This is a genomic window from Rhodonellum sp., from assembly GCF_030656585.1.
In the GTDB taxonomy this organism is placed as follows: domain Bacteria; phylum Bacteroidota; class Bacteroidia; order Cytophagales; family Cyclobacteriaceae; genus Rhodonellum; species Rhodonellum psychrophilum.
This window is the reverse complement of the sequence record NZ_JAUSPP010000017.1, coordinates 57,672-102,838: the sequence shown is the minus strand read 5'-3', so window position 1 is coordinate 102,838 and position 45,167 is coordinate 57,672. Positions and strand designations below refer to the sequence as shown.

The window sequence follows — 45,167 nt, the reverse complement described above, 5'->3', positions numbered from 1 at the left end:
ATATTTTTAAATGGTTATTTTGTTTTTTTTATATCAGCGACCATCCGCCAAATCTGCGAGATAAGTATGCTATAAAGATGGAAAGCAGAAGACACTGAATGAGCAGATTAAAAAGTTTTTTTTTAAATCAATTTTTTTTTTATCAGCGACCATCTGCCAAATCTGCGTCATCAGCGTGCTATAAAGATGGGACGCGGATCGAGCAGATTAAAAAGGATATTTTTAAATCGTTTTTTTTGTTTTTTTTTATCTGCGACCATCCGCCAAATCTGCGTCATCAGCGTTCAATCATCATCTGCGTCTATTATTTTGTTTCGACCACACATAAAGCCGTAGCGTATTCCTTGGCATGCGAAATGCTGAGTGAAAAATTAAAGGCCTCTGATCTAAAAAGTTCATGATGAATGATCACTTCAAATTGCTGGGGATCCGGTTTGTAAATTTCAACTTCCTGCAGGCTGACATTCAGCTGAGTACTGATGGATTTAACGACGGCCTCTTTGGCACACCAAATTCCTGTAAGCGTTTCCCAAGGTTTATTTTTTGTGTTGGCATATTCCAATTCTGAATCAAAAAAAATCTTTGTCAACAGATTGGGTTTTTGCTCCCAAATTCTCCTGATCCTAGCGACGGATTCAATATCGGTCCCCACCCCAAGAATCATACTTTGATCATATTCACTTTTTCTTTGAAACGATGAAACACGACCTGCTCATCCCCTATATTCTTATCCAGAGTCATTCCTGCCATGATATTATTTCTGTTTCCGATCCTAATTCCCGGTATGGTTGCCGAATTAATGCCAAATAGATTCTCATCCCCAACATGCGTAAAGCCGGAAAAACAGACGTTTGGACTTAAAAAATTATACCTTCCAATTTTGCTGTCATGTCCTAAGCTTACTCTGCTATTTACCAAGCTGAAATCCCCCACGTAGGCATTAGGCCCAAGATTTACATTTGGGGCAATGACGACACCCTGACCAAATTTGGCAGACGATGAGATACTCGCCGTGGGATGGATATAAGTGAAAAACTTGGCCCCTCTCTCGAGAAAAAGCTCAACAATACTCTTCCTGTAATCCAGATTTGAGATGCCAATGATATAATGCACATCGGTAACTACTTCATGTTCCGAGATCGATCCCAGGTAGGAAAAGGTAAGTTCATAATGAAGGTAATTGTTGAAGTCGTCATCCAAATACCCTAAGATTTCCACCTCAGATGCATTGGAATTCAGCGCGTTGGAATATTTTAGATAATCCGTAATTTCAGCAGCATGTCCACCTGCACCAATGATGATTATTTTCATATCCAAAGAAATAAAGGAATTCCCAATGAAACCTTAAAATGAGTCAAAGAGTAAATAAAGTGGATTTGTGTGCAATTACCGAAAAGGCATGTGATCGGGAAAACAAGACGCATTCTCATTGTAAAGACAAAAAGGAATACAGTAAAAAATATGGGCTGAAAACTCATCAACAAAGCCTATTGCTTCAGTGCGCCAATAGAATTCCTTCGTTAAGGAAAATAGAAAGGTCAATTGTGCGAGTGTTGCCAGAAGATGCCTGTCCGCGTTCGCATTACCACCGTTGAAAGGACACTTCATGAAGATTTGGTGGATTTCAATAGGGTTGTGCAAGACATCAAAAAAATCGTTTGACAAGATGGATTCCTAGTCCCCAGTGATTATTCTTTGGGTAAGTTCACATTCTCCTTATTTCGATAAAACACAACTTCGTTGTCTCCTATATCCTTATCAAGAGTCATTCCTGCCATCACCTTGTTGTTATTTCCAATAGAAATTTCCGGAATCGTGGCGGAATTAATCCCAAACAAATTCTCATCGCCAACATGCGTAAAGGGGGAAAAACATACATTGGGGCTTAAAAAATTAAACTTTCCCATTGTACTGTCATGGCCTAATATAGCTCTGCTGTTGACCAAGCTATAATCACCCACATAGACCTTGGGACCTAAAATGACATTCGGGGCTATCACCACACCCTCCCCTATTCTGGCAGAGGAAGAGATGCTTGCCGTGGGATGGATATAAGAGGAAAAATTGGCGCCTTTTTCCAAAAAGAGCTCTACGAACTTTTTCCTATAGATAAGATTTGCAATGCCAATGATATAATGGGCTTCAGGGACTACTTGATGCTCACAAATACTTCCCAAATAAGGGAAAGGAAAGCCATAATGGACGTAATTGCTGAAGTCATCATCCAAGTAACCCAATATTTTTATTTGAAATTCAGCGGAATTTTGAGTGTTGGAATACTTGATGTAATCGGAAACTTCAGCAGCATGACCGCCTGCCCCGATGATAATAATCTGCATACCTACAAAGAAGTGATCGAAAAATTAGATAAAATTAAAATTGGTGCAAAGAGTAAATGAAAAGTGGCTTATCTGGCCAAATAGCCCCCATCAACAATCAGGTTGGTTCCTGTCACCCACCTGGAGGCTTCCGACAACAAAAATACGCTGGCATTGCCTACATCTGCAGCGCTTCCCAGCCCAAGTGGGTGTTGTTTCAATACCTCTCGCATGGCTTCTTCCTCTTTTCTGTAATGGGAACCCAGCGATAGCGGGGTATCCACCACCGCAGGTGAAACGGCATTGAAACGAATTCTTTTTTCGGCATATTCCAGGGCCAGGCTTTTGACCAAGGCCACCAATGCTGCTTTGGTCATCGCATAAAGGGACTTCCCCTTCTCACCTGCCTCACTCATCACCGAAGAGATCAGCACCACACTCATGCCCTCCGGGGACTTGATGCCTGGCTTGGTGATTAATTGGATCAATTGCACTGCTGAGAATACATTCAACTGAAAACAATCCAGCATCTGTTGGCTTTTCATAACTTTCAGTGGAATGGTTGGTGAAATCCCTGCCGCATGGACGAAACCTTGAATGGGTGCATGAGCTTTCAAAAAAGCTGTTAATTCTTCCTGCCATCCGCCTACCTGCTGCAAGTCAACCGAAAAATAAGCATGCCCAAGCCCATTGGCACAAAGCTGAACCGTTTCCTCCAAGCGTTCCACATTTCTACCCATCAGCAATACCTTCGCCCCCTGACCGGCACAGGCAATGGCTATCCCCTGCCCAATCCCCGAAGAAGCCCCCGTGATCAAGATGGTTTTGTCAATTAGCGAAAATGGATTCTTTGAGTTCAAAATTAATAACGTTTAAAGGTCGGAACGTGGATGATGGAACACAGATGACGCAGATCGAGCAGATTTACACAGATTTGATGGAACACAGATGACGCTGATTGAGCAGATTTTTTTTATTTTTTTAATCCTTTTTTTTTATCAGCGACCATCCGCCTAATCAGCGTCATCAGCGTGCTATAAAACGGAACACAGATGACGCAGATTGAGCAGATTTACACAGATTTGATGGAACACAGATGACGCAGATTGAGCAGATTTACACAGATTTTTTTTATCTATTTTTTTTATCAGCGCCCATCCGCCTAATCAGCGTTCCCTTTTTTTAATCCTTTTTTTGTTTAATCAGCGACCATCCGCCTAATCAGCGTCATCTGCGTTCCATTTTTTTTTAATCAGCACCCATCTGTATTCAATCATTTATTTGAGTATATCTTTCTTTTGAATTGGGGTTTTTTTCCGAAGTTGAGGAGCAAGCCTACTTCCTTATCCGTTGCTTTCAAGTAGTTTATCAATTGACATTCATGCTCTTCTACCAAGCCTTCCGCTGCTTTTATTTCGATAATGACCAGATCCTCTACGATTAAATCTGCATAATAATCTCCTACGTCAACACCGTCATAATACACCCTTATCCTTTTCTGTTTCTCTACCATATACCCAGCTTTTATCAATTCATAAAAAAGCGAATTCTCATACACCTTCTCCAAAAATCCATAGCCAAGCGTATTGTACACCTTATAAAAAGCCCTGATAATGCCCTCAGTCAAAGCCTCATGTTTATAATTCTCCATAAAAAATGTATTAATAGCTCAAAAACAATGTCAATGTACAAAAAGGAATGCAAATGATGGAACACAGATGACGCAGATTGAGCAGATTGAGCAGATTTACACAGATTTGACGGAACACAGATGACGCAGATTGAGCAGATTTACACAGATTTTTTTTTATTTTTTTAATCTTTTTTTTGTTTAATCAGCGACCATCCGCCTAATCAGCGTCATCAGCGTGCTATAAAACGGAACACAGATGACGCAGATTGAGCAGATTTACACAGATTTGATGGAACACAGATGACGCGGATCGAGCAGATTTACACAGATTTTTTTTTATTTTTTTAATCCTTTTTTTGTTTAATCAGCGACCATCCGCCTAATCAGCGTCATCAGCGTTCCATCGTCATCTGCGTTCTACAGCTCCACCAGGTCGCTCACTTTGCAGTCCTGAAGATCCATTACCGCGGAAGCCCAGGACATCCCAACCCCAAAACCACATAAAAGCAATTTCTTGGAACCCTCCAACTTCCCCTGCAACTGGCTCACAATTGTCAAAGGAATAGACACCGATGAGGTATTCCCAAACTCGTGGATACTAGAAGGCACCTTTTCTGAAGGCAATTTCATCTTCTTCGCCAGATACCCATTCATAAAAGCATTGGCCTGATGGAAAACAAAAAAATCGGGATCCTCTTTCGAGATCCCAGCGTACGCCATGATGTTTTTCAAATCGCCAGGAATTTCTTCCAACACAAAATTGAAGACCTCTGCACCATTCATCGTGCCATGTTCATCCGTCGAAATATTTCCATATTCATCAAGAACCTTCTCCTGTACTGACTCCTCAGAACTGGGAAATCGATACCCCCCGGATTTAATTTTAATCAGATCGCCCCTACTTCCATCAGAGTTCAGACTGAAATAGGATTTACCAAACTTTTCATTCTTCTCTATCAATGCCGCCACTCCGCCATCTCCAAACAGAAAAGCTACTCTTCTATCCTTGGGATAATAAGCCCTCGATCTCGTCTCTCCATCCAAAAGCAAGGCTTTTCGAATAGTTCCGTTTTGCACAAGTGCATACACCACCGACAAAGCATAGACAAAAGCCGAGCATCCCAAGCTTAAATCGAAAGCCATCGTTTGCTTAGATAAACCTAATCTATCCTGAAGCAGCACAGCCGTGGCAGGCATCCGGTAATCCGGCGTCTGGGAAACAAAAACCAAAAGATCAATTTCAGATTTATCTATTCCCAGATCAGCAATCAATCGCTCAGCCGCCGCCTGGCATAGATCCGAAGCACACATACCATCCGGAGCAAATCTCCGCTCCTCAATGCCTGTTTTATCTACAATATCAGCCACATCCGCAGCGGAAAAAAACTCCGTGTATTCCCGGTTGATGATTCTGTTTGCTGGAACAGCTGCAGCAATTCCGCGGATTCCGACCTGATCAAATGTCAGAAATGCCATTATGCAGGATGATTCTTAATCCAATCAAACAGCTCCTGAAGAGTATTGATCTCTTTGAAGTCATTCATTCTGATCACCGCCCCGAATTGATCATCCAATTCCGCAATCAGCGTAAGCTGGGAAAGGGAATCCCATTCGTCGAAATCTTTAAAATGATCTGACATTTCCAAGGATCTTTCTTCAATTTCCAAGGCCTCTTTTACAAGATTTATAAACTTACTTTCCATCGCTTAAATGTTATTTGTTAAATATTGTTGGTGTAATTCATGCGCTTCTTTTTCACCGTTTCAGACCCTTTAAACGCCAAAGTAGTCGCCTGTCCTTTCGAAGAAATACCATCTCTTATGATGACTTTTTTAAATGTCAGCCATAAAATCTTTAGATCTACCAAAAAAGATACATGGTCAACATACCAAACGTCATAGTGAAACTTTTGCTCCCAGGAGATCGCATTGCGGCCATTTACCTGGGCCCATCCCGTGATGCCGGGTTTTACTTCATGCCGCCTAGCCTGCTCGGGGCTGTAAAAAGCTAAATACCGTACCAGCAAAGGTCTTGGTCCAATCAAGCTCATCTCTCCTTTCAGGACATTGAGCAATTGGGGAAGTTCATCCAAAGAGATGGAACGTATAAATTTACCGATTGGAGTCAGCCGCTTCGAATCAGGTAGCAACTTGCCGTCTGCATCCTTTTTGTCATTCATGGTTTTAAATTTCATTAATTTAAAAACCTTCCGGTCTTTTCCGGGCCGCTCATGTACAAAGAATACTTGTCTGGATTGAAAGAAAAACAGCAATAAATAGAGTATAAAAATAACTGGCCAAAGGATCAAAAGCAGGAGGAATGATCCCAAAAAATCAATTGCGCTTTTTAAAATTTTAGGATAATTCATCTTTCACTTGGTCTTGTTTAAGATAAAGACTGTAAATCTTTTCCATTTCGTAAAGAGAATTACTCAATTCGAATTTTTTTGATTTCAAAATTGCCTCTTTGGACATATTACTTTTCATTTCTTCATTGAGATATAAGTCGAGAATATGATTTATAAAGCCTGAGCTATCATTTTGTGAGAACAAAAAACCATTTAAACCATGGTCTATCACTTCCAAATGACCCTTGTCTTGAGTGGCAACAATTGGAAGACCACACATCATCTCTTCCACTAAATTTAATCCTAAACCTTCTTGCCTACTTGCAGAAATTCCAATATCCGACATTTTGAAAACCTCATCTATGTCCTCCCTAAAACCTAAAAAAATGATGGTCTCATTTAATCCTAATTCACTAACCAATTTTTCCATGCCTGCTTTTAAGATACCTCGACCTGCAAATAAAATCTTAACATTGGGAAGGCTTTCGATAAGTTTACCAGCACTTTTAATGATAAACACATGATTTTTTCTGGGTATAAATTCGGCGGCATAAACCAAAATAAAATCCTGATCTGAAAAATTGTTTTTAGTTCGGATCTGAGTTTTAATATCCGAGTGAACTGGAAAAAATCTTTTTTGAGAAACCCCTACCCCAGGAATTTTAAATACTTTTGTTTGAACACTTTCTTCTCTTTTTATAATTTGATAATCTTCTTCATTAATGGTAATGATTGCATCGGTGTATTTACTCAAAAATAGTTCTATAGGGAAATAAGTAAACCAATAATGTATCGGACCTCCTTTGAAAAAATGAAAACCATGTGCGGTATATAAAATTTTTGTTCCTTTTAGCCTTGCGGTTCTCGCCGCAAGCCTGGTCAACACGGATGTCATTGGAGTATGACAATGAATCAAAAAATAATCATTTTCATCTATTAAAGTTTCTAAACATTTATAAGCCCTTGCGTGCCCATAGGAAAAAGGGTTTCTGATAAAAGGAACATTGTGCTTGAAATCAGTAAAAGGAATCTCCTCTTCACCACTACAAGCCACATGCGTTTCAAATCCCTGATTTTTAAACCACTGTAGATAAGGAAGATGAAATCGAATAATATGTTTGGCAATGGAAGCAGTAAATAAAATTTTTTTTTTCATTACTACTTATAAATTGAAATCGTGTTTAAACTGTTCGTAAAATTGCTTTCTTTTCCCATCTAATGTTTCACGTTTGAATTCTACCGCTTTTTTAAAATTCTCCACTGCCCATTGGCTCAAAATATTTTTGTCAATCTGTGTTAATACATTTTTGATATCATCCAAATTCCCAGCTTCAAATAATGCAGCCTCATTAATTAACTCAGGAATCCCTGCAATATTTGATCCCACAACAGGACATGCTCTACTCATAGCTTCAATCACTGCTCTGGGTAAGCCTTCTTGTTTACTTGGTTGAATGTATAAATCTATATCATCAATGAACCCAAAAACTTGATCATGGGATAATGAACCTAAAATTTGCACTTCGCTTTGGAGTTGGTTTTGGTCTACTAAATTTTGCAATTTATTGGAATTTCCTTGCCCTACTATTTTATAGATAAGCGTTTTCTTATTGCTTTTAGCTATCACATTAATCACATCTGCCTGCCCTTTATACGGAACATCTATTGCGGCCACAGTTCCCAAAACAAGTGGTTCTTGTATATTTTCGATTTTAAGCAATCGTTTCTTTAAAACAGTAGTGTCAATGTCTTTTAATACAACGTCTGAACAACCAATGGATTTGCCTTTGGTTGGGTATCTTTTTTGTAAAAATTCAGTGGTCACATAAATAACATGGGATGCATCTTTTAAAATAGCTTGGTATTTTTTTAATTTATAATTGGCTAATAATTTTCCTCTCCAATCATAATTCCAAAGTGCGTCATACACACAAGCCACCAATTCTATTAATATGGGCTTGTTTATGCTTTTAGCGTATGCAACAGCTATCGCACCTGCAGCGCTTGGAAGCCTTGCAACAATAATATCATGATTATCTACTCCATCTTTTATGATTTTAATTGCATTTCTTTTATAAGATAATTTTAATATTGATAAAAAATTAGGAATTTCAATAAATGAAAAGTTTTCATTTTTTATCAAACTATATTTATTTATCTCTGAATCAGATATTACTTTTAATCTCATAATATAAGTAATACTATCTCCTAAACTTAGATATCTTTGTCTTTGTGCATCACCCGCCTGAACACCATAATAATTATTATCATTATCAATTCTTAACGGTCCGTCATGAACAAAAAGAACTTTTTTCATTATGTTAAATATTTTTAAACTCTTGAATTATTTATTTTCTTTGAAATTTCAATTTCCTCTTTAATATCAAATATCCGTTGAAAACCAGATTTAATGAATTTAGCAGGTATTCCTCCAATAAGACTATATTTATCCACAGTAGAAAAATCTGTATTGCACACACTATTTGATGTTAATATAGTATTATCTCTAATAATAGTTCCCTTTTGAATAGTGCTCCTATTTCCTATCCAAACAAAATCACCGATTGTAATTTTACCTACCCTATCGTTTATTTTTCCATTTTCAACATTTCTTATATAATGAAAATTAGAATCTATAACTTGTGATTCCCAAGCTATCCTTACGGTGTTTCCTATTTTAATATAATTAGAGCAAATTATTTTTACGCTATGCCCTGTTGTAAGATTATTACCAATATCTAAAATTGCTTTCTTATCAACTCTTAAGATACATCCGACACCAATATTTACTTTACCTCTAAAAATTATTTCTCCATCTAATTTCAAAAATGATTTTTTACTAGCAAAGATGGTATCATCCCCACTAAAACCAATTGTTATCATCCCTGTTTTTGGTATTGTTTTTAAACTTATTTTCCCTGTTAAAGAGTAAAAAGATACATATCTGCTAACTATTATCGGAAATAAAATGGCTTGTTTAAATGGCAAAGTTTTAAAATTTAAGAACATAGTTTTTATTAAACCTATCCTTAAAAATCGTCTAAAATTTAATTGTTTAAATTTATTACTAATCATTTAATCTAATTTATAAATATCTACGAGGAATTATCTATTTGAATGTATCAAAATCAATTCGCCAATTTGATAGCATTATTGATTTAAAAATGACACCGTTGATCCAAAATAAGAATACCGATCGATAATCTCATCATAATAGTGTACGTCATAAAAAAACGGTTTGGTCCCTGTTTCCTGAAATAGGACCGTCGTGAACAAATAAAATTTTCATATTCAGTTTATCAAACAATTATAAAACTCCTTGAATCTCAACTCCTGAGAAAAATATTCTCTAGCCCAATTTTTCGTAATTTCTGTCAGTACACGATCCGTTTTTGCTCGAGCTCCCAGGATTAGGTTTACTGATTTTTCAACATCTAGAGGATCAATCAGATAAGGTTTTTGGGTTTCAGGCATAATCTCAACTATTGGCGGAATATTGGAAGCAACAAAAGGAAGCCCACATAGCATTGCTTCAATCAAGGCGTTGGGTTGTCCTTCGGTAAGTGATGGAAAATAAAACAAATTACTTGTGCTTAATATGTCAGCTACATCCTTTCTGAAACCCAGTAATTTTGCGTTTCCCTTAATCCCCATAGAATCCACTTCATCTTGAAGTTTTTCCGTATTTAGGCCACAGAAAATAAAGTAAATACTTTTATCTCTTTCGATTAATTCTTTTGCCACTTTCAACAATGTCTTGTGATTTTTAGCTGGATCTAGTCTTCCAGAGTGACAAATCACAAAAGCCTCTAAAGAAATACCAAGCTCAGCTCTAATGCTTGAATTTTTCGCATGAAAGTGAAAGTCATCCACGTTCATACCATTGTAAATGACTTTGAATCGTTCGTTTTTTTGCCAACTCGGAAAAAAAAAATTCAAAGATGCTTTTGAATTGGACAAAATTTGTGTGCTAGAAGTAAATACTAAGTTCTTAACCAAGCTGTTGTATAAATTTCTTAAGAATGTGACTTTAAAATGATCCTTTCCCTGTCGGTAAAAAGCGATTCGATTATTTATTTCAGCTTGTTTAGCAAGCCACATAGGAATGCCTGCAAAGTTGGCATTGAAATCACAGACCGTATCAAATTGTTCTTTTATAAATAGCTTGTAATACCACTTAAAACTTTTAGGATTAATATAACCTAATGGTTGAAAATAAATGGGCACTCCCAAGGCAACATAATTTTCAAACAAATCCCCCCTTTCCATATTCCTTACCAATACATAAGGATCAAGTAAGGCATCTTGTTTGATAAAACTTAAAAATCTTAAAAGGTAGGTTTCTATTCCTCCGGGATTAAGAGTAGGGATAATAAACAATACCTTATTTTTTTTTGTAACCATAATCTATTTGGATGCGCTGATCAAATCCCCCAATTCAACAGAGGTCATAAATTCTATATCAGGCCAACGCAATAACATTTTTTTCAATAATAGGTCGAGCTGGCCCAAACCTCTTTCCCTATTTTTGGGATCCAAAAAACCAATGTAATTCACTCTGTGCGAACTGATAACTGCCGGTTTATTCCAACGGAAAGCAATCTCAATATCTCCTAAGCAATCATTAACCCAATCTTTGTTTGGTCCATATTCCATGCTTGAAGGTTCAAAAAAACAGTTTCGAGTAATGTACCTTTGGCCTAAGCCATTCTTCTGTCCAAGGAAGCGGATATTGGTTTTATACTGCCCATCACCTAATGGCTCTATTTGTTTCTTTGCAGTATTGATATATTGGATTCCATATCGCTTAAGAACAACTTCAAGCTCATTATTAAAAGGCCCATTGGTAGGAACAAAATACTTGGAAGAATAACCAAAAAGCAGTTCAAACAATTCTAATCCTTCTTTCAGAACACTTTCCATATATACAATATCATCCTTCACATCTAAATCAAAAGCAGCCTGTACATCGGGTAATTTTATTGAATTGATACCTTTGCTAATCCCTGTTACCTGATGATCAAAGGCATTTAGAATTGACTGATTCCCCGACTTTAAAGCCCTCATCCATCTTTGGACATTTAGATGCTCTCTACCATGGAATACAGGAACCATCAACCTATTTTTAATTCCCTGTTGATATAATCCTAACACGCGATCATGAGAGTCATATCTATTTAAAGTTTCATTAAATGGTTCATAAAAATATTGGGTGAACCCACTTTCTTTTATTTTATCAAAATTAGGGTTAGCAACTATTTGAACTCCTGTAAAAACAGGAGATCTATCAGTTTTGTCCTTAAACCTACTTAATACAGCAAAAAGATTTTCAAGATCTTGATTACTTTCAAGGGCATCAAATTTTGTATAGTGACTTTCATCTACTGGAATGCCATCCTTGAGCAATTTATGATAAGCACTACGAGATGACATCCTAATACTTCCCCAATCGTCACTTTCAATTACAGCAATTTTTCGATTAGTTCGCCACCCAGGTACATTTGAAATATTTTTTTTGAGATGTTTTGCTATATTTTTTATATTAACCACTAATTTCCTTCGTTTAAGAATTAATAATAATCAAATTTATGTTTACCTATTGTTTAAATTATAAATATGATTGAATCGACTAAAGTTTAAAAACATATACTACAGCATAAACTTAATATGCTAATTATAAAAATGAAATAATTATATATAATGAAATCCGCGGAAAAACAAAAAAATTGATTTAACTAATAAAAAGGTAAATATTTGAATTAATAGAAAAAACAATCAGAATTAACAAGACAATATTATATATGCTTTATCATCCTCTTAACATCAATACTCTTTAGCACTTTAGCAGGAATTCCACCAATTAACATTCCTTCTTCCTTTACTGTTTTATTAACTGCTGCATTGGCAGCAATTACAGAATTATCAGCAATACTAATGGCCCCATATATTTTAGCTCCTGGGCCAATGTATACATTATTACCAATTATTGGAGCGCCTTCCACTCCTCCTGATTCCCCTATATTGGTACAAACGTGAATTCGACAATTTGAACCAATACTTGATCTAGGATTGACAACAATAGTACCATAATGCATAATAGCTAAACCTGGTCCAAATACATTCTCCGGTATGGAAAAATTCAATTTTAAAGAGAGGTTTTTAAACTTAACTTTATATATAAAATAAAGCATGGATCCAAATATAGATTTTTTACTCACCACATTTTTGTAATATTCGCATTTACGCAGTAGCCTTTGAAAACGCCATATATGATTTCTATTACAAAGCTCCATAAAATATTCCATTAAAGTAAATTTTTTTTTTCCAAGAGCAATTCTGTCACATTTCAAATAATATAAATAATCTTTTTTTGATTCAATCATTACTATAGGTTAATAAAATTAAATTATAAAACTTAGCCTAAATATTATCTAATAATACTAAATTCTAAAACTCTTTAAATCTCAGGTTTATAAGATTCGCATTGGTATTTCAGAGATTTAAGAATATAAATATTATATATTATTACAAGCTACATTTGACATATAAAAACAAAATTTCCGATTAAATGCTATTATTGTATGTAGTGTTAACAAAAATTAAAATAAAAAAGAATTTAAGGGGAGTGTCAACTGTTTATTTACAGATAACCTACAGATTAGTACTGGTAAATTAAAAAGATAATAATAAATATTTAAAGTTAATGAATTCAAAAATAATCATAAACAGATAAGAATAAAAAAATAACCTAAAGTGATAAAAAAAGATTATTAAAAAGTAACTATTTTAACAATAATTCAACCATAAAATCTTCCTTGTTAATTATACCCTCATACCAGTTCAATTTATTGTCCCAATACCCTGGACATTTACTTGAACCTTCTATTCCAAAGGCATAACTAATTTCAACTATAAGGGGCTGACCGTTATTAAATATAAAATCAAAGCCCACACATTGAAGTTTTAATGTATCCGCTACATTAAAAGCAATTTTAATTGCTTCTAAATTTATATCAGTATAGATAAATTCAGAACTTCCAGAAGCTCTAAAGTCACCCTCTCTAACTTTACGTTTTAATGCAAAAGCCTTATGACCAATCACAATTATTCTTGTATCTGAGTCTTGATCAGCAATAAAATCTTGAAAATAAACGTAACCAACCTCTTTCGATGCTAATCGCGAGTATTTAGGCGCACGAAATAATCTTATCAACCCCTTAATAACTTCCCAAAAAGGAATTTTTCCCATACGATTTTTTCTCCATCTTTCTTTAAGACTTTCCCAAGCATCATATTTGGAAAATCCATTGCCAAAGGCTTTTTGAATTATTTGTTTAGCATCTTTTTCATTTTGAACAAGTTGGACATTTAGTGAACCCGCTCCACCACGAAGTTTAAATACCTTGGGAAAAGTAGTTTCCTTCACCCAATCCAAGGCTACCTTCTTGTCAAAAAACACATAAGAAGGAACAATGGGCGCATTAATGCTTTCAAACATGTATTTTTGGGCTACTTTATCATCAAAATGCCAAGCCGAACGAAAATCAGGAAAGACTTTGAATCCTGTATGTTCTAAAGCAAACAAGATTTGCTTTGCAATTAAATTGTCTTTATGACTTCCATGATGGAAATGCCACATTAAACTATTACAACCTTTTAAATTATCAATCAAATCATTAGCGTAGCAATTGACTAGTTTAAAAGGAATATTATTCACTTCACAATAGGCTATCCATTGAGGATGAAAGCCTGATATACTGTTTTGTATAGCAATCATGGTTTCAAAATATCTACAACTAATTTATCACTAGATACAAATTCTACATCTGGCCATTGCTTTACGATTTTAGTTAGCAAATAATGAAAATAATCTAAATTTTCAATTCTGTTTTCTTCAAAAATACCACCAGCAAAATTAATTCTATGCATACTAATAATTGCAGGCTTCTTCATTAAAAAAGCATATTTAATTTTATTAAAACAATTATTAACTTCTATTTTTTTATTATGAACTAAGGAAAGTTCTAATTGATTGTTTCGAATCAGATCTACAAACTTCATATATTTCCTAGCTCCAAAAATTCTCCTCTTTATTATATTAGGAGTTAAAGGATTAGTTAATACTTTTAAACCTTGAATACCCTTAACGCCTGCAGAAACCAATTTAGGATCGTACTCAGTATTCCAAAGATAATTAGTAGGAATAATGGTACTTGATTTAAAGCCAAATATATCTTGAAAAGTATTGAGTCCCTCAAAATAAATATTCATTTTTTGTTCCATATCTTGAATATCGATGAACCTAGTAGCTGCTACATAATAATTTGGTTCTCTTTTATCTCCACCATTTTTAATCATTCCTGGCATATTATGTTTAAATCCCCACAAAACATCTTTATCATTTCTTTGAAGCGCATTCATAAAAAGACTGACATTTACATGTTCTCTTGCATGAAATTGAAACTGAATATAATCCATATCCATCCCAACCTTCCATAATTCGAAAGATTTAAGACAATCATTGTATTTTTTAAAGGTTTCAATGATAGATTCAGAATAATAGTCTCTAAATTTATTATCTTCAATTCTCTTGAAATCTGGATTTGCAATTACGCAATTAGCAGTCAAAATTGCTGGTTTGCCTTTGCTATCTTTAACAGAACTTAAAACTTCAAATAATTTATTTAAGTCTGTTCCAGTCAAAAGCGTATCATACTTCTCATATTCATTTAAATCAACTCTATATCCACAAGTTAGAGCTTTTTCATAAATTTCCCTTGAGGGCATACGAATACTTCCCCAGTCATCACTTTCAATAACAACAATTTTCCGATTGGTTTCCCATCCTCCATAATTAGTTAAAATAGATTTAATAAAGTGTGTTGGATTCGTAAAAAACATTTAAATTCTATAATTTATCACTTATAATTACTGTAATACAAGGGTTTACTAAATCAAATATATTTAAAAAATATTTAGATAAGTAAATATAAAAAATTAAAAATCATTGAAGCTAATCTAATTAATAATTATAAGGAACTAAATACATTGTCCCATTTTTTATAAATATTATAAAAAGCAAACCTATCAGCATTTTGATATGCATTCTCAGATAGCCTTTTTAATTCAACGTTATTATTAGAAAGCCGTAATGTGGCATCAACATAATCTTGAATATCAAAGGATTTAATTAAAACACCATCTTCATCATGATTTATAATATCCGAAGCAGCAGAATATGAATTAAATAAAATGGGAACACATCCATAACACTGTGCTTCTACTAAAACATTACCAAACCCTTCAAACGAGGAGGTCATATGCAATATTTTTGCTTGAAGGTAGTAGTTATCTGGCTTACATTTCCCGAAAAATTTAACATTAATTAAACCATGCTCCTGACAGAAATTTTTCATCATTTTTTCCTGAGCACCATGTCCAACTACCCAAAATTGCCAGTTAGGCAATTCTTTATGTAACTTCATCCAAATCTCGAGCAACAAATCAACTCGTTTCTGACTTATTTCTAAACGACCTACAAATAAGATCACATTTTCTTTTTCTATGGTTTCAAAAGCCAATTCAGGCTTCTGAAATGGATTATTGATTCCAAATATCTTTTTATCATACTTTTTTACTCCAGGTACCAATTGATACAATTCAGGCTTGAACCTATCGGAAAGCATTACGAAAGCATCTACATTTTTTATAATATAACTCAGCTCAAATCTTTGCTTCAAAACATGATACAATAAAACTCCTTTTTGTGTGAGAGAAATGTTAAAAGCAAGTAACCTCTTTTTTTCAAGAAAATTTTTAATAATAAATTTATGATTTTGGTAAAAATTTAGAGGATTGATTCTTAATGTGTTAATTAGTTTAACACCTACGGTTAAATTCTGAATAAGAAATTTTGATAATGGAAAGGAATAACCTGCTTGATTAATTACTAAATCAATTTCTTCAGAATAAAGTATTTCTTGAAAGCGAATTGAATTTAGTCCTATATGGAATACATTAGATCCATCATAAATAGAAATGTCACATGGGGTGGAGCAGGAAATAACGATGGTTTTGTGCCTTTTGTAATTAAATATTTTTACCAGTTTCGAAGTAGACTGCTGAACCCCTCCAGCAAAAGGATCAAAGTGTTGCTCAATAAAGAAAGCTATATTCATTTATAAATATTAAAAGTATATAAAATCTTAAATAATGTGCCTTAATAATTAAAATATCAACATTAAAAAATCTCTTATAGAAAGATCGTCCTCTCCGGCCATCCATGAAACAAAGGGAGCTCCAAAAATATTGAAACTGATAGTACCAAATGCATAGGCGATATTAAAAAGAAAATAAGGGATGGCGGAAATAAGGAAAATCCATAGAGCCAGTTTGACCATTCGATTTTGAAAGCCTACTAAATTATAATCCTGATAATTAATCAGCACATTCAACGCTCCAGCAACTAGAAATGTTGCACCAATTGTTTTTCCCCTACCAGAAGCTGCTGGGTTGAAGCCGATATAATTAGACAATGCCAATAACAAAAGACCTGCTGAAATCAAAAATATTAAATTATCATCAGAATTTTTATTATTTAGGAAAATAATTAGCAGAAAAGAAAGCAATACCATACTATAATTATTATATATCGCAGGTCCGTATTTCTTATAAAAATTTCCTTTTGACGTAGTCAGATCATCTTCTGATTCCTCTATGTTATCAGGATCAATATTCGTGTATTTTTGTTTGTTATTTAACAGTTCTAAATCTGGAATAAGACCAGAAACAGACATGAAGGAAATATTTGCTGAAAATGAAAGAATGTAAATAAAGGAAATTAGAATTTTTCTTGATCTTAAAAAATAGGCAAAAACAACCGGAATGATATACAGAAAATAGGAAAAATGAATTACTGTGGATAAAAAGACAATCAATAGAAATCTTTTGTTTTTGGTAACTATATATCCATAGCTCCCGTAAAAAAAAACCCACATGCCCGTCCACATCCGCACAGAGTTCAAAGCAGAAATACTTCTGACAATTAGAAAAAGAGCGATAAATCCAAGTAACAAGGCACCCTCTTTAGACCTCGATTTGTTTTCAATCACTAAAAGAACAGATTTCGTGAAAAAATAACCCAATATTAATCCACTGAACACATGAAGCAATTCTGGTATCCCAAACACACTTCCTGCCAAAAAAGCCAGTACATGTTTGTACATATCGGTACTTACCTCTGTAGATTGAAAAGTAAGGATTTCATAGGTTTTAACAAAAAAATCGTCCAAAGACATATCCAAATAATGCAACTTAACAGATTGAAGGTGAGAATAGCCATCTGTCCCAGGAGCATAAATAAATACACTTCCCAAGAAACCGAAAAATAAGGTGCCAGAAAAGACAATAAAACGCTCATCCTTACAATTAAATACCGTATATATCGCCAATGCGGGAGATATAAGGGATAGCAAAATTTGATTCTTTATAAGATTCTTATAGGTCATTTAAGCTTCGCAGAGCAAATGTTTGATACGGAAAAATTACAGAAAAAACATATATTGCTTTCAGCACTGATCAGGAAGCTCCTTTAGTAATTTTTCTCTTATCCCAAAATAATCAATAGTCTTTTGAAATCGATCTTCCATTATATTTTTACCAGGAGTATCCTTTGGAGATGTAATTATATTTTGGGGTATCGGAATACCAAGATTAAAATTGGTGGGCATACCCAAGCAAACTTGCTGGGTGTTTTTTGCAATCGCAGCTGCCCAAAACCAAAGATCTGAACCTCTTCCTGGTACTATTTTTGTAATTGACTTTATATCAAATGCTTTAGATTCTAATGAGTTAGACGGGTAATAGATCCCTCCCCAGCCAATTAAGTAAACCTGTTTGAAGGGGGTATTGGTGTCTGCCATCCCTTTCTCTCGAAACATCATATTTAATACATTTCCCTTTCGAATCATGGTTTTTCCCACAAAGCCTACTATAGCAGATGGATAAATGAGACTTCCTTTAATTAATTCACTTAAGAGATTTGAATGATAGATAATATCATCATCTAACGTAACAACTCCTAATTCCGGATATTTCTCAACCACTGGGATTAATTTTTTGACAGCAAATGTGTTATTTTGAACCCAAATGATTTCAATTCCCTTTTTCTCTAAATTATTCAAATATAATGGAAGCTTTAGCCCAGGCCATTCTTCTTCAGACAAAACCAATATCCATTTTTTCGGCAGCACGGTCTGGTTCCTTAGGGCTTCAAAAACGGCGGGAAGCAAGTGACTCCGCTTGGGGTAAGAAGCAATGGATACCAGAAAGTCAGCACCTGAATCTATGGGAAAATTAGAATTATTATATTTTGAAAAAAAATCATGCTTTTTGAAAACAATATAATTTCTTAAAGTTACGATGTACTTAATCAAACTTTTCATCCATTTATTTAATTAACGCTTTCAAATTTGTCCAGTAGAAATAAATCATTTCGGTTTCGAACATTTACATAGTTATAAAGTCTCTCCGCTATACCCGTCGAATTATAGAATTGCAATATGATTTCCGAATTCAAAGCTTCTATACTATCTAAGCCATAACAAAATCCTTTCTGACAGTATCCATAAACATCGAAACCATGCTGATCCAAACCCGCTAAATGAACCACTGGTAACCCCGCACACAATAATTTAAGTTGAACCGCGGAGTTCCCCACGATTGCTATATCAATGCTATTTGAAAACTCTTCTATTGTCTCATCAGCAGCGGCTACGACAATCAAATCTTCCGGAAAGGATTTTGACGTTAGTTTGGAATTGGGATGCAATCGGATTTTGAACAAATCTGCTCCCAGAGATTCCTGAATTTTAATGAGGATTCTAATTTGTTCTGTATTCGCTTCAAAAAAAGCGTTGGTCGCGATTCCTACCCGCGGGATAAAGGGAGTAGACTTAAATGGCAGGACTTCGGTTTGAGGCCTGACATAGATCCTGGCGAACCTGTTTTTCTTAAGGACAGTATCCAAACCTCCCTGGTTTAGAACAGCCGCAAGCGTACAAGGATGCGGTAGGTAATTTTCGCTTGAAAATCCATCCATGTGGTGGTAATCATCCTGCCACCAAAAAACATCCCTGTTTAAAGAACTCGTAGCTGCCCATAGCATGTGTGCCGTAGGCGTAATATCGCTGATGATAATCGGAATTAAAGATTGATGTTTCTTAAGAAAGTTTTTGTACAAGCTATACCCAACGATCACCTGCAGTTCGACCAATCCAAACTTTTTTCCTTTGTAGAAAATATAGATGAGTACCGGTAGTACAGCAGACAGGTGCCAGAGAAGGCGGTGAAGTTTGGAAAAAAAACTGAGCGTCGGACGCTTTGTCCATATATCCCCAAGTTTACGATCTCCTTGACTCAACTCACTTACCACAGCAAATGACTTGGAATTTGGTTTGGGATACGCATCCAAGTAAAATTGATACGATTTATCTATTGAAACGGGAACTTCCAACAAAGGAGAAATCACCCTTAGCCATTTCATCAATACCTCACGATAGGGTTGCTTATTTCCTTGACTGGAAATAGCAGGTATCATTCTTTTTTTAGAATGACGAATCGCGATAAGCAATTGAGAATTCATTTATTGGATGATCCCGAAATGAAATCGATCGCCTTTACTCGCATCTTGAGAGGCCACTTTATTGAGACACTGGGAAAGATCCTTGGGATGCATTCCAAACCCAGGTCTGATACTCCTTACATTCTTTTCTGTAATCAACTCTCCTGCTTTGATATCTTCTACGACATACAATGACCTTGAAAAGTCCCTTCCCTTTCTCTGCTTATCAGTCAATTTGTAATCCACAACGCCTATTGCTTTTTCTGTCTCCCTTACGGCTTTCACCATTTCGGAAAACTCTGATTCGTTCATCGAAAAAGAAGCATCAGGGCCTCCTATAGATCTATCAAGAATAAAATGTTTTTCGATAATTTTTGCCCCAAAACAAGTCGCTACTACTGGTGCAGTACTCCCCATGGTATGGTCGGATAATCCAGTGATCACATTATAACGATCAGCCATATCCTTTATCATACAAATATTCGCTTCCTCAATAGGAGCGGGATAACTAGAAGTACATTTAAGAAGCGCTATATCCAGATTACCCATCCGATGGCAAGCATCCAAGGCAAGTTCAATGTCTTCACTTGTCGCTATGCCGGTAGAAATGATCACGGGTTTCCCCTTGGATGCAACATACTCTATCAAAGGAATATCAGTAATTTCAAAAGAAGCAATTTTATACGCAGGTGTATGAAGACTTTCTAGAAAATCCACCGCTGTTTTATCAAAAGGGGAACTGAAGCAAATTAATCCTACCTCTCTGGCCATATCAAATAATGCTTGATGCCAATCCCATGGGGTATGCGCTTCTTGGTAAAGTTGATAAAGATTTTTCCCTTCCCAAATAGTGCCTTTGATCAGGAAATCCTCCTTATTACAATCTATTGTGATGGTGTCGGCCGTATAGGTTTGTAATTTAATACAATCAGCTCCGGCTCGTTTTGCCGCTTTTATCGTTTCAATAGCTGTCTCAAGACTTCCATTGTGGTTGGCCGAAAGTTCCGCTATAATAAAAACGGGAGATTTCTGGTCTATACTGTAGTTTCCTATTTTCATTTATAAATTAATTCTTTTTGAAATTCTAAAAGTGGATGCTGTTTATTGATCAATTGAAATCCTAGCTTTTCAAAAATCTTTTTGGAAGCAATATTTTCATGATCAACGAATCCAATTAATTTTTTGACTTTAGGGAAATTAAGTTTAATGTAATCCAATATAAGTTCTACAATTTTCTTCCCCAAACCCTTTTGATATTGATTAGGATCAATCAAATAGCTAATAATTCCGTCCCCATCTTTTAAATCAACTCGAATTGAACCAACAGCAGTATTTCCTTCCATCAAGATTTGATAAATACATTGAACATCTGTCAATTTGCTTTCAAACCAAAAATCATGACGTTCCTTGCTTATATAATCTTTATTGATGGAGTGTTTTCGCGTATCAGGATTATTTGCCCATTGAAAAGTTAAATCTAGGTCATCCGTTGATACATCTCTCAAAAAAATAATTTTGTTTGTTTTCGAATGAATCAGAACATCAATATAACGGCCTTCAAACAAGCAATGCTCTCCCAATCTTGCCTCATCTTTAAAATTCGCTTTTTCAAGTGCTACATAGAGCTTTGGTCTCAAATCAAAAGCATAAGTGAAAATTTTATGAAGGTCTAAGTCCTCAAAAGCAACCTTTTCAATCAGCTTTATAAAATTTATCCAGTGGAATTCAAAGTGTTTTTCTTCCAAAGAAGTATCCATAATAAAGGACAATTCAGCATTTCGATCTACCCAATTGATATGCACCAATCCCCCATAGCCTATGCAAGTATCCCCTTCTAAATAGGAAAACAAAATCTGATTGGGTTGTACCTGCACAAAAAGTTTTGAAACCACCTCCTTAAAATAATTGTCTTGTTCCTTTTCTGATAAGAGTTTGTTTTGACGGAGATGGTAAATCTGCTTGTTTCGCCACTTCATGATATCATAACGGTCACCATAGCGGAGTGGAACAAGGGTGAATTTACCCATTGAAAAAACTTGCCTACTTAAGGCTTTGTAAGTAACCATATTTTAGTTCTGCAATATGCCAATCCTGTTCATTATCTATGTCTTGTACCTGTAAGGACGAGAGCTCAATCCCAATCGTATTTTCAGTAAAAACCTTACTAGTTTTTAAAAACTTATCCACATCAAACCAATACCATTGACCTGCATCATGATAAACTGGTTCCAAATCCTGAGAACGGGTATTGAGATGTTCTTTCCAAATCATTTCTGCTTTATTATTCCTGTTTTTCCTCAATCCCCTCCATACTGGGTACTCAAATGCCACCATTGGAAGAACAGAATCTGCATCACATTCAATAAGTTTTTGGAAACCTTTTTGAAGGATTTGAGAATTTGTAAATGGGGCTGTCGGATAAATACAACAGGCAGCACTGAAAATGGTATTTAATCCAATGAAATTATTCAACACTTCCTCCAGTACATCAGCAGTGGTTGCATAGTCATCTGAATTTTGGACTGATCGCATAAATGGGACTTCTGCACCGTATTTCTTTGCCACTTCTGCAATTTCCGGGTCATCCGTTGACACGATCACCTTTGAAAAAACACCTGATTCCAAAGCTGCTTCTATACTATAGGCAATAATTGGCTTACCCAAAAAATCCTTGATATTTTTTCTGGGAATACGTTTGCTTCCTCCCCGGGCGGGAATGATACAGAGATTAGCCATGGTAATAAGCTTTAATGGTTTGAATCACATACTCCTGTTCCACTTCGGTCAGCATAGGAAACATCGGCAAGCTGATGCAGTTTCGATAATATTCCTCAGCATTTGGCAGATCGCCTTCTTTCCATCCAAACTGACGGTAATAAGGCATCAAATGGGTGGGGATATAATGAATCTGGGCGAAAATCTTATTTTCACGCAAATGATTGTAAAGGCCTAATCTATCATTCACTTCTATCACATACAAATGATAGGCGTGGCCTTCTACTATTCCTGATTGACCTTTGATAAAGTCTTTTCCTTCAAAGGCATTGAAGTATGTTTTGGCGATTTCACGTCTTCTTTCCAATCCTTTGTCCGCTCGAGCCAATTGGCTCAAGCCCAAGGCAGCCTGAAAATCCGTCAGGCGGTAGTTAAATCCCAATTCCTGCATTTCCATATACCAGGCAGGATAGGAAGTTTCCCCTCCAGCAAATTCTATGGAATTTTCATAGCTGGATTCTTCTTTGGTAATTCCGTGGGTTCTTAACTTCAATAATTTTTTATACAGGGCTATATCGTTGGTCGTGATCATCCCCCCTTCCCCCGCAGCGATATGCTTCACTGGATGGAACGAAAAAATGGCCAAATCAGCAAAATTCCCATTGCCACAATTTTGCTTCTGGTCTTCACTATCCATAAAATAACCACCGGGAGAATGACAGGAATCCTGGATGATCCAACAGCCGAATTCATCTGCCAATTTTCGGAAGGCTTCTAAATCAACCGCTCTACCCGCAAAATCCACAGGAATAATCCCTCTGTAGGTTCCTTTGGGGGCGGCTTCCAATAGTGTTCTTACTGAATGCATATCCAATAAATATGTAGCTGGATCTATATCAGCAAACACTACCTCTCCACCGCAATAGCGGATACAGTTGGCGGAAGCCGCAAAAGTGATCGGCGTGGTAATGACTTTATCACCTGTTTTGACACCCAATGCCAGGCAATTGAGGTGCAGGGCTGCAGTTCCATTGGCCACTGCGACCGCGTATTTGGCGCCGACGTATTTGGCAAAAGCCGCCTCAAATTCGGCAATCTTGGGACCCTGCGTTAGGTAATCAGACTTTAGGGTATCCACCACCGCCTGAATGTCTTCTTCGGTGATCTGTTGTTTGCCGTAGGGAATGGAATGTCTCATTTATGCTTCGAAAGTTAAGTCAACATGTTCTCTAATCAAACTTCTCAGGGACTCCACGGTTTCCCATTCGGTATTTTCACCCGAATTGTATTTAAAGCCTTCGGAAACTTTCGTCGCCTTGAAATTGGCGACAAACTCCTCCAATTTCCATTTATGGGTAGAAGGAAGAATCGTATAATATTTACCCAGATTCCAGGTGTAGAAAGAATCTGACTCCGTGATCATTTCTTCATGGATTTTTTCCCCCGGACGGATACCGACCACTTGTTGGGTACATTCAGGCCCCACGGCTTCGGCCACATCGCTGATTTTATAAGAGGGGATTTTTGGGACAAAAATCTCTCCGCCCCAAGAATGTTCCAGCGCATGCATCACCATATCGACTCCGCCAGTCAAAGATATATTGAATCGCGTCATATGGGGATTGGTGATCGGCAGCACTCCCCCACTCCGTTTTTTAAGAAAAAAGGGAATCACAGATCCGTTGGACCCCATGACGTTGCCATACCGCACCACCGAAAACTTGATGGGATTCCAGCCCGTGATATTATTTGCCGCCACAAAAAGTTTGTCGGAAGCCAATTTGGTGGCTCCGTAGAGATTGATTGGAGCACAGGCTTTGTCTGTTGACAAGGCGACAACGCTTTGTACACTCGTTTCAAGACTGGCATGGATGACATTTCTTGCACCGTCAATATTAGTCTTGACACATTCGTCAGGATTGTACTCAGCGATATGCACATGTTTCATAGCTGCTGCGTGAATAACATAATCAATTCCCCTGAAAGCCCTCACCAATCTTTCCCTGTCTCTGACATCCCCGATAAAAAACCTTAGTCTTGGTTCATTTGGATAGTCCTGAGCCATCTGAAACTGCTTTTGTTCATCCCGGGAGAAAATCACCACTTTTTTCACCTCTGGATATTTCTTCAAAATATGGGCAGTAAGTGCTTTTCCCAGTGAACCTGTTCCTCCGGTGATTAGAATCGATTTATTATTCAACATATCAAAGATTTTGTAAGGCTACTGAATTTTTAAATTTTTCCGAACTCTCGATCAACTCCTCAAAAGTCCCCATACTGACCATTTCCCCTTTATCCAGGACAATGATCTGATCGGCATTTTTGATGGTCGTCAAGCGATGGGCAATCGTGATAAGGGTGTACTTTCCTTTTAATTCGTCAATACATTGTTGAATGCTCCGTTCCGTTTCAGAGTCTAAGGCAGACGTAGCTTCATCCATAAATAAAAAATCGACTTCTTTGTACAATTCCCTCGCAATGGAGATGCGTTGTTTCTGCCCACCACTCAGGCTAATACCATTATTCCCCAGCCGAGAATCTTCTTTGCCTTCCAACCCGCTTACAAATTCATCAATATGTGCTTTGCGCAAGGCTTCCTGAAATCGAGCAAGGTTTTCTTTAGTTTTCTCTTCCCAAATAGTGACATTATTGAAGACGGAATCGTCAAAAACCACAGGATCTTGGGTAATATAGCCAATTCGTTTCTGAAAACTTTGGATGTTCAAATCACTAACTTTTATATCATCTATCCAGCATTCGCCTGAAGTGGGAGTAATTAAGCCGGTAACGATATTCAAAAGTGTAGTTTTTCCAGAACCACTTTCTCCAACAAATGCAACCGACTGATTCTTTTCGATTTTGAAATTGATATCCTTCAGGACAGGCCTATTTTCTGAGTACCCAAAACTTATGTGCCGTAAGGAAATTTCATTTTTAAAACCCTTGTAGGGAGTTTTACCAGTAACGGTGGGATGAGCTTTCAGATCATCTACGAAATTTGACATATTTACAAGGGAACCTGAAAATCCCAAGAACTGATTATAAGAAGTTTGCAGTGCGGTTAATGATGTCAAGGCCCTATAAAAAAAAAGTAAACTTAAAATGATGGTTCCCAATCCTCCTCCCAGTACATTGATCTGAATTAAAATCACACCCACTACTACTCCTATCATCATCGGTTCACGCAATCCCATCATAATACTGTTGAGCACACCCATTTTCCGGTTTGTCTCTTCAATATCCAATACCTTCTTTTCTAAAAAGAGAATATACTTTTGAATGGTCGATGTCGCTTTTAAATATTTAAAAAAAGCGACAACTTGAATAATATAGCCTTGAAAGGTATTGTTTCGAACAACCAATTCTGATGAAAGAATCTTTGTTTTTCGGTAAAGTGCGCCAAATAGAAAATTAGAGAGCACTCCCCCGACTGTGATCAATACAGCAAACTCTGGACTCGCCAAAAAAGCCAAACCGGCATACGCTAAAATCATGACAAACTGCTGAAGTATTGTACTATAGGTTCTAAATGATTGCATCACGCGCTCTACCTCACCACTCATCGTATTTTGAATAGCCCCAGCGTCCGCACTAACAAAAGCATTGTAATTGTAATTCGCCAATGCTCGTATAATTTCCATTCGGATTTTGGCAATAAAATACTGCTGATAAACCACTCGAACATAGCGCTCAAAAAAAGTTGCAATCCCTTTGAATACAAAAAACCCAAACATTGTAAGTAATACTACGGTCAGTGTGAGTTGAAAACCAATGTACTCCAATCCATCCAATAAAAATGATAGCTGACCTAACTTTTCTGAAGAAGCAGTGGCATTTTCATCCGCCACCAATTCCAAAAGTGGTAAGAACATCGTTAATCCCAGACCATCCAATAATCCCACAAAAATACTGGTAAGCAATAAAAATATCATGCGATATCTTAAATGCTTATAAAAATAAACAAAATCGGGCAGGAATTTTTTTAATAGAAATTTCATCTAAAAACTACTGAAATACAAAAGAATTTATAAAAACCTTAATTGATGTCATTAAATACTTTTTACTATTTTTAAATTATTACTAATATCAACCCAGATCTCTATATAAATAACCTTATTTATTAAATGAAAAGCAAACATACACATGCTTTCCATTCCTGAAATTCATATAACTGCGGAATAAAACAATCAATATTTCACTAAGCATTCACCCCAAAATTTCTCTCAATACTTGCATAAGTCATCTTCAGGCCCTCACTGAACTTGATCAGGGGATCATAATCCAGGGCTGCTGTTGCCTTGGCGATGGAGGCGAAACTGTGTTTGATGTCACCGGCACGTTCCGGTTGGTACAAGGCTTCTATGTCCCTTCCTGATATTTTTTGAAGGCTCTTGATGACTTGATTGAGGCTGATTTGCGCTCCGCAGGCGACATTGAATACGGCGTGCTGGCTCAAGGCTTTGGATGGCTCCTCGGTATCGAAGAGCAGGGCGCGGATATTGGCCTGTACGGCATTTTCCACATAGGTGAAATCCCGGGAAGTTTCCCCGTCCCCATTGATCGTGGGCGCGGTCCCCTCCAGGAAATGCTTGCAAAATACAGGAATCACCGCCGCATAGGCATTGGTGGGACTCTGTCTGGGTCCGAAAACGTTGAAGTAACGCAAGCCAATGGTATGGAACTGATAGGAGCTGCTGAATACAGCTGCATACAGCTCGTTGACCGCCTTGGTGACGGCATAGGGGGAAATGGGCTTCCCCTCCTGCCCTTCCACCTTGGGCAGGAAGGGACTGTCCCCATAAGTGCTGGAGGATGCGGCATAGACGAATCGCTTAAGTTCCGGAGAATCCTTCGCCGCTACCAGCATGTTCAAAAAGCCGGTAATGTTTACCTCATTGCTTCCAATGGGATCCACTATGGACCGGGGAACCGAACCCAAAGCGGCCTGATGGGAAATAAAATCCATCTTGTCAACCGCCTTCCGACAGGCGCCCAAATCGCGGATATCTGCCTGTATGAATTCCACGTTGGGAAGATCCAAAAAGGGTTTGATGTTGGCGAGGGATCCGGTACTCAGGTTGTCCAAAATCCTGATATGGCCTGCATCGTGCTCCACAAGGTATTCGACCAAATTGGAACCGATAAAACCGGCACCCCCGGTAACCAAAAATGAGAACTTGGATAAATTTAACTTATGAAACATGGAGTCGATCACCGCAAACAATTTTTTTTGATATAGAAACTTGAACAAATGAAATTCAACTAGCCAGCATAATGCAATTCCAAGGGTCTGGAAATACTACTCAATGGCCGAAATAAAGACCAAAGCCAAAAATCAACGAAGGGTCAACAAGGGACTGCACAGTTGAAATTTAGGATTGGGCAGAAAATATAAATAGATGCGCTTCAAATCAGGGATGCAAATATTTTAGTTGTATTCTCAATACTGCAAAACACCTACTTTCCCCAAGTATATAAAGGATTAAAGATACTCCCCTATTGATGTAGGTGATCTGGAGTGTGCATTTCGTTTCCCGATAAGGTTTTGATACGACAGCAAACCCGCCTTTCTGAGGGACAAGGTCTTGCTTCTATCGTGTTGAAAAGCAGATAAAAACCGGGGTAAACGGTCATTTTGATACAGCTTCGCCCTTTCAGTCACATGGACGTCTGCACTTGATAATATTTTTTATACATCTTCTCTCTTTCTTCACTCCACCTTTATTGACATGTTATTGATGTCATTAGAGCCTTTTCTGAAGACTTGATTTTTGAGAGATTGAGGTCTTGTTAGAAAGTGCGAAGCAAGTGAAAAAATGACAAAAGGGGATATAAATGACTTCCTAAATAAAATAAATGTATATAACTGTAAATGAAATGCCGAGACAGGAAAAGCCGATCAATAAACCGATTGTATTAAAAGAAAAAAAATACTTACACTTTATTTACTTAAACCTGCAATCCGTTTTATTACATTTTTATTTACTGTATTAAAACCGTTACAAGGGGATTAAATAAAGTGTATAAAAAAAATATCGTCAAATAGCAAAAGCTACTAAAAATTACATATTTGATGCCCAATTGCCCTGATTCAGTACTACAATGGGACAGGTACTTTTTTTCGTAAGAATGAGCCTTGGTTTTATTTGGTAAACAAAACAAAATAAAGTTCAAGACAAGACAGTAGGAAAAGTCATTTTATTTACAAACCCTGACACAGCGTTGTACAATCAATTGGTATTGTAAACATTGCATGATAGAAGACAAAAATCCCACATGCAAAAGGCAAAAAAAGAATTTAGGAAACCATCCCCCTCTCCTCCCCAGCCAAGCGGTAGGGGGCAGTGGTATGATAAAAATGCTTTCCGATCAACTTTTTTGGCTATTGAAGGTGAAAACAGTGCGGTCCTCGAACAATTCCCAAAAAAATTTACGGGTAGCGGAAAGGTCCCCGACCCCCATACAGGAGACGAAAGTATCCACCTGGCCTTGATGGCTGCTGGAGTTGGCGGGATAGATTTCGTCATTTCACACACCTTTGCCGCAGGCCCAAATCCGATCCGATACCAAGACGCCCTACCCCTATTCGTGGACAGGGAAACCAGCACCTGGACAGGGGAAACGGGGAATAGGGCGAAAGAATTGGCTCCAAAGACAAAAGAGGATTATGCCCATGCTGAACACAGCAGCATCGGGCAGGACCGTCGCGTCTCCACCTTGCTGGCGGGTACCGGCGTCACCTTCCTACCAGAACCTCAAAGCCCCAACCACAATCACCGGTCAACAAGGGTGTCGTTTGACCCCATCAAGAACGCAAATCATTGTACAGGTATATCAAGGCCACAGTGCTCTTTCCTGCACATGGACCCAATACCCCATTGGAAAGCCCTGCACTTCCCGACTGTCCAAAAAGGCTTTTCTTTTTTCGCAAACCAACTATCCATCCAACAAGAGATTTGTTTGTCTTTGGCAAGCGGACGGGATTCTGGGGATAGCCAATGGGTTTTAGGAAAAAGCAACACATTCGCCCTAGGCAACAAAATTTAACGCTCCACCCTATGAAATCTTTTTTCCTCAACTCCGTACTTCCCGAATTATTTTTGAATCCTGACTTGACAAAAGAATTTTATCTGCCTTTCAATATTTCGGGGATTTTGATTGCGGTAGAAAGGCAAATGTGCCGACCTGTTTGGATCACGACATCACTGCTACATCTTACGGGAAAAGAAGTCTTCCTGGAAAAAAAAAGCATGCCCAGGGTAGATTTCCTGATCAACAATCAAATCATTCCGAATTTCACATACGGGGATTTTACAAAACAGATTGACCTCACCAAAGCAAAGGGGATAGAAGTAAGGGCTGAGTTTTCGGAACCTAAGGATTTGGACCATGAACCCCATGTGTCGATTCAGCTCGAATATGAGCCCAGATTCCTGCCCGTATTCAAGAAAAACAAAGTCGTATCACATGTTTTGTTTTACCTAGAGGCTAAAAAAGAAGATAGGAAATTCCTTTTCAATCAACAGCGATCAATGATTGAAGAAATCGATAAATTAAAAACGATAAACCACCAGCTTTTATCATTCAACAAACATCCGGTGATTGAGGTGAATGGTTATTTGAAAATCGAAAACTTCAACAAAGGTTTGGAATTGCTGTTTCCCAATTTGAAGAACCATAGAAAAAGCAATTTCTTGGACCTTTGGAGCCAAACCAACCAAACAAAAATCGCCGAAAAACTTTATTTGGTAAGAATCAGTCAGGAGGAGGAGCTATTGGTCTTTGAGGAAATGAATGCGCAAATAAAAAAATTAAAGTTAAAGTTCCACAATATCCATAGACCGAACACCAACAATTCATCCATCTTGATTTCGATCGAAAATCTTAACCAGGACAATGACCGAAACAAAGAATTGACAAAAAAGGCATTTTTGCTTCAATGCACACAAATGCTTTCTTTCGAGTTGGAGGAAAATGAAGCGAATTTTTTGAGAAAGTCAAGCCAGTATATTGTTCAACATTTTGATTTGAATGCCATGTACTTTCTTGAATTCAACCAAATATCCACGCAGAAAACGCTGATCTCTTTTCCAAAAACAAAGGAAGAAGGGATTGCCTACAAAACATACCAATCCCATCAAACACATTTTCTGCCAGTGACAAAAAGAAATATAAAACACGTTTTAAGCAATAAGGTATTTTCTGAGGAAACAAATTTGGCAATGGTCTTCGAGGAATCCCAGTATTTATTGGGGGTACCGATCTATGAACAAGACAGCCAAATTGGAATAATGGTCTATCCATGTACTTCCAAAAAAATAGACATAGATGCTGTCTATCAATTATACAGTTTGACTACAATATTCTACAAAATATACAGCTACCAAAACAGACTCAATGGGAGTGCCTTAGCAATCCCATTCAACCTGGTTAATTAAAAAAACAATAAGAACATGATGAAAAACAAGCACTTGTCGATCAGATTGATAAAATCACGCCGCTTGCAACAAGAGTTTCCTTAGAAAATGATAACAAAGAGTGCTGATCAGGGAAATTCGAGCATTTGGACGATGAGGAATAGTCCAATAGGGAAGAGTCAAAAAAAGTATACATGCGACTGATTATTTAGCAATTTCAGGCCGGACCTGAATGAACAGAAAATCAATTCGTTTTGACTATGAAAGACTCCATCTTATTGGTGTTATAAATTATTGTCTCAAGTACCTGATTTTCTTTCAGTTTCTACCCCATTTGGAAACCTTTTGCATATTACGGATTGAATTGAAGCTCCACCAATCACCACTATCGGGCAATTGGAGCCTGCGTATAAACCCTTGCGCACCTAACATTTCCTCAATTCAGCTTCCGTAACGCTTTAATATCATCAGTTCTATCGCTATAATTAACTTCTAAGTTTCCCAATTACAACAGCGGGTAGCGTGGTCACAAAAATCAAATTTTGATTTGGCTTAGCTTTTGCTAATCGTTCTATCCCATTGAAAAAGTAAAGAAAAAATCAGAATTATTTAAAATAGAGTTTGATTACTTGCTTATTTCCCAAAAAGTCTTCAAAAACGAAAACATGCCTGAATCACTTGCAAAAAAAATACTGATCGTAGAGGACGATTTATTTTTGGGTCTGATCACACAAAAATACCTGAGTAAATTGGGATTTGAGGTCGCAACAGAAGTAAATGGACAGTTAGGTTTGGATCACCTACACGCTACGGATAAATTGCCGGATTTGATCCTGACCGATATAATGATGCCCATCATGAATGGTCTTGAGTTTCTTGAAAACATCAAAAAAGATGAAAAATATAAAAACATACCGGTGTATGCCATCACCTCAATGGCGGAGGAATTGATGGAGGACAAAAAGAATATTGGTTTTGAAAAAATCATCATAAAACCATTCTCCTTGTTGGATTTGTCCATAGAGATCAACACCAGGTTAAAGAAAGAGCAATGACAAACTTCCACAACATCCACAAGGATGGTTACACTCCCGACCAAAAGACTAAGTTGCTCCGTTAATTTATTTGTTCAGTACTGTTTTGCTTCACTGCCATTTCAGTTGCTGTCAAATACATATCTCCCAGCGATAACCTTGTGGGAGGACGTACCTTTTGGTTATAAAAATGCCATCTGGTTTTGTAGACCATTTTCCAACTCTTAGCCATCAGCGCAAGAGTTTTGGTAGAGCTATACTTATTTGATGGACCTTCAGAACCTTTCCATATAGATCTTGTCCGAGGCCCGGCCCCTTCCATCCACGGAGACCCTTATCGCATGTTTTTCAAGGTTAGCAATCCACCAAATTGAAAATGTAAAGGGACTGCCTTGGTCGGAGTTGCCGGTTTCCTCCGGATCTGAAGGGCTTCCTGAAGGACTTATTTGCACTTATTGGCAACATGTCTGGTGAAAAGCCCAAGAAAAAAATCCTCCTGCCGTGTACATCCATCATGGTTTTGAGGCAAAAAAACCTTTGCAATCGGGATGTAATTGATATCGATACCCCATACCTGGTTGGGTATTTGGATCTTGAGAATTCTGAGCAAATATGGCCTAGTGTATTCCCTTAAACCCGTCTTATGCATTGCAAACTCAATTCAATCTTGTAATTAACTGATATTTTTGACTTCCCCCTAAAAGCTTAATAAAACCGGGCATACTTAGGTTTTTATGCCTTTCGAAAATCCAGTGTAACTTTAAATCTAAGATCTTCTTCAATTTCACATGCAAAAATAACACCTTGAATGTGTGCAATTCTTTTACATATATAAAGACCTAAGCCTAACCCTTGTTGTTCAATAAATGCTCTGTTAATTTGGCTGAAGGGCGCTGGATCATAAAATCCCTTTTCACTAAATACATCTTGTTGATTGGATACACAGAAAACCTCTCCTTCATAAAGGACTTCAATGGAACTGCCCAGGCGCGCAAATTTTAAAGCATTTTCAATGAACTCGATAATGTTATAATTGAAAAACTTCAAGTCAAAAGAAATGGGATTGACGGAATCCCAGCCAATTACGGTCAACTTATCATAATGATCTTTAGCGATTTTCTGAAAAAGTTCTAAATCGAAAACAAAATTTGACGGTGCGAGGGTCAAGGTATCCAACCGATTGTAAACAGAAAGTTTATTCAAACTTTCATTGATTCTATTTGCAGACTGCCTCCCAACCTGGATCAATTCCAAAAGCTCAGCTTTATCAAGGTCCTCCAACATGGTTTCCATTAACTCAAAGATGGAAAGAACACCTGCCAAGGGAGTGCGGAATTCATGAAAAGTAATTTTCCGATCCTCTTTCAGCGCCAGGTCAAGTCTATACTTCGCCCAAACTTCGCGCTTTTTCTTTTTTTCCAAACTGGAATACACTGCATTCCACAATGTTTTGGCAGAAACTGGTTTGACCAAATAATCATCAGCACCTTGTTCTATGCCAAATCTTTGCTCTTCTTTGCTGATTTTGCCAGAAATTAGAATCAGTGGCGTGTTTTCCAATCCCACCCTGAGCTTGATTGTGGATAGGAGGCTAAGTCCATCCAATTGTGGCATTGAGATATCAGAGATGATCACGTCAAAATCAATATCTTCCAGGATTTCAAGTGCTTCCCTCCCATTCAAAGCAGTCCAAACATTCATTTTATTGTACTCTAAAATTTCTTTAAAATTAGAAAGTAAATCTATGTCATCTTCTATAATTAAAACTTTACTATTCATCATACTTCTTTAAAAATTAAAGATTACAAAAATATTTATAACAATAAATCCATATATAAATTAAACGAGAAATATAATAAACTAATTTACCGCCAATTTTAATTGACATGAAGGATAAAGGTTGTTTTTTGATTCACTACTGAATCAACTTTAATAGTATAGTTTAATTTTTTACATATTTCCATAACAATGGATAAACCAAGACCTGTTCCTTTAACAGAACCACTATTGGAAGCCCTGAAAAAAGAATTAAAAACCAGTGGAATTTCTTTTTCAGGTATTCCCAGCCCAAAATCCGTAACTTTAATTATTTTATGATTTGCACCAAAATCAACTTCAACTAAGCAGTTCTTATCACTACCCGAAAATTTAATCGCGTTGGTCAAAAGATTATTGATAAGGTATTCAAACAAAACAATATCTGTTTGGAATTTAAACCCCGATCCTGCCCTAAGTAATTGAATTTTTCTGCCCGATAAAGTGGAATTGATTTCGTCTATAATATTTTCAAGAAACTCGTCCAAAGATATATTCTCTAAATTAAGGTTTTTGTCCGTAAAGGATGTCCTTTCCATAATAAGAATATCGTCCAACAGCAGTACAATTTTATTGAGTTGTTTGGAGATTTTAGAAGAATGATTGAGAACCTTGTTCCGGAGATCTAGATTTTCAATTGAATCTGAATGTATTTCAATCATATCTATTGAACTGGATGCCACAGCAATTGGCGTTCTAAATTCATGAGAAGTCATTGAAATAAACCTGGATTTAACAAGATTAAGCTCTTTTTCTCTTTGGAGGTTTTCAAGGGTAGAGACCATCCATCTTCTTTCCGAAGTAACGTCCTGAATAATTCCTTTCATGTAAAATTTGGAGTCCGAAGATTCGAAAACTCTTCCAATTATCCTTGCCCACCTGTTGGGCGATGGATGCACCTTCAGCTTAACGACCCTGTCAAAATAGTTCTCCTCTTTAGATGCTTTTACTATCAGATTATGCAATTCGGTTAAATCTCCAAATTCGAACAAATCGGATAAGCTGTGTTTGTTATACCCCTGATAATCTGCCGGAAACCCTAAAATAGTAAGAGCGATACTAGAAATCACATCAATATCCAAATTAAAATCTTGGTTGATTTTTAAAGAGAAACTCCCAATATTGGCCAGTTTGTAACTTTGATTCAAGAGTTCAATTAAATTTTCTTGTTCTCTAATTGATTTTTTCAAAACACTTAAATCTTCAAGGAGAATGGTATATTCTCTTTCATTACACTCAAAAATAAAATAAACCCTTATATGGAGATCTCCATTTTCAAACTCCAAAAAATCATTTCCATCCAAATAACTTTTATTTTTTACTGAATACCTATTCAGAACAGAATTTATAAGATTGACCAACATGTTCTCACCATATAAACCTATAAACTGTTTGACTCTATCATTAGACAGCAAAATATTTCCGGAATTGTTTACAATTAATATTGGAAGCGGAGAATTCTCAAACAAATTCACATATCTTCTTTTTTGACCATCTAAAAGAGAAGAAAATCGATCTCTTTTTCTTTTACCGATTATATAAACTGTGAAAGTTATAAAAATAATAAAAATTATAAATAAATATATACTACTGTATAATGAACTCAGATATTGCCGATTTCTTAGTTCTATATTTTCTTTGACTCTGTTCTTGTTGACAATTACGCTAAATTTGAATTCATTATTATCATAAAAATTTAACCCCTTGTTGATTGACTTGAGTTCTAAAAATTTTTTCATTTCACCTTTTACATTCGAAACATCATTCTTAGTGATATTTAAATTAATAAGGTCGATAAAAACTGAATCAGAATAATTTTCTGCATAAGAAATATAGGGGTCGTTTTTAGCATAGTTTAAATAATATTCTGAAGAATCAAAATCATCCAAGTGATGAAATACTTTACCCAAATAAAAAAGAGTTTCAATGAAGGCCGTTTTATTTCTATTTTCTTTTAATTCTAAAGATTTTCTCTTAGCTAAATTCAAATCATCAAGAGCAAGATGACATAATCCGGATTGAATTAATATTTTGGCGCGTAAATTTAAAAAAAAGATGTATAGGGATATGTTTTCTTTAACACTCTCCTGATGGATGGCTGAATCCACAATTTCTTGAGATTTTTCCCATTTACCATTTTCAAATAAAATATTGGCATAATTGTACGCTGTCACACTTATTCGTTCAGGAATACCCTGTTTTGCAAAAAAATCAAATGCTTTTTTAAAATGAAACTCGCCTTTATCCCGCTGATTAAAATCCCTGTAAATATGACCATAAGAAATATTTGCATCTGCCAATCCAACCGAATCTTTCATTTCCTCAAACAGTTCAATTGAAAGCTCCAGATATTCAATACTGGTCAAATAATCTTTATCCAGAAATGTGACGATGGAGTTTAACCGATAGGAATCCGCTTGCCCTTTTTTATAATTAATCTCTAAGGACTCAATCAAAGCCTGCGTAGCCAAATCTCCTGAAGTAGACCTTTCAATATATGCCAAATCCCTGGCAACCAAAATAAGAGAATCAATTCTTGCTATTTTTTCAATCTCTTGATTTGACCTAATAGAAAAAATCATGACAAAAAAAACAGAAGCCAATATTAAAAAACCTGCGATGAAAAACCCTTTATGAAATTTTATTTTTTCTTTAATTCTTAGAAAGATGCTTGATTTTTCATTCATTAGGAATGCAATATTTTTTTTCAAACTGTTATTTATAAATTGAAAGCTATAAAAAAATAGTGCTGATACCTTTTTTTTGCGTTTAAAAGTAAATGAAGTGTGCTGTATTTAAATTCAAAACCTTAATCTATTTTATGAATCATAATTAAATAAGGTTTATATATCAATAAACAGCATTTTTTAATTTTAAGTCAAAATAACAAAAGGTCGTTTTATGGACATGCACAATAAAATCCAAGTAAAAAAAGTTTTCACCTTCCAAAACAACTTCTCCTAAGTGAGTTCAATGGTCTAGCTTTATTACTTCCCCAAAATGAGGCCGGAATTTGATTGGGAAAACCTTTTAGTTTGATCTGGAAGGAAAAGGCTTGATCCGATTTTCAACCCGAATTTCAAGACATGGAAAAAGTAACGTAAAGCATCAAACTTAAAGCAAGTTAGATGGAATATGCATTGGATTTTCTAATGGGCTTAAAGATGCAAGAAAATGCGGCTATTTGGAGAAAAAGGAATCTTACGGAATTGCGAAAATTAAAAACAATGAAAAAGCCTGATTATAGAGCAATTTCAGGCAGTTATGGAGGGGCATGCCTAATGGGGGGTTTAACCCGTTCTATTGTTGCGAATGCCTCTCAACACTTTATATATCTGATAATTAATTAGTCCTTTGTTGACTTATATTGACTTCATCATATCAGTGTCAGGAATTGGTCTCCCAATTTTATGATTTTCTTTCAATTTCAATCCCAATTGGAAACCTATTGCATATTTCCATCTAACTTAATCAAGTTAGATGCCCTACGTTACTTTTCCGCTGTCTTAGAATTCGGGTTGAATCCAGCCCAATAATGGGGAATATCGGTTTGGCAAAACCATCTGCCTTCAAGAAAAGTCTCCAGCAGACCCAACTTGATTTTCAATTGCTTTTATTTTTTACAACAAATACAACAAAGAAGCAAAAAGAAATGAAAAGAAATTAATTTCGTTTCAAAATGGTTTAAAATTATCTTTAAGTTTGCCCATCCTTTGGTTTACACTTGAATACGTCTGAAAAGAATATCAAGAAAAACCTTTTCCCTTTGAAAAACAAAACATGAATATCGCAGAAAGACATAAATTCATTTTGGATAAACTCAAGGAAGCCGGAATCGTGAGTGTGGCCGAATTGAGCAAAGCGCTTGACGTCACCATGGTAACCATCAGAAAGGATTTAAAGCTACTTGAAGACAGAAAGCTGCTTTTCCGATCTCATGGCAGCGCCACCCCCACCTCCCCTTATGTCAACGACAAACCGGTGGACGAAAAAAAGCTGGTCATGGTGAGTGAAAAAGACAAAATTGCTCGCCTGGCAGCCGAACTTATCGAAGACGATGATGCAATCATCATTGGTTCCGGCACGTCGGTGACTGCTTTGGCTAGGGCGATTCCAAACCAAAAGAAAGTCACTGTACTGACTGCTGCCTTGAATGTGACCCTCGCCCTGATGGAACATCCAAATATTGAGATCGTCCAGCTCGGGGGGATCGTCAGAAAGAGCAGTTCCTCCGTTGTGGGCCATTATGCAGAAGAAATGCTTGCCAGCTTCTCCTGCAGCAAACTGTTTCTCGGTGCAGATGGCATCAGCCCAGATTTTGGCCTGACCACCTCCAACATGATGGAAGCCCACCTCAACACCAAAATGATCAAATCCGTCCAGAAAGTAATCGTACTGGCAGATTCCAGCAAATTTGGACGAAAGGGATTTGGTAAGGTCTGCGATGTTGATGACCTGGACATGGTGATCACAGATGCGGGAATTCCGGATATCTACAGGATCAAGTTAGAGGAAAGGGGAGTCGAAGTGTTGATTGCGGAGTGAAAAACAAATTGCTTTCCCACTTGAATTCCCTTATACATCATTTCCTGTAAAGCAAAAAGGTAAATTCTCAATCAACCTTGACTGCAGGACTTCTAAATGAACCCATTCAGAAACACCAAAGCTTTGCCCCAATAAAAATTGAATTTCCCCCCATCATTCATCCAACTGTCTTTGACACCCAATCAAAAAGAATGAATTGCCATTAAACCCGTTTTATGCATTACGAACTCAATTCAAGAGTGTAATTCACCGATAGTCAATTAGGGATTGACTATTTTTGACTTCATCCTATTGTTGTCAGGAATTATTCTCCGAATAGTCTGATTTTCTTTCAGTTCAATTCCAATTTGGAAACCTTTTGCATATTTCGGGTTAAACCCGTTTTATGCATTTCCAATCCCATTCCATCCTAAAAACACATCATAACCAGTCTGTTGTTTACTGTTTATGACTTCACCGTTTTGGCACTATGCCCTACTCCCTAAATGATCTGATTTTTTTGCCGCTTCAATACCTATTGGGAAACCCATTACATATTTAGGGTTAAAGAGGCCAATATTGCATATATTTTCAAATTGACCGGAATTGTTCACGGTATTTAAACGCATATTGATGAATCAGAAACATCCGCGTGAAATATCCATAAATCCTCAAATGAATAGGGATGATGCGGTACCCACTATCTAAATGCGTGGGAAATTCTTTTTTCATCCCCTGCTTTTTTTTAAGTTTGGACTCCAATCATCCAAACAGATGGCCTCCAAAAAACTAGAGAAAGGATTTAGAAAAGCACGCTTCATCGTATACAAAGAAACCAGTCACAACCCAATAGACAACCTTTGGGCATTTTTTGGTTCCCTTCTTGCCCTAAGTGGAATAGGGTTGCTGCAAATCGGATCCAACATGGATGGAACCCAGGATTATTTGTTTCTGATTGGTGCTTTTGGTGCCACTTCGGTTTTGCTCTTTGGCGCCCCCAACAGTCCACTGGCACAACCCAGGAATATGATTTTCGGAAGTCTTCTTTCAGCGATTATCGGCGTTACCGTATATGCCCTATTCCATAATATCGGGTATTTTTGGTTTTCCTCAGGTTTGGCAGTGTCCTTGTCCATATTGGCCATGCAATTCACCAAAACATTACATCCTCCAGGTGGTGCCATTGCTTTAATCGCAAATATTGGTTCAACGGAAATCAAGGAAATGGGCTATTGGTATGTGGTCAACCCGGTTTTGACCGGTGTACTCCTACTTTTTTCGATTGCATTGGTGTTTAACAACATCTCCAAAAACCGGATATACCCTTACCGGGAGGTAAACATCCGAAAACTCAGCTACATGCAAAAGGTGCTGTTTTGGCGACCGGTTGTTGTAAAAAATGAAAAATGATCGGTTTTTTCCAACCCGTTCAGCAAAGGCCAGATCAGTTTTCAGAAATAAAATTTAAAGCTGGTTCTTTTTTTTGTGAACAAACAAAACCTCCCTATCTTTGCCCCACTGAACCCACTCATATTCACTGAGAGAATGGCACAAATCCTAAACGAAAAGCAAAAAGAACTCATCGAAAAAATCGGAGTCATCCACGAACAACATGGCATGCAGCCATTGATGGGGAGGATTCTCGGACTTATTTTGGTGATCGAAGAAGCTGAAGTAACTTTTGACGATATCGTGACGCATCTCAATGTCAGCAAAAGTGCAGTGAGCAACGCACTAAATTTTCTGCAACTCCAAAGGTTTGTCATTTACAGGACCAAACCTGGAGAAAGGAAGCGTTATTTTTATCTGGATATCGAAGACTGGGACCAAATCCTCAAGAAAGAGCTTTGCAACGTGGCAGACATCAACTCTTTTTTCAAAGAGGTCATCGAATTAAGGGGAAATGCAAAACCCGAATTTAACAACAAACTCAAAGATCTCTGCGAATTTCTTGAATATCTGAAGGAAGAAATCCCCCTGATGTTTGAAAGATTCAAAAAAAACAAATCCTAGAAAAATTTGATTTATTAGTTCTTTTTTTACTGAACTTTAAGAATAAACTACTCAAAACAATGTTTACTACTGTGTTAAAGAAATATTTGCTAAGCTTTGGGCTATTTTTCAACCTACCGCTGCAAACGCACCTGGCCACTCCCCAGCAGGAAATTTTGCTGGAAGACACCCCGATCGATCAATTCGAATCTGAAGGGTCTGCATAAGTTTGATTTAACCCGAAATATCAAATAGATTTTACAATAAGGGTTGAAACTAACAGGAAATCAGATGATTGGGAGATTGGGGTAGCGTTTCGATTTGGTGAAGTCAAAAATAAAACAACTTACTGATTCTTAACCAAAATCCGGCTGAATTGAAATTGGCAATGCACAACACGGTTTTAGCATCAAGTCCATGGATATAACAGGCAATCTTGGACGGGTTGTCTGCTCCTTGGTACCAACAATCAAATATTTGACAAAAATGAAAATGAATCACTATACACAACTCCGGAAAATCATTCAAGTATTCCACCAATATGGGATCCATTTGTTTGGGAAAAGAAAATTCGATAACCTGTACCATGACTTGAAAATGGAACCCATATTTGTGATGGGATTAATTTTTGAGCTGGAACTGGCTTCCACCATGCAGCTAAATGATGAAGATGCTTACAGTGCCCAAGTACCTGCCCAAATCATCCAGAAATTGATCGGCGGTAAAGAGAGGCATTAACGTTTTCTGGGAACATCAAAAAAAAACCTAACTGGCTTTAAGAAAGCAGTTAGGTTTTAATTGAGTGATGACTAAAAATTGGGTGATTATAAATTTCCTGAACGACACTGCTCAAGTTTATTTGAGGTGCTGGAGGGATTCAGGAGAAAGGGTTCAAGCAACTACTTTTCTGGTTTCTAATTTTTTTGAGGTAAAATAAAAATACATAAATCCAAATTGCGGAACCAGTATCAACAAGCTCGTGGTAAGAATGGATCCTGCCGAAAATCCAATTTCCAAACCAAATAATTTCATTCCTATGGCGATAATGGCTACGGAAAAGAGTGCAAAAACATTGGCGAAAATTAATTTTGTCTGGTTTTTCATGGCCATCTATTGCTTTGTATATCAATAATAAATTCAAATATGGGGTAAAAAATGCGGTTTCCAATCGATAATTTTTCAGAACCAACCCACTCTATCCACCTGAAAAAGAACAGAGTAATAATTTTTTTTTATGCATTTCATAAATTGCATCTCAATATTTGAAAATTGCATTTTACCATTTATTGTTGCACTTATGGTTTTATTAATACAAAAAAAATAATTGAAAATAATTTCATGTTTTTATAACCGCTCCTCAATTTTTCATTTTTGTGAGAGCATATATTGGCTAATATTGATTTGCCATGAACAATTTGAGACTCCTTTACAATTCACTTCTTCTCCTTGGTTTACCAATGATCTTTGCTTGTTCTCCTTCCGAAAAAACAGCAATGGAGGAATACTTGGTGGAGGAAACAAAAGAACAAAACCCAAAACCTTCGACAAGACCAAAAACGAGCTTCAACGAAGAAAATTGGTCAACCGATTATTCCAATATCCAAGTATCCATCGGTGAGATCCAATTGGTGAATGAGGCGTTTGTCGTCGAAGTGAAGGTCATGACGAAACGAGAAAATTACCACATCGAAATCCTTGGCAATCTTTCGGACGGAAAAGGAAATATTACAGGATCCCGAACGGATTCCTTTTATGGACCGGATAGTTTTGAACACACCTTTCGCTTTGAAAAAGTAGAGGGGTTTCTTCCACATTTGTTATTGCTTTCGATTTACAATCCCATTGATGGCAATTGGAACGACTTGACTTTTACCTATTTTGACAATGGAGAAGAGTAAAAGCCCTCTTAAAAGGGGAACACAGAAATCTTCTTGACAAAAAGAAAACTTTGGGATTAAGGTATTTTTGACACAAATCAGTACAGCAATGAGCGAATCATTAAAAATAGGAATTATCGGCTTGGGCCGCATGGGCAAAATTCACCTTGGAAATCTATGCACCAAAATTATGGGAGTGGAAGTCATTGCCGTGATGAATCCTTCCCAAAAGGGATTGGCGATCTCCAAAAGATACAACATCCCCCTTACGACCACCAATGTGGATGTCATCTTTAACCATCCCAATATCGATGCAGTGGTCATCTGTTCTCCAACCGACACGCATTCCGATTATGTAAATAGAGCCGCAATAGCAGGAAAAGCTATCTTTTGTGAAAAACCACTCGATCTTTCGTTGGAGAAAGCTTTGAATACGCTCCGGATCGTCAAGGAGGCCAAGGTCCCATTGATGATGGCCTTCAATCAGCGCTTGGATCCTACTTTTGAAGAGGTGAAAAACAAGATTATGGAAGGGAAGGTTGGTCAGATCCATACGATACATATCATCAGCAGAGATCCTACCCCACCTCCCATTTCGTTTATCAAGCATTCTGGCGGTTTGTTTATGGACATGACCATCCATGATTTTGACATGGCCCGCCACTAAGTCGGCAAGGAAGTGTTGGAAGTTTTTGCCAAAGGCTACAATCTATTGGACCGGGAAATCGGAGAGGCAGGCGATATCGATACAGGAATCATCCTGCTTACCTTTGAAAACAACATCACTGTAACCATCGAAAACAGCCGAAAGGCAGTTTATGGCTATGACCAACGTATCGAAGTCTTTGGATCACTGGGCATGATACAGGCGAATAACCCCTTGAAATCAAACACCGAATTTTCGGATGAATCGGGAACGCATTTACCGCGAAACCTGGACTTTTTCATGGACCGGTATCTGGTTTCCTATCAGCGGGAAATGGAGGCTTTCATAGATGCATTGAAAAACAAGACGCCAATGCCCATCACGGGAGAAGATGCTCTGCATGCCATGAAAGTAGCCATTGCCGCCAATATCTCTGTCCATGAAAACCGTCCCGTGAAAATCAGCGAAGTGGGGTAGAAACCTGAAAATAAATAGTTCTTTTTCCTTTTCAGGTATTTGTCATTTTCAAATTTCTCTTTGGTACAGGAAATATCTAACCACAGGTTTTAAATGCCAAAATTGCGCTCTCCATTCTTTTCAGAAAAAAACTGACCTTGCCTATTCTACCTTTGTCCTAAAAATCCGTTATTTTTGATTTATTCAGCTTCATAAAAATAAACCCCTAAACCCGAAATATGTATTGGGCTTCCTGATAGGTTTGAAAATGCATAAAACGGGATAAACGAAAAACACCTATGAAAAACCTTGATTTTTATTGCTCTTTACCACGCATCGCAACACTGATGTTGATGGGGATTTTCCTGTTTTTCAATCCCCAAAACCTGACCGCACAGTCAGAAAGCAAGGATTTCATTGGCCCATGGGACCTTACCTTGGAGATGAACGGAAAATCCGCGCCTTCCTGGCTGGAGGTGAAATCATCCGGAATCAAGACATTGGTTGGTCATTTCGTAGGAAATGATGGCAGTGCACGACCGATTTCCAAAGTGAATTTTGAAGGAGGCAAGATTTCCTTCAGCATTCCTCCACAGTGGGAAAATACAGACAAGGAGCTGTTTTTCGAAGGGAAATTGGAAAATGGAAAACTGATCGGGACCATCGATCACCCGACGGGAAACAAATATCCATTTGTGGGTGAAAAAGCTCCCTTATTGGAACGAAAAGCCAAGCCAACTTGGGGGGAACCCATCAATATATTCAACGGAAAGGATCTTTCCGGTTGGCATGCCGACAAAACAGAAAACCAATGGCTGGTGAAAGAGGGCATCCTCAGCAGCCCAAAAGCAGGCGCCAACCTGATCACAGATGAAAAATTTGAGGATTTTAAGTTGGTGGCTGAATTCAGGTATCCAAAAAACAGCAACAGTGGGATCTACCTCAGGGGAAGATATGAAGTACAGATCGAGGACAATCCTGGTACACCTCCCTCCTCGGTATATTTTGGCGGGGTTTATGGATTTGTGACACCAAATGAAATGGTCGCAAAATCAGCTGGCGAATGGCAAACCTTTGAAATCACCCTAATCGGCCGCAGGGTCACGATCATCGCCAATGGCAAAACCATCGTCTGTGACCAAATCATCCCGGGAATCACCGGTGGGGCCTTGGACAGCAAGGAAGGCGAAGCCGGTCCAATCATGCTTCAAGGCGACCATGGCGTGGTCGAGTTTAGAAAATTGGAATTGACAAAGGGAGAATATTGAAGAGACATTTAAAAAAATGAATTCCAGAGGAGCAACCCAAGCGGTAAGCTCCTCTTTTTTGCTTTTCACCTAATTTGGAGAATTTGTTTTACAAATCCCTTTCCCGGCGAGCCTCTTCCCTCTCAAGGGTTCTGAGGTACAAGTCCTCTACTTTTTTTCTCGCCCAATCTGTTTTTCTTAAAAATTTCAGACTGGAATTGATGGAGGGATCATGGGTAAAGCAGCGGATCGTGATCCTTTCCCCCAGTTTTTTCCAACCGTATATTTCCACCAAATAATCCAACATGTCCACCAATCTCACGCCATGCAGCGGATTGAAGGGTTGGTGTTTTGGGTCTAGGTTTTCCTTGTCTTTTTCCATGCCCCCAAAGTTAGGAATAATTCAACCCGAAATATGCATTGGGATTCCAAATGGGTTTGAAAGGACAAGAAAATCAGACCATTTGGAGAATACCGTTCAGCACCGATCTGGCAGAGTTAAAAAATAAACAACCATTTGTTTAT

40 protein-coding genes and 1 pseudogene are annotated in these 45,167 nt (G+C 37.2%); 10 read left to right on the top strand and 31 right to left on the bottom strand.

All coding sequences use genetic code 11. The annotated features are described in order from the left end of the window. Positions 1-304: 304 nt before the first annotated feature. From Q7J63_RS03565 to Q7J63_RS03435, 27 genes are all read right to left on the bottom strand, one after another. Positions 305-664: a holo-ACP synthase gene (locus Q7J63_RS03565; protein ID WP_304884004.1), complete on the bottom strand. Its 360-nt coding sequence runs from the start codon at positions 662-664 to the stop codon at positions 305-307. Next, positions 661-1,311, bottom strand: coding sequence for an acetyltransferase (locus Q7J63_RS03560; RefSeq protein ID WP_304884003.1), 651 nt, complete (start codon positions 1,309-1,311; stop codon positions 661-663). Before Q7J63_RS03560 ends, Q7J63_RS03565 begins: the two co-directional genes overlap by 4 nt. Before the next feature lie 377 nt (positions 1,312-1,688). After that, positions 1,689-2,339, bottom strand: coding sequence for an acetyltransferase (locus Q7J63_RS03555; protein WP_304884002.1), 651 nt, complete (start codon positions 2,337-2,339; stop codon positions 1,689-1,691). Between the two features lie 68 nt (positions 2,340-2,407). After that, positions 2,408-3,178, bottom strand: coding sequence for an SDR family NAD(P)-dependent oxidoreductase (locus Q7J63_RS03550; RefSeq protein ID WP_304884001.1), 771 nt, complete (start codon positions 3,176-3,178; stop codon positions 2,408-2,410). Positions 3,179-3,591: 413 nt separating this feature from the next. Beyond that, positions 3,592-3,969, bottom strand: coding sequence for a GxxExxY protein (locus tag Q7J63_RS03545; protein ID WP_304884000.1), 378 nt, complete (start codon positions 3,967-3,969; stop codon positions 3,592-3,594). Positions 3,970-4,368: 399 nt separating this feature from the next. Further along, complete coding sequence (locus tag Q7J63_RS03540) at positions 4,369-5,427, bottom strand: 3-oxoacyl-ACP synthase III family protein (RefSeq protein WP_304883999.1); 1,059 nt, start codon at positions 5,425-5,427, stop codon at positions 4,369-4,371. Further along, entirely contained in the window at positions 5,427-5,654 is a 228-nt protein-coding gene (locus Q7J63_RS03535) for an acyl carrier protein (RefSeq protein ID WP_304883998.1), read from the bottom strand. The genes Q7J63_RS03540 and Q7J63_RS03535 overlap by 1 nt, the downstream gene beginning before the upstream one ends. A gap of 17 nt (positions 5,655-5,671) precedes the next feature. Then, the gene (locus Q7J63_RS03530) at positions 5,672-6,319 is read right to left on the bottom strand and encodes a sugar transferase (RefSeq protein WP_304883997.1); all 648 of its coding nucleotides are present in this window, start codon (positions 6,317-6,319) and stop codon (positions 5,672-5,674) included. After that, entirely contained in the window at positions 6,306-7,454 is a 1,149-nt protein-coding gene (locus tag Q7J63_RS03525) for a glycosyltransferase (RefSeq protein ID WP_304883996.1), read from the bottom strand. The genes Q7J63_RS03530 and Q7J63_RS03525 overlap by 14 nt, the downstream gene beginning before the upstream one ends. Before the next feature lie 6 nt (positions 7,455-7,460). After that, positions 7,461-8,615 (bottom strand): glycosyltransferase family 4 protein, encoded by a 1,155-nt coding sequence (locus Q7J63_RS03520; RefSeq protein WP_304883995.1) that lies wholly within the window; start codon positions 8,613-8,615, stop codon positions 7,461-7,463. A 14-nt stretch (positions 8,616-8,629) separates the two neighbouring features. Then, positions 8,630-9,373, bottom strand: coding sequence for a hypothetical protein (locus Q7J63_RS03515; protein ID WP_304883994.1), 744 nt, complete (start codon positions 9,371-9,373; stop codon positions 8,630-8,632). Between the two features lie 216 nt (positions 9,374-9,589). After that, positions 9,590-10,702, bottom strand: a complete 1,113-nt coding sequence (locus Q7J63_RS03510) for a glycosyltransferase (protein ID WP_304883993.1) — start codon at positions 10,700-10,702, stop codon at positions 9,590-9,592. Positions 10,703-10,705: 3 nt separating this feature from the next. Next, positions 10,706-11,848, bottom strand: a complete 1,143-nt coding sequence (locus Q7J63_RS03505; RefSeq protein WP_304883992.1) for a hypothetical protein — start codon at positions 11,846-11,848, stop codon at positions 10,706-10,708. A gap of 245 nt (positions 11,849-12,093) precedes the next feature. Continuing rightward, positions 12,094-12,681: a serine O-acetyltransferase gene (locus Q7J63_RS03500; RefSeq protein ID WP_304883991.1), complete on the bottom strand. Its 588-nt coding sequence runs from the start codon at positions 12,679-12,681 to the stop codon at positions 12,094-12,096. A 398-nt stretch (positions 12,682-13,079) separates the two neighbouring features. After that, on the bottom strand, positions 13,080-14,075 hold the full coding sequence (locus Q7J63_RS03495; RefSeq protein WP_304883990.1) for a RimK family alpha-L-glutamate ligase: 996 nt from the start codon (positions 14,073-14,075) through the stop codon (positions 13,080-13,082). Next, the gene (locus Q7J63_RS03490) at positions 14,072-15,199 is read right to left on the bottom strand and encodes a hypothetical protein (RefSeq protein ID WP_304883989.1); all 1,128 of its coding nucleotides are present in this window, start codon (positions 15,197-15,199) and stop codon (positions 14,072-14,074) included. The genes Q7J63_RS03495 and Q7J63_RS03490 overlap by 4 nt, the downstream gene beginning before the upstream one ends. Before the next feature lie 128 nt (positions 15,200-15,327). Next, entirely contained in the window at positions 15,328-16,476 is a 1,149-nt protein-coding gene (locus Q7J63_RS03485; protein WP_304883988.1) for a glycosyltransferase, read from the bottom strand. A gap of 48 nt (positions 16,477-16,524) precedes the next feature. Continuing rightward, positions 16,525-17,805, bottom strand: a complete 1,281-nt coding sequence (locus Q7J63_RS03480) for a hypothetical protein (protein ID WP_304883987.1) — start codon at positions 17,803-17,805, stop codon at positions 16,525-16,527. 60 nt (positions 17,806-17,865) lie between these two features. Further along, complete coding sequence (locus Q7J63_RS03475; RefSeq protein ID WP_304883986.1) at positions 17,866-18,741, bottom strand: hypothetical protein; 876 nt, start codon at positions 18,739-18,741, stop codon at positions 17,866-17,868. An 8-nt stretch (positions 18,742-18,749) separates the two neighbouring features. Continuing rightward, positions 18,750-19,895 (bottom strand): hypothetical protein, encoded by a 1,146-nt coding sequence (locus Q7J63_RS03470; protein WP_304883985.1) that lies wholly within the window; start codon positions 19,893-19,895, stop codon positions 18,750-18,752. Between the two features lie 45 nt (positions 19,896-19,940). After that, positions 19,941-20,978, bottom strand: coding sequence for a pseudaminic acid synthase (gene pseI, locus Q7J63_RS03465; RefSeq protein WP_304883984.1), 1,038 nt, complete (start codon positions 20,976-20,978; stop codon positions 19,941-19,943). Continuing rightward, on the bottom strand, positions 20,975-21,985 hold the full coding sequence (locus Q7J63_RS03460; protein ID WP_304883983.1) for a GNAT family N-acetyltransferase: 1,011 nt from the start codon (positions 21,983-21,985) through the stop codon (positions 20,975-20,977). The genes pseI and Q7J63_RS03460 overlap by 4 nt, the downstream gene beginning before the upstream one ends. Further along, positions 21,960-22,655 (bottom strand): pseudaminic acid cytidylyltransferase, encoded by a 696-nt coding sequence (gene pseF / locus Q7J63_RS03455; protein WP_304883982.1) that lies wholly within the window; start codon positions 22,653-22,655, stop codon positions 21,960-21,962. The genes Q7J63_RS03460 and pseF overlap by 26 nt, the downstream gene beginning before the upstream one ends. Continuing rightward, positions 22,648-23,832, bottom strand: a complete 1,185-nt coding sequence (pseC, locus tag Q7J63_RS03450) for a UDP-4-amino-4,6-dideoxy-N-acetyl-beta-L-altrosamine transaminase (protein WP_304883981.1) — start codon at positions 23,830-23,832, stop codon at positions 22,648-22,650. Before pseC ends, pseF begins: the two co-directional genes overlap by 8 nt. Further along, positions 23,833-24,837: a UDP-N-acetylglucosamine 4,6-dehydratase (inverting) gene (gene pseB, locus Q7J63_RS03445; protein WP_304883980.1), complete on the bottom strand. Its 1,005-nt coding sequence runs from the start codon at positions 24,835-24,837 to the stop codon at positions 23,833-23,835. A 1-nt stretch (position 24,838) separates the two neighbouring features. Then, positions 24,839-26,632 carry an ABC transporter ATP-binding protein gene (locus Q7J63_RS03440; RefSeq protein ID WP_304883979.1) on the bottom strand — a complete coding sequence of 598 codons (1,794 nt, stop codon included), beginning with the start codon at positions 26,630-26,632 and terminating at the stop codon, positions 24,839-24,841. 200 nt (positions 26,633-26,832) lie between these two features. Then, positions 26,833-27,837 carry an NAD-dependent epimerase/dehydratase family protein gene (locus Q7J63_RS03435; protein ID WP_304883978.1) on the bottom strand — a complete coding sequence of 335 codons (1,005 nt, stop codon included), beginning with the start codon at positions 27,835-27,837 and terminating at the stop codon, positions 26,833-26,835. A 1,073-nt stretch (positions 27,838-28,910) separates the two neighbouring features. Here Q7J63_RS03435 and Q7J63_RS03430 point away from each other — a divergent pair. From Q7J63_RS03430 to Q7J63_RS03420, 3 genes are all read left to right on the top strand, one after another. Then, positions 28,911-29,681, top strand: a complete 771-nt coding sequence (locus Q7J63_RS03430) for a DegT/DnrJ/EryC1/StrS family aminotransferase (protein WP_304883977.1) — start codon at positions 28,911-28,913, stop codon at positions 29,679-29,681. 11 nt (positions 29,682-29,692) lie between these two features. Further along, on the top strand, positions 29,693-31,072 hold the full coding sequence (locus Q7J63_RS03425) for a hypothetical protein (protein WP_304883976.1): 1,380 nt from the start codon (positions 29,693-29,695) through the stop codon (positions 31,070-31,072). Positions 31,073-31,716: 644 nt separating this feature from the next. Beyond that, positions 31,717-32,106: a response regulator gene (locus Q7J63_RS03420; RefSeq protein ID WP_304883975.1), complete on the top strand. Its 390-nt coding sequence runs from the start codon at positions 31,717-31,719 to the stop codon at positions 32,104-32,106. A gap of 711 nt (positions 32,107-32,817) precedes the next feature. On the opposite strand, the gene Q7J63_RS03415 is transcribed toward Q7J63_RS03420, so the two are convergent. Both Q7J63_RS03415 and Q7J63_RS03410 read right to left on the bottom strand, forming a co-directional pair. After that, on the bottom strand, positions 32,818-33,864 hold the full coding sequence (locus Q7J63_RS03415; RefSeq protein WP_304884006.1) for a hybrid sensor histidine kinase/response regulator: 1,047 nt from the start codon (positions 33,862-33,864) through the stop codon (positions 32,818-32,820). Positions 33,865-33,962: 98 nt separating this feature from the next. Next, a complete protein-coding gene (locus Q7J63_RS03410; RefSeq protein ID WP_304883974.1) occupies positions 33,963-36,611 on the bottom strand; it encodes a PAS domain-containing sensor histidine kinase in 2,649 nt (882 codons plus the stop codon). 1,069 nt (positions 36,612-37,680) lie between these two features. On the opposite strand from Q7J63_RS03410, the gene Q7J63_RS03405 reads away from it, so the two are divergent. From Q7J63_RS03405 to Q7J63_RS03390, 4 genes are all read left to right on the top strand, one after another. Further along, on the top strand, positions 37,681-38,445 hold the full coding sequence (locus Q7J63_RS03405; protein ID WP_304883973.1) for a DeoR/GlpR family DNA-binding transcription regulator: 765 nt from the start codon (positions 37,681-37,683) through the stop codon (positions 38,443-38,445). Positions 38,446-39,198: 753 nt separating this feature from the next. After that, a complete protein-coding gene (locus Q7J63_RS03400) occupies positions 39,199-39,834 on the top strand; it encodes an HPP family protein (protein WP_304883972.1) in 636 nt (211 codons plus the stop codon). A 135-nt stretch (positions 39,835-39,969) separates the two neighbouring features. After that, positions 39,970-40,437 carry a GbsR/MarR family transcriptional regulator gene (locus Q7J63_RS03395; protein ID WP_304883971.1) on the top strand — a complete coding sequence of 156 codons (468 nt, stop codon included), beginning with the start codon at positions 39,970-39,972 and terminating at the stop codon, positions 40,435-40,437. A 465-nt stretch (positions 40,438-40,902) separates the two neighbouring features. Then, positions 40,903-41,154, top strand: coding sequence for an acyl carrier protein (locus tag Q7J63_RS03390; RefSeq protein ID WP_304883970.1), 252 nt, complete (start codon positions 40,903-40,905; stop codon positions 41,152-41,154). 153 nt (positions 41,155-41,307) lie between these two features. Here the strand turns inward: Q7J63_RS03390 and Q7J63_RS03385 are convergent, their stop codons facing one another. Next, positions 41,308-41,520, bottom strand: coding sequence for a hypothetical protein (locus Q7J63_RS03385; RefSeq protein WP_019599086.1), 213 nt, complete (start codon positions 41,518-41,520; stop codon positions 41,308-41,310). Positions 41,521-41,822: 302 nt separating this feature from the next. Between Q7J63_RS03385 and Q7J63_RS03380 the strand changes: the two genes are divergently transcribed. The 3 genes and pseudogenes from Q7J63_RS03380 (at position 41,823) to Q7J63_RS03365 (ending at position 44,663) form a co-directional block, all read left to right on the top strand. Beyond that, positions 41,823-42,314 carry a hypothetical protein gene (locus tag Q7J63_RS03380; protein ID WP_304883969.1) on the top strand — a complete coding sequence of 164 codons (492 nt, stop codon included), beginning with the start codon at positions 41,823-41,825 and terminating at the stop codon, positions 42,312-42,314. 88 nt (positions 42,315-42,402) lie between these two features. After that, positions 42,403-43,416 (top strand): annotated as a pseudogene (gene iolG, locus Q7J63_RS20835) (inositol 2-dehydrogenase). Positions 43,417-43,694: 278 nt separating this feature from the next. Beyond that, entirely contained in the window at positions 43,695-44,663 is a 969-nt protein-coding gene (locus Q7J63_RS03365) for a DUF1080 domain-containing protein (protein WP_304883966.1), read from the top strand. An 88-nt stretch (positions 44,664-44,751) separates the two neighbouring features. Here Q7J63_RS03365 and Q7J63_RS03360 read toward each other — a convergent pair whose 3' ends face one another. Next, positions 44,752-45,024 carry a VF530 family DNA-binding protein gene (locus tag Q7J63_RS03360; protein WP_019599082.1) on the bottom strand — a complete coding sequence of 91 codons (273 nt, stop codon included), beginning with the start codon at positions 45,022-45,024 and terminating at the stop codon, positions 44,752-44,754. Positions 45,025-45,167 lie beyond the last annotated feature (143 nt).

Coding starts and splice junctions, on each gene's coding strand:
- Q7J63_RS03565 (WP_304884004.1), bottom strand. CDS start 664: ATGATTCTTGGGGTGGGGACCGATATTGAATCCGTCGCTAGGATCAGG.
- Q7J63_RS03560 (WP_304884003.1), bottom strand. CDS start 1,311: ATGAAAATAATCATCATTGGTGCAGGTGGACATGCTGCTGAAATTACG.
- Q7J63_RS03555 (WP_304884002.1), bottom strand. CDS start 2,339: ATGCAGATTATTATCATCGGGGCAGGCGGTCATGCTGCTGAAGTTTCC.
- Q7J63_RS03545 (WP_304884000.1), bottom strand. CDS start 3,969: ATGGAGAATTATAAACATGAGGCTTTGACTGAGGGCATTATCAGGGCT.
- Q7J63_RS03540 (WP_304883999.1), bottom strand. CDS start 5,427: ATGGCATTTCTGACATTTGATCAGGTCGGAATCCGCGGAATTGCTGCA.
- Q7J63_RS03535 (WP_304883998.1), bottom strand. CDS start 5,654: ATGGAAAGTAAGTTTATAAATCTTGTAAAAGAGGCCTTGGAAATTGAA.
- Q7J63_RS03530 (WP_304883997.1), bottom strand. CDS start 6,319: ATGAATTATCCTAAAATTTTAAAAAGCGCAATTGATTTTTTGGGATCA.
- Q7J63_RS03525 (WP_304883996.1), bottom strand. CDS start 7,454: ATGAAAAAAAAAATTTTATTTACTGCTTCCATTGCCAAACATATTATT.
- Q7J63_RS03520 (WP_304883995.1), bottom strand. CDS start 8,615: ATGAAAAAAGTTCTTTTTGTTCATGACGGACCGTTAAGAATTGATAAT.
- Q7J63_RS03515 (WP_304883994.1), bottom strand. CDS start 9,373: ATGATTAGTAATAAATTTAAACAATTAAATTTTAGACGATTTTTAAGG.
- Q7J63_RS03510 (WP_304883993.1), bottom strand. CDS start 10,702: ATGGTTACAAAAAAAAATAAGGTATTGTTTATTATCCCTACTCTTAAT.
- Q7J63_RS03500 (WP_304883991.1), bottom strand. CDS start 12,681: ATGATTGAATCAAAAAAAGATTATTTATATTATTTGAAATGTGACAGA.
- Q7J63_RS03495 (WP_304883990.1), bottom strand. CDS start 14,075: ATGATTGCTATACAAAACAGTATATCAGGCTTTCATCCTCAATGGATA.
- Q7J63_RS03490 (WP_304883989.1), bottom strand. CDS start 15,199: ATGTTTTTTACGAATCCAACACACTTTATTAAATCTATTTTAACTAAT.
- Q7J63_RS03485 (WP_304883988.1), bottom strand. CDS start 16,476: ATGAATATAGCTTTCTTTATTGAGCAACACTTTGATCCTTTTGCTGGA.
- Q7J63_RS03480 (WP_304883987.1), bottom strand. CDS start 17,805: ATGACCTATAAGAATCTTATAAAGAATCAAATTTTGCTATCCCTTATA.
- Q7J63_RS03475 (WP_304883986.1), bottom strand. CDS start 18,741: ATGAAAAGTTTGATTAAGTACATCGTAACTTTAAGAAATTATATTGTT.
- Q7J63_RS03470 (WP_304883985.1), bottom strand. CDS start 19,895: ATGATACCTGCTATTTCCAGTCAAGGAAATAAGCAACCCTATCGTGAG.
- pseI (WP_304883984.1), bottom strand. CDS start 20,978: ATGAAAATAGGAAACTACAGTATAGACCAGAAATCTCCCGTTTTTATT.
- Q7J63_RS03460 (WP_304883983.1), bottom strand. CDS start 21,985: ATGGTTACTTACAAAGCCTTAAGTAGGCAAGTTTTTTCAATGGGTAAA.
- pseF (WP_304883982.1), bottom strand. CDS start 22,655: ATGGCTAATCTCTGTATCATTCCCGCCCGGGGAGGAAGCAAACGTATT.
- pseC (WP_304883981.1), bottom strand. CDS start 23,832: ATGAGACATTCCATTCCCTACGGCAAACAACAGATCACCGAAGAAGAC.
- pseB (WP_304883980.1), bottom strand. CDS start 24,837: ATGTTGAATAATAAATCGATTCTAATCACCGGAGGAACAGGTTCACTG.
- Q7J63_RS03440 (WP_304883979.1), bottom strand. CDS start 26,632: ATGAAATTTCTATTAAAAAAATTCCTGCCCGATTTTGTTTATTTTTAT.
- Q7J63_RS03435 (WP_304883978.1), bottom strand. CDS start 27,837: ATGTTTCATAAGTTAAATTTATCCAAGTTCTCATTTTTGGTTACCGGG.
- Q7J63_RS03430 (WP_304883977.1), top strand. CDS start 28,911: ATGCAAAAGGCAAAAAAAGAATTTAGGAAACCATCCCCCTCTCCTCCC.
- Q7J63_RS03425 (WP_304883976.1), top strand. CDS start 29,693: ATGAAATCTTTTTTCCTCAACTCCGTACTTCCCGAATTATTTTTGAAT.
- Q7J63_RS03420 (WP_304883975.1), top strand. CDS start 31,717: ATGCCTGAATCACTTGCAAAAAAAATACTGATCGTAGAGGACGATTTA.
- Q7J63_RS03415 (WP_304884006.1), bottom strand. CDS start 33,864: ATGAATAGTAAAGTTTTAATTATAGAAGATGACATAGATTTACTTTCT.
- Q7J63_RS03405 (WP_304883973.1), top strand. CDS start 37,681: ATGAATATCGCAGAAAGACATAAATTCATTTTGGATAAACTCAAGGAA.
- Q7J63_RS03400 (WP_304883972.1), top strand. CDS start 39,199: ATGGCCTCCAAAAAACTAGAGAAAGGATTTAGAAAAGCACGCTTCATC.
- Q7J63_RS03395 (WP_304883971.1), top strand. CDS start 39,970: ATGGCACAAATCCTAAACGAAAAGCAAAAAGAACTCATCGAAAAAATC.
- Q7J63_RS03390 (WP_304883970.1), top strand. CDS start 40,903: ATGAAAATGAATCACTATACACAACTCCGGAAAATCATTCAAGTATTC.
- Q7J63_RS03385 (WP_019599086.1), bottom strand. CDS start 41,520: ATGAAAAACCAGACAAAATTAATTTTCGCCAATGTTTTTGCACTCTTT.
- Q7J63_RS03380 (WP_304883969.1), top strand. CDS start 41,823: ATGAACAATTTGAGACTCCTTTACAATTCACTTCTTCTCCTTGGTTTA.
- Q7J63_RS03365 (WP_304883966.1), top strand. CDS start 43,695: ATGAAAAACCTTGATTTTTATTGCTCTTTACCACGCATCGCAACACTG.
- Q7J63_RS03360 (WP_019599082.1), bottom strand. CDS start 45,024: ATGGAAAAAGACAAGGAAAACCTAGACCCAAAACACCAACCCTTCAAT.